This window comes from Dolichospermum compactum NIES-806 (assembly GCF_002368115.1).
GTDB classification, from domain to species: domain Bacteria; phylum Cyanobacteriota; class Cyanobacteriia; order Cyanobacteriales; family Nostocaceae; genus Dolichospermum; species Dolichospermum compactum.
Genome location: NZ_AP018316.1, coordinates 2,069,036 through 2,126,706, shown reverse-complemented (window position 1 = coordinate 2,126,706; position 57,671 = coordinate 2,069,036). Strand labels below are relative to the sequence as shown.

The 57,671-nt window shown below is 38.5% G+C and carries 57 protein-coding genes and 4 pseudogenes (2 of these 61 running past the window's edge); 37 read left to right on the top strand and 24 right to left on the bottom strand.

Translation table 11 applies throughout. From position 1 onward, the window contains the following. Positions 1-403: the 5' portion of a hypothetical protein gene (locus CA730_RS10210; RefSeq protein ID WP_096666972.1), read on the bottom strand. Its footprint begins 38 nt before the window's first position; 403 of the gene's 441 nt are visible here — the first part of the coding sequence; it begins with the start codon at positions 401-403; its stop codon lies beyond the left edge, outside the window. A 101-nt stretch (positions 404-504) separates the two neighbouring features. Here CA730_RS10210 and petN point away from each other — a divergent pair, with 101 nt between their 5' ends. Both petN and CA730_RS24875 read left to right on the top strand, forming a co-directional pair. Further along, entirely contained in the window at positions 505-591 is an 87-nt protein-coding gene (gene petN / locus CA730_RS10205; RefSeq protein WP_013189847.1) for a cytochrome b6-f complex subunit PetN, read from the top strand. Between the two features lie 7 nt (positions 592-598). After that, positions 599-760 carry a hypothetical protein gene (locus CA730_RS24875; RefSeq protein ID WP_096666970.1) on the top strand — a complete coding sequence of 54 codons (162 nt, stop codon included), beginning with the start codon at positions 599-601 and terminating at the stop codon, positions 758-760. Positions 761-1,093: 333 nt separating this feature from the next. Here the strand turns inward: CA730_RS24875 and CA730_RS10195 are convergent, their stop codons facing one another. From CA730_RS10195 to CA730_RS10185, 3 genes are all read right to left on the bottom strand, one after another. After that, positions 1,094-1,336: a DUF4327 family protein gene (locus CA730_RS10195; protein ID WP_015079328.1), complete on the bottom strand. Its 243-nt coding sequence runs from the start codon at positions 1,334-1,336 to the stop codon at positions 1,094-1,096. A 500-nt stretch (positions 1,337-1,836) separates the two neighbouring features. Continuing rightward, positions 1,837-2,235, bottom strand: a complete 399-nt coding sequence (rbfA, locus tag CA730_RS10190; RefSeq protein WP_039201470.1) for a 30S ribosome-binding factor RbfA — start codon at positions 2,233-2,235, stop codon at positions 1,837-1,839. A 406-nt stretch (positions 2,236-2,641) separates the two neighbouring features. Next, positions 2,642-2,848, bottom strand: a complete 207-nt coding sequence (locus CA730_RS10185; protein WP_096666968.1) for a DUF751 family protein — start codon at positions 2,846-2,848, stop codon at positions 2,642-2,644. A 65-nt stretch (positions 2,849-2,913) separates the two neighbouring features. Here CA730_RS10185 and CA730_RS10180 point away from each other — a divergent pair, with 65 nt between their 5' ends. Next, entirely contained in the window at positions 2,914-3,741 is an 828-nt protein-coding gene (locus CA730_RS10180; protein WP_096666966.1) for a DNA adenine methylase, read from the top strand. A 177-nt stretch (positions 3,742-3,918) separates the two neighbouring features. Here CA730_RS10180 and CA730_RS10175 read toward each other — a convergent pair whose 3' ends face one another. Both CA730_RS10175 and CA730_RS10170 read right to left on the bottom strand, forming a co-directional pair. Further along, entirely contained in the window at positions 3,919-5,139 is a 1,221-nt protein-coding gene (locus tag CA730_RS10175; RefSeq protein WP_096666964.1) for a HetZ-related protein, read from the bottom strand. Between the two features lie 407 nt (positions 5,140-5,546). Then, a complete protein-coding gene (locus CA730_RS10170) occupies positions 5,547-6,206 on the bottom strand; it encodes an L-threonylcarbamoyladenylate synthase (protein ID WP_096671434.1) in 660 nt (219 codons plus the stop codon). A gap of 93 nt (positions 6,207-6,299) precedes the next feature. Here CA730_RS10170 and larC point away from each other — a divergent pair, with 93 nt between their 5' ends. Both larC and CA730_RS10160 read left to right on the top strand, forming a co-directional pair. After that, the gene (gene larC / locus CA730_RS10165; RefSeq protein WP_096666962.1) at positions 6,300-7,586 is read left to right on the top strand and encodes a nickel pincer cofactor biosynthesis protein LarC; all 1,287 of its coding nucleotides are present in this window, start codon (positions 6,300-6,302) and stop codon (positions 7,584-7,586) included. Between the two features lie 54 nt (positions 7,587-7,640). Further along, complete coding sequence (locus CA730_RS10160; RefSeq protein ID WP_096666960.1) at positions 7,641-8,573, top strand: lysylphosphatidylglycerol synthase domain-containing protein; 933 nt, start codon at positions 7,641-7,643, stop codon at positions 8,571-8,573. 89 nt (positions 8,574-8,662) lie between these two features. Here CA730_RS10160 and CA730_RS10155 read toward each other — a convergent pair whose 3' ends face one another. Together CA730_RS10155 and CA730_RS10150 are read right to left on the bottom strand one after the other, a co-directional pair. Beyond that, the gene (locus CA730_RS10155; protein WP_096666958.1) at positions 8,663-10,003 is read right to left on the bottom strand and encodes a TldD/PmbA family protein; all 1,341 of its coding nucleotides are present in this window, start codon (positions 10,001-10,003) and stop codon (positions 8,663-8,665) included. Between the two features lie 167 nt (positions 10,004-10,170). Further along, entirely contained in the window at positions 10,171-11,643 is a 1,473-nt protein-coding gene (locus tag CA730_RS10150; protein WP_096666956.1) for a TldD/PmbA family protein, read from the bottom strand. A gap of 1,133 nt (positions 11,644-12,776) precedes the next feature. Between CA730_RS10150 and CA730_RS10145 the strand changes: the two genes are divergently transcribed. After that, entirely contained in the window at positions 12,777-13,820 is a 1,044-nt protein-coding gene (locus CA730_RS10145) for a fascin domain-containing protein (RefSeq protein WP_157749951.1), read from the top strand. 122 nt (positions 13,821-13,942) lie between these two features. Beyond that, entirely contained in the window at positions 13,943-14,128 is a 186-nt protein-coding gene (locus CA730_RS24295; protein ID WP_157749950.1) for a hypothetical protein, read from the top strand. A gap of 193 nt (positions 14,129-14,321) precedes the next feature. On the opposite strand, the pseudogene CA730_RS10135 reads toward CA730_RS24295, so the two are convergent. After that, positions 14,322-14,468, bottom strand: a pseudogene (locus CA730_RS10135) (AAA family ATPase); the annotation flags it as partial. 490 nt (positions 14,469-14,958) lie between these two features. Beyond that, complete coding sequence (locus CA730_RS10130; RefSeq protein WP_096666950.1) at positions 14,959-15,171, bottom strand: hypothetical protein; 213 nt, start codon at positions 15,169-15,171, stop codon at positions 14,959-14,961. Positions 15,172-15,391: 220 nt separating this feature from the next. On the opposite strand from CA730_RS10130, the gene CA730_RS10125 reads away from it, so the two are divergent. From CA730_RS10125 to CA730_RS10115, 3 genes are all read left to right on the top strand, one after another. Beyond that, positions 15,392-17,551, top strand: a complete 2,160-nt coding sequence (locus CA730_RS10125; protein ID WP_096666948.1) for a Tex family protein — start codon at positions 15,392-15,394, stop codon at positions 17,549-17,551. Between the two features lie 359 nt (positions 17,552-17,910). Next, positions 17,911-18,279, top strand: coding sequence for a phage holin family protein (locus CA730_RS10120; RefSeq protein ID WP_039201081.1), 369 nt, complete (start codon positions 17,911-17,913; stop codon positions 18,277-18,279). Between the two features lie 31 nt (positions 18,280-18,310). Further along, positions 18,311-18,502, top strand: a complete 192-nt coding sequence (locus tag CA730_RS10115; protein ID WP_027402184.1) for a YqaE/Pmp3 family membrane protein — start codon at positions 18,311-18,313, stop codon at positions 18,500-18,502. A 73-nt stretch (positions 18,503-18,575) separates the two neighbouring features. Here CA730_RS10115 and CA730_RS10110 read toward each other — a convergent pair whose 3' ends face one another. Next, positions 18,576-19,358, bottom strand: a complete 783-nt coding sequence (locus CA730_RS10110; RefSeq protein WP_096671432.1) for a histidine kinase — start codon at positions 19,356-19,358, stop codon at positions 18,576-18,578. A gap of 332 nt (positions 19,359-19,690) precedes the next feature. Between CA730_RS10110 and CA730_RS10105 the strand changes: the two genes are divergently transcribed. From CA730_RS10105 to CA730_RS10080, 5 genes are all read left to right on the top strand, one after another. Continuing rightward, positions 19,691-19,915 carry a hypothetical protein gene (locus CA730_RS10105; RefSeq protein WP_096666946.1) on the top strand — a complete coding sequence of 75 codons (225 nt, stop codon included), beginning with the start codon at positions 19,691-19,693 and terminating at the stop codon, positions 19,913-19,915. Then, positions 19,912-20,247: a cytochrome c6 PetJ gene (gene petJ, locus CA730_RS10100; RefSeq protein WP_096666944.1), complete on the top strand. Its 336-nt coding sequence runs from the start codon at positions 19,912-19,914 to the stop codon at positions 20,245-20,247. Before CA730_RS10105 ends, petJ begins: the two co-directional genes overlap by 4 nt. 13 nt (positions 20,248-20,260) lie before the next feature. Beyond that, positions 20,261-21,280 (top strand): aldo/keto reductase, encoded by a 1,020-nt coding sequence (locus CA730_RS10095; protein WP_096666942.1) that lies wholly within the window; start codon positions 20,261-20,263, stop codon positions 21,278-21,280. 152 nt (positions 21,281-21,432) lie between these two features. Next, a complete protein-coding gene (locus CA730_RS10090; RefSeq protein ID WP_096666940.1) occupies positions 21,433-21,678 on the top strand; it encodes a helix-turn-helix domain-containing protein in 246 nt (81 codons plus the stop codon). 295 nt (positions 21,679-21,973) lie between these two features. Further along, complete coding sequence (locus CA730_RS10080) at positions 21,974-22,420, top strand: VOC family protein (RefSeq protein WP_096671430.1); 447 nt, start codon at positions 21,974-21,976, stop codon at positions 22,418-22,420. Positions 22,421-22,555: 135 nt separating this feature from the next. Here CA730_RS10080 and CA730_RS10075 read toward each other — a convergent pair whose 3' ends face one another. Beyond that, on the bottom strand, positions 22,556-23,509 hold the full coding sequence (locus CA730_RS10075; RefSeq protein WP_096666938.1) for a DNA polymerase III subunit delta': 954 nt from the start codon (positions 23,507-23,509) through the stop codon (positions 22,556-22,558). A 2-nt stretch (positions 23,510-23,511) separates the two neighbouring features. Next, entirely contained in the window at positions 23,512-24,138 is a 627-nt protein-coding gene (tmk, locus tag CA730_RS10070) for a dTMP kinase (RefSeq protein ID WP_096666936.1), read from the bottom strand. A 391-nt stretch (positions 24,139-24,529) separates the two neighbouring features. Here tmk and CA730_RS10065 point away from each other — a divergent pair, with 391 nt between their 5' ends. The 4 genes from CA730_RS10065 to CA730_RS10055 all read left to right on the top strand — a co-directional run bounded on the left by CA730_RS10065 (position 24,530) and on the right by CA730_RS10055 (position 30,126). Continuing rightward, positions 24,530-25,705, top strand: coding sequence for an ISH3 family transposase (locus CA730_RS10065; protein WP_096666934.1), 1,176 nt, complete (start codon positions 24,530-24,532; stop codon positions 25,703-25,705). An 804-nt stretch (positions 25,706-26,509) separates the two neighbouring features. Next, on the top strand, positions 26,510-26,647 hold the full coding sequence (locus tag CA730_RS24285; RefSeq protein WP_157749949.1) for a hypothetical protein: 138 nt from the start codon (positions 26,510-26,512) through the stop codon (positions 26,645-26,647). Continuing rightward, positions 26,648-27,925, top strand: a complete 1,278-nt coding sequence (gene purD, locus CA730_RS10060) for a phosphoribosylamine--glycine ligase (protein WP_096666932.1) — start codon at positions 26,648-26,650, stop codon at positions 27,923-27,925. A gap of 188 nt (positions 27,926-28,113) precedes the next feature. Then, complete coding sequence (locus CA730_RS10055) at positions 28,114-30,126, top strand: cation:proton antiporter domain-containing protein (protein WP_096666930.1); 2,013 nt, start codon at positions 28,114-28,116, stop codon at positions 30,124-30,126. Between the two features lie 198 nt (positions 30,127-30,324). On the opposite strand, the gene CA730_RS10050 is transcribed toward CA730_RS10055, so the two are convergent. Next, positions 30,325-30,558: a hypothetical protein gene (locus CA730_RS10050; protein ID WP_096666928.1), complete on the bottom strand. Its 234-nt coding sequence runs from the start codon at positions 30,556-30,558 to the stop codon at positions 30,325-30,327. Positions 30,559-31,059: 501 nt separating this feature from the next. Here CA730_RS10050 and dapF point away from each other — a divergent pair. The 6 genes from dapF (at position 31,060) to CA730_RS10015 (ending at position 38,526) form a co-directional block, all read left to right on the top strand. Beyond that, on the top strand, positions 31,060-31,899 hold the full coding sequence (gene dapF / locus CA730_RS10040; protein ID WP_096666926.1) for a diaminopimelate epimerase: 840 nt from the start codon (positions 31,060-31,062) through the stop codon (positions 31,897-31,899). Positions 31,900-32,077: 178 nt separating this feature from the next. Further along, entirely contained in the window at positions 32,078-32,299 is a 222-nt protein-coding gene (locus tag CA730_RS10035; protein ID WP_269076521.1) for a type I restriction endonuclease subunit R, EcoR124 family, read from the top strand. A 33-nt stretch (positions 32,300-32,332) separates the two neighbouring features. Continuing rightward, the gene (locus tag CA730_RS10030; protein WP_096666922.1) at positions 32,333-33,676 is read left to right on the top strand and encodes a histidine phosphatase family protein; all 1,344 of its coding nucleotides are present in this window, start codon (positions 32,333-32,335) and stop codon (positions 33,674-33,676) included. A gap of 301 nt (positions 33,677-33,977) precedes the next feature. Next, the gene (locus CA730_RS10025) at positions 33,978-34,850 is read left to right on the top strand and encodes a DUF5895 domain-containing protein (protein ID WP_096666920.1); all 873 of its coding nucleotides are present in this window, start codon (positions 33,978-33,980) and stop codon (positions 34,848-34,850) included. A 277-nt stretch (positions 34,851-35,127) separates the two neighbouring features. Continuing rightward, the gene (polA, locus tag CA730_RS10020) at positions 35,128-38,031 is read left to right on the top strand and encodes a DNA polymerase I (RefSeq protein WP_096666918.1); all 2,904 of its coding nucleotides are present in this window, start codon (positions 35,128-35,130) and stop codon (positions 38,029-38,031) included. A 267-nt stretch (positions 38,032-38,298) separates the two neighbouring features. After that, positions 38,299-38,526 carry a photosystem II protein, Psb35-related gene (locus CA730_RS10015; protein WP_096671428.1) on the top strand — a complete coding sequence of 76 codons (228 nt, stop codon included), beginning with the start codon at positions 38,299-38,301 and terminating at the stop codon, positions 38,524-38,526. A gap of 139 nt (positions 38,527-38,665) precedes the next feature. Here CA730_RS10015 and CA730_RS10010 read toward each other — a convergent pair whose 3' ends face one another. After that, positions 38,666-40,258, bottom strand: coding sequence for a glycoside hydrolase family 57 protein (locus CA730_RS10010; RefSeq protein WP_096666916.1), 1,593 nt, complete (start codon positions 40,256-40,258; stop codon positions 38,666-38,668). Positions 40,259-41,484: 1,226 nt separating this feature from the next. On the opposite strand from CA730_RS10010, the pseudogene CA730_RS25575 reads away from it, so the two are divergent. The 7 genes and pseudogenes from CA730_RS25575 to CA730_RS24870 form a co-directional block, all read left to right on the top strand. Further along, positions 41,485-42,311, top strand: a pseudogene (locus CA730_RS25575) (formylglycine-generating enzyme family protein); the annotation flags it as partial. Between the two features lie 376 nt (positions 42,312-42,687). After that, positions 42,688-42,951, top strand: coding sequence for a hypothetical protein (locus tag CA730_RS10000; protein WP_096666912.1), 264 nt, complete (start codon positions 42,688-42,690; stop codon positions 42,949-42,951). Next, the gene (locus CA730_RS26255; protein ID WP_330221291.1) at positions 42,932-43,309 is read left to right on the top strand and encodes a PIN domain-containing protein; all 378 of its coding nucleotides are present in this window, start codon (positions 42,932-42,934) and stop codon (positions 43,307-43,309) included. Before CA730_RS10000 ends, CA730_RS26255 begins: the two co-directional genes overlap by 20 nt. A 533-nt stretch (positions 43,310-43,842) precedes the next feature. After that, a pseudogene (locus tag CA730_RS26575) lies at positions 43,843-43,944 on the top strand (type II toxin-antitoxin system RelE/ParE family toxin); the annotation flags it as partial. A 125-nt stretch (positions 43,945-44,069) separates the two neighbouring features. Next, complete coding sequence (locus CA730_RS09985) at positions 44,070-44,300, top strand: DUF433 domain-containing protein (protein WP_096666910.1); 231 nt, start codon at positions 44,070-44,072, stop codon at positions 44,298-44,300. Continuing rightward, positions 44,270-44,629, top strand: coding sequence for a DUF5615 family PIN-like protein (locus CA730_RS09980; protein ID WP_407919783.1), 360 nt, complete (start codon positions 44,270-44,272; stop codon positions 44,627-44,629). The genes CA730_RS09985 and CA730_RS09980 overlap by 31 nt, the downstream gene beginning before the upstream one ends. A 40-nt stretch (positions 44,630-44,669) precedes the next feature. Next, positions 44,670-44,813, top strand: coding sequence for a hypothetical protein (locus CA730_RS24870; RefSeq protein WP_197705517.1), 144 nt, complete (start codon positions 44,670-44,672; stop codon positions 44,811-44,813). A 2-nt stretch (positions 44,814-44,815) separates the two neighbouring features. On the opposite strand, the gene rsgA is transcribed toward CA730_RS24870, so the two are convergent. From rsgA to grpE, 5 genes are all read right to left on the bottom strand, one after another. Beyond that, the gene (gene rsgA / locus CA730_RS09975; RefSeq protein WP_096666906.1) at positions 44,816-45,973 is read right to left on the bottom strand and encodes a small ribosomal subunit biogenesis GTPase RsgA; all 1,158 of its coding nucleotides are present in this window, start codon (positions 45,971-45,973) and stop codon (positions 44,816-44,818) included. Next, positions 45,970-46,227 (bottom strand): sulfurtransferase TusA family protein, encoded by a 258-nt coding sequence (locus CA730_RS09970; RefSeq protein ID WP_096666903.1) that lies wholly within the window; start codon positions 46,225-46,227, stop codon positions 45,970-45,972. The genes rsgA and CA730_RS09970 overlap by 4 nt, the downstream gene beginning before the upstream one ends. Beyond that, positions 46,224-47,363 carry a molecular chaperone DnaJ gene (gene dnaJ, locus CA730_RS09965; protein WP_096666901.1) on the bottom strand — a complete coding sequence of 380 codons (1,140 nt, stop codon included), beginning with the start codon at positions 47,361-47,363 and terminating at the stop codon, positions 46,224-46,226. The genes CA730_RS09970 and dnaJ overlap by 4 nt, the downstream gene beginning before the upstream one ends. A 193-nt stretch (positions 47,364-47,556) precedes the next feature. Then, positions 47,557-47,988, bottom strand: coding sequence for an Hsp70 family protein (locus CA730_RS09960; RefSeq protein WP_231940071.1), 432 nt, complete (start codon positions 47,986-47,988; stop codon positions 47,557-47,559). Positions 47,989-48,105: 117 nt separating this feature from the next. Continuing rightward, on the bottom strand, positions 48,106-48,780 hold the full coding sequence (gene grpE, locus CA730_RS09955) for a nucleotide exchange factor GrpE (RefSeq protein WP_096666899.1): 675 nt from the start codon (positions 48,778-48,780) through the stop codon (positions 48,106-48,108). Positions 48,781-49,368: 588 nt separating this feature from the next. Between grpE and CA730_RS09950 the strand changes: the two genes are divergently transcribed. After that, positions 49,369-50,898 (top strand): thymidylate synthase, encoded by a 1,530-nt coding sequence (locus CA730_RS09950; RefSeq protein WP_096666897.1) that lies wholly within the window; start codon positions 49,369-49,371, stop codon positions 50,896-50,898. A gap of 758 nt (positions 50,899-51,656) precedes the next feature. Here CA730_RS09950 and CA730_RS09940 read toward each other — a convergent pair. The 4 genes and pseudogenes from CA730_RS09940 to CA730_RS09930 all read right to left on the bottom strand — a co-directional run bounded on the left by CA730_RS09940 (position 51,657) and on the right by CA730_RS09930 (position 54,244). Further along, complete coding sequence (locus tag CA730_RS09940; protein ID WP_231940070.1) at positions 51,657-51,929, bottom strand: hypothetical protein; 273 nt, start codon at positions 51,927-51,929, stop codon at positions 51,657-51,659. 50 nt (positions 51,930-51,979) lie between these two features. Then, a complete protein-coding gene (locus CA730_RS09935; protein ID WP_407919801.1) occupies positions 51,980-53,293 on the bottom strand; it encodes an LAGLIDADG family homing endonuclease in 1,314 nt (437 codons plus the stop codon). Positions 53,294-53,296: 3 nt separating this feature from the next. After that, positions 53,297-53,632: pseudogene (locus CA730_RS26430) on the bottom strand (dCTP deaminase domain-containing protein); the annotation flags it as partial. Positions 53,633-53,707: 75 nt separating this feature from the next. Beyond that, the gene (locus CA730_RS09930; protein WP_096666880.1) at positions 53,708-54,244 is read right to left on the bottom strand and encodes a P-loop NTPase family protein; all 537 of its coding nucleotides are present in this window, start codon (positions 54,242-54,244) and stop codon (positions 53,708-53,710) included. Positions 54,245-54,477: 233 nt separating this feature from the next. Between CA730_RS09930 and CA730_RS09925 the strand changes: the two genes are divergently transcribed. The 4 genes from CA730_RS09925 to CA730_RS09910 all read left to right on the top strand — a co-directional run. Continuing rightward, the gene (locus CA730_RS09925) at positions 54,478-55,053 is read left to right on the top strand and encodes an adenylate kinase family protein (RefSeq protein WP_096666878.1); all 576 of its coding nucleotides are present in this window, start codon (positions 54,478-54,480) and stop codon (positions 55,051-55,053) included. Between the two features lie 108 nt (positions 55,054-55,161). Then, positions 55,162-55,905 carry a ribonuclease PH gene (gene rph / locus CA730_RS09920; RefSeq protein WP_096666876.1) on the top strand — a complete coding sequence of 248 codons (744 nt, stop codon included), beginning with the start codon at positions 55,162-55,164 and terminating at the stop codon, positions 55,903-55,905. A 34-nt stretch (positions 55,906-55,939) separates the two neighbouring features. Then, complete coding sequence (locus CA730_RS09915; RefSeq protein ID WP_231940068.1) at positions 55,940-56,725, top strand: MlaE family lipid ABC transporter permease subunit; 786 nt, start codon at positions 55,940-55,942, stop codon at positions 56,723-56,725. Between the two features lie 324 nt (positions 56,726-57,049). Beyond that, positions 57,050-57,671: the 5' portion of an alpha/beta fold hydrolase gene (locus tag CA730_RS09910; protein WP_096666874.1), read on the top strand. It continues 230 nt past the right edge of the window; 622 of the gene's 852 nt are visible here — the first part of the coding sequence; the start codon lies at positions 57,050-57,052; its stop codon lies beyond the right edge, outside the window.

Genomic DNA, 57,671 nt, shown 5'->3' with positions numbered 1-57,671 from the left:
TATCCAGAGCAAAAGCAGCCAGAGAAAACCACAATATACTTTCTCCTGCTAAGATTAAAAAAGGCAAAACCGGATTATTTAGATGCCAACCAACTTCTATTTGAGTTAATCCCCTCACTAAACCAAAAGCCCAAACTCCACCGGTTTTGAGGTGAGGATTGGCATCTACACGGATAATATAACGATAGGTGACACCAAATAGAAACCCAGAAAACCCGGCTATGACACCATTTAATAACATCTGTAAATTTACTATATCAATTTTATCATAACTAACCAAGGGAAAATACTTATCCAGCCATAAAACATTAATAAAGCTGGTACTAAGGAAAGCTAAACCTAAAGATATACTGCCAATTACTCCCGCTTTTAGGGATTCTAACCGTTCTGCCATGAGTTCCATGATATTGCCAAACCTCCTATCAATATAGTTAATGAATCAACCGCATTTTCCCAGTATGATAAATATTAGAGACCTTTTGTAATTATTTGAAAAGTAGAACTATGATTTTGACACTGGGTTGGGTATCGCTGTTAGTTGTGTTTACATGGTCTATTTCTATGGTAGTTTGGGGACGCAACGGACTATAGAGGCATCGTGGAAAGTCCATTTTTGGGTATTTTAGCCTTATGTGGCGTAGTGCTGCTAGTAGGAGTTACTGGTGGTGTTGTTTATCTAACATTATCAGATTGGCGCGATCGCCGTCGTCTCGAAGACGAAACCCGCGAAGCCAGACGGAGCACTAGCAAGCGAAAATGATGCTCGTACAGCTTATGTATAGCTGTGTTCTGCGTTAAACAGTGTTTATGTAGGGATAATAACTATTTCTATCCCTACATAAATTATACTTATATACAAGGGAATTTATCTATGAGAATGTAGATAGACAATGGGTTTCGGCGTGATCAACCAAAATAAGCGATCGCAGTTTTACCGAATATCTTACCCAACTTTATATCATTATTTCTCTGCGTCTCTGCGTGAAATAAAATTCAAGAAATATAGAAAAAAATATACCTGTCTATAGCCAGAAACTACAAACAAGTACAATCAAAAATAACAGTAGTTTAGTTTATTAAAAAAACAAAATTATTAGTCGTTATCCCACTCTTCGCGTCCGATTAAATCACCGATGCGATCGCGCAGTAAAAAATCACATTTCTCTAATTCACATTCTACACAAACCCACTCTCTAGCCGGTATAAACTGGCAAAGTGTATATATTGGTTGTTGACGACCAACCATTCCCCTCTCCACCAGTCGGCGTGCTTCGTCCTGAATAACATTCAGAGAGTAGTAATTGTAATTGATAGAAGGCACCGTATTAACACTCATGGTTTTTTTCTCACAAAATTACATCAAAAATACATTTAGATAGCGTTCCCGTTATGCACGAGGAACAAACATGGCAATAATTAAACCTGTGTCCAGGGTTTTGTAGTTTGCTATACGGAACTATTATCATTTTGACGCTATACACCTCCAAATTATCTAAAGAAATGTTAAGTTTGTCAACAAAGCATGACATTCATGGTATTTGAACTTCATATTCCTAAGATAACAGCAGTTAAGTTTACTAATCAAACCTAGATATTTACATTTTTAACATTAACTTGTATTAAAATTATTAAAATTATACTAGATTTGCTTTAGCGTTAACTTTATTAGCATATATAAGTCTATGATTTTTTACCTCTATCCTAAGACACAAGATTGGCAATACCCATAACTCTCTAAAAATAGGGAATCAAGGCATTGCCTATTATCCCCACCTAGAGTGCTTTAACTAGCAACAAGTTCCAGATTTATTTATATTTTGGTCAACTTTACATCAATCATTCCGCCATCTCTTCTACCACCTCATCCACACTTGCTGATGCTCGTTGTTGCTCCAGTTGGTTTAATAAACTCAGCACCTTAGTACCTCGTTCTATAGAACGATCTTCCACAAAGATCACTTCTGGAGTCCGTCTTAATCTGACTCTAGCTCCCAATTCACTGCGAACGTAACCTGTAGCTGACTTTAAACCAGCCATTGTTTCCGTTTTTGCTTCCTCCGTTCCATAAATACTCACAAAGATGGTAGCGTGTTGTAGATCCCCAGAAACATCCACATCGGTAACACTGACCATTCCCGTACCCACACGGTCATCCTTAATACCGTTGAGTAGCATTTGGCTAACTTCCCGTTTAATTAATTCAGCAACGCGGGAAACGCGGCGATTTGTAGCCATATAAATTCCGCCTTCTCACAGAGGTTTAATAACATGATTCTAAACGCAAATAAAAGTGGACGGTGCTTGATGCCATAAAATCAACAGCAACAGCCCAATAAGAGAACTCCACAAAAAAAATGATCCAATCTTGTGGGATGGCCATCCTGCCCGTCCTTGTATGATTAGGAGGCAAGATGCCTGCACCACAACAAATTTTGGGATATTTTTTTATTTGGAAGTCTCTAAACTCAACCCTTTTTTAACGTGAGTTCGACATAACGATAATTTGTGGAAAACTCACCCCAAGTAGGAGTCTCAAACCCTTATTCTCTCGTTGAAAAAATCATAACACCGTTCGCGTAGCGTCTCCGAAGGAGAAACTCCGAACTCCTAACACCGAACTCACGTTTTTCTAGCTTTTGGTTTACATTGGATTCAATCCCAGCATAGCCCGCACGGTAAGCGTTACGAAAAAAAGACCACCCGTGAACAAGCCTAAAATAGCAATCAGCGTCACAGGACGTTTTAATAATGGAAACAGCGGCTCAAGGGTGTTTAGAAAAATACCCAAGACGATACTAACTAAATACCGAGGGTAGCGAAAGACGTTATCCCAAAATCCATCAAACATTTGAATTTAGACCGCCTTATTATAGACTTTATTGATTAGTTAGTTTTTAGTTTAATCGTAAGTAGATGGTAAGTCAAATCCCTAAACAAACTTACCCACGACCATTTTTAAAGTGGGCTGGGGGTAAAACTAGATTGATTTCGCAATATAAAGACTATTTTCCCCAGCATTACCAGACTTACTATGAACCATTTTTAGGGGGTGGAGCAGTTTTTTTCCATTTGCAACCATCTCATGCAGTTTTAACTGATATTAATGCAGATTTAGTTCTTACTTATCGGTGCGTTAGAGACAATTTTGAAGAATTAATAACTTTACTGCAAGCACATCAGCAAAGGCATAATTCAGAGTATTACTATGATGTTAGAAATTATCATAATGGGACAAATTTAGAAAAAGCGGCTCGGTTTATTTATTTGAATAAAACCTGTTTTAATGGGCTGTACCGGGTTAATTCTCAAGGAAAATTTAATGTCCCTGTGGGAAAATATAAAAATCCGGGTATTTGTCAAGAAGAAGTTTTGCGAGTTGCATCCTTGACACTCAAGAAAGTAGAAATCAAACAAGCAAATTTTGCAGAAGTGTTAAATTATGCAACGGGTAATAATGACTTTGTTTATTTTGATCCTCCCTATTATCCTCTAAATAAAACTAGCAATTTTACAGCTTATAGTAATTTTTGTTTTGACGAGAATCAACAAATAAAACTCAGAGATATTTTTATTAAATTAGCTGATAAAGGTGTAAAAGTTATGTTATCTAATTCTGATTGTCCATTGATTCGTGACCTTTATGGTGATTTTAATATTCACACCATATCAGCAGCAAGGTCAATTAATTCTAATGCCCAAAAGCGAGGGAAAATCACTGAAATATTAGTAACTTCTTATTAGAGATTATTATTGTTAGCCCAAGCAATAAATGAAATCAAATCATAAACAGCTAGTTTGTTACTTCCGATAATAAAATTGTAAGTTGAATAAAACGAGTGAATACCAACATTGTAAAATCTAACATTTCCATGAAAATGTTGGGTTTCCTTGCGTCAACCCAACAAAGCTGGATTGGATTTAATTATTTTTAGATTCAGCATGACCGTTACGAATAGACCATGCTAATTCTAACATTTGTGTCCAGCGTTTTTGCAGTTGTTTAGGAGTACATTGAACAGCTTTAGAAATAAGTTGATCACTTTGACAAGCAGTTTTTAGGTCAAAAATTTGCTGTTGCTGTGGTGTGAGTTGATGCCAAAAAATATCCCATTGCTGGGAAGATAAACCTAACTTATGTTCTAAACCAGCGCCTAACCATTGATGAACTAATTGCCATTGGTGCTGTTTGGCAAACTTCTCAACATGATATTTAAATCTCTGTTGTAAATAATCGCGTTGACGACTGGTTAAACCGAGAATTTGGTCAATTTCCGGTGCAGAAAGATCCTGGAGTTTGAGAGTCAAGTAATTCATACAGTCAGATTGTCCTTGAGACTCCAGATATTTCATCAATTCGGTAATCACGCGATTGCGTTCCGATTCTTCCGAAGGGTCAAAACCAGGTTTAGCAATCATTTGTGAGCGAATTTGCTGCACGGCTACATTGCGTTGATACGATTCTGCTTCTTCGGTTTTCGCAGAATCCACTGCCATTTCAATATCTACAGTAGTTTCTTGGGGTTGACGACGGGCAAAACCTTGAGCGCGTAGAACAATTAACTGTTGATTAGCGCCCCCAGGTAAATTAATCCGGCGTTTGGCATATTGTTCTGTAAACGCCATATACTCAGCTACAAGTAGCTGAGTACGGGGGGTGTAATCTTCGGGTAATTCGGTTTCTCGACGGAACGCTTTAATAGCTTCAATATAAAAAGCTTGTAAAAAATCTTCAATCAGATTGTAACGAGCCTCAAATCCTAAATCTGAGCCGGCAATAGTAACGTGACGATAAACAATTGCGCCCAAACTGCTATGTAATTCCACACGTCCTTGTTTAGAACCAAGTTGGTAGTAACGCAAGCACTTTTGTAACCGATGTCTTCCTAATGTAATTTGCCAAGACTGAATTTGTCCTGAGTTTTGAATGCGGGAGCTTTTATCACATATCCGTTCTACTTCTTTGGCTATGCGTCCAACAACATCTTGTACACCTGAAGTGGCGGATTTAACTTGAGATTGCATTTCATGGGATAAAAGTTGTACTAATGTATCGCTGGTAGGAACAGACAATTCTTCAAGAGAAATATAGCTATCAAAAGCAGATGTAGAATTAGGCAGATTGGCGATGTTAGCTTTCATGACTTTTCTATAAAATTGGTATTGCACCTTAACTCAAACGCATATACAGTATTTAAGGCCAGTCTCAGGAGTAAAAATCTTTGGGGATTTATGCCTCAAACCTCGCCAACTAGACTCCTGATATGTAAACACTGTAGGAAATTTCCAAAGTTAAGGGCTTGTTAATTGTGTCGCTTTATTTTTAGCAACTAAATCAAAGATGGCATAATAGATATTCACTCTGAGGACAAATTGCCAAAACCTTAGTCATGCTAAGATTGGCCGATAGCCTGTGTGGCGTAGCCATAATTTCATGACTGGGATGAGAGTGCCTGGGAGGATGACAATTTCAAAATTGGAGTCAGGTGATCATAATAATTAGCGCAACGGAGTCCAAAACAAGGGGTTGCACTTGTAAAGCTTTATTCTTAAACCCAAGTAGCTACAGCTTCCCAACCCAAACCTCTCCGAATAATAACTGGTTCTTCATCGGTCAAATCTAAAATGGTAGACACTTGATATGTAGGTTCTTCGGCAGTGTCGATAATGATATCTACCAATTTATCCAAATGGTCATATAAATCTACCCGTGACAACATTGGCTGTTTTCCGTTTCCAACTATTTCCTGGTCTTCATCATTTGCTCTAACATGAGCTGAAGTAGAAATAATTGGGTTTCCTAACGCTTCCATTAGTGCCAAGCAAACGTTATGATTTGGCACTCGAATTCCTGTGGTTTTGCGTTTGGGATTTTGTACTAGTCGCGGTACTAATTTGGTAGCAGGGAGCAAAAATGTGTAGGGTCCTGGTATTAACCGCTTCATTAGTCGGTAGGCTGTATCACTTACGAAGGCATAAGTCGCCACATTGGAGAGTGAGGGACATAAAAATGTCAGTGGTTTATCATTTGCTAACTGTTTGATTTGCCGCACTCTTTCCACCGCCGACTTGGCATTCAAGTCACAACCAATTGCATAAACTGTATCTGTAGGGTAGAGCATGATAGCGCCACCTAATAGCGCTAACTTTATTTCCTCTATTCGGCGGCTTTGAGGATTATCAGGATGAATGGTGAATATTTTGGCCATAATGATTATTGGTGATTGGTAATGGGTGATTGGTAATGGGTAATGGTTTTCTTGTTCCTGACAACTGACAACTAACAATTAACAAATAAATTTATGAATAAAATTGCTTATCTTCAATGTCCAACAGGGGTTTCTGGTGATATGTGTTTGGGAGCATTGGTTAGTCTGGGTGTGCCTGTCGAGTATTTGATAGAACAACTTAATGGCTTGGGAATTGAGAAAGAATACCGATTGCGGGCGGAATTGGTTCACCGTCAAGGTCAACAAGCGACTAAGGTTGATGTGGATTTGGTTTCTCATCATCACCATCATCATTCTCACAATGAACATGATCACCACCACACCCGTCATTTGCCAGAAATAGAGGAGATGATTGTTAAGGGGAGTTTGCCAGTGCGGGCGGAAGCTTGGAGTTTAGCTGTTTTCCGCCGATTGGCAGTGGCAGAGGGGGCTGTTCATGGCATCGCACCGGAAAAAGTTCATTTTCATGAAGTGGGTGCTGTGGATGCGATTGTGGATATTGTTGGTACTTGTTTAGGGTTGGATTGGTTGGGTATTGATAGCGATCGCCAGGGGTTGCCTTTGCTATACTGTTCTGGATTTCCAACTGGAGGTGGCACTGTTCATGCGGCACATGGAAGAATGGCTGTACCAGTACCAGCGGTGTTAAAGTTGTGGGAAATGCGAGGTTGTCCAGTTTATAGCAATGGTATTGACAGAGAATTGGTAACACCAACGGGGGCGGCGATCGCTACTACGTTAGTACAAGATTTTGGTTCACCGCCACCAATGACTATCAAACAGGTAGGATTAGGGGCGGGTTCTCTAGATTTACCCATTCCTAATATACTACGGCTCTGGTACGGCGAAAATGAATCTTTACAGACTGATAACTCTAATTTAGCGGAATATTCCCCAAATTTAGAAACGATTACTGTCCTAGAAAGTCAAATAGATGATTTAAATCCTCAAGTATTCGGTTATATATTTGAGGCTTTATTTGCTGCTGGTGCGCTGGATGTTTTTACCCAACCGATAGGAATGAAAAAGTCGCGTACCGGAATTTTATTAACTGTAATTTGTCATCCTGAAAAGTTAGCTAGTTGTGAAAATATATTATTTCGAGAAACTAGCACTTTAGGCATTCGTCGTACTACTCAAAATCGTTCAACTTTACAACGGGAAATGCAAAATGTAGACACTATTTATGGGACAATATCGGTAAAAGTGGCATGGACAGGAACAGCTACGGAAAAGGTAATTACTAATGTGCAGCCAGAATATGAAGATTGTGCAGAATTAGCACGACAACATAATATTCCTTGGCGAGAAATTCATCAATTGGCATTACAAAGTTGGTATTTACAAAATCAAAATTAACAAAAACAAGATCCCCGACTTCTCTAAGAAGTCGGGGATCTAAATCCTTTTAAAATGAAGAAAATTATTCGTTGTTTGATTTTGGGTGGTACGCTGTTTTTTCTGCTGAAAGCATTAAAAGATAATTGGTTAGAAGTTAGTGCTATTCGGATTAATATTACCGGATGGTTAATATTAGTAACTGCTACAAGTGTAACTTTATTGGCTCATATTTGGGCAGGTTGGATTTGGACTTGGGTACTCAGGGAGTTAAATCAATCTGTATCTGCTATTGAGTTTATCCAAGTTTATTTAAAAACGAATATTGCTAAATATTTACCTGGGAATGTTTGGCATTATTATGGGCGAATTATAGCGGCTAAAAATGCTAATATTCCTACGAATATTGCTACTTTAAGTGTTTTATTAGAACCACTATTAATGTTAGCAGCAGCTTTAATTATTATTGTTTTATTTGGCAGTCAACTTATTGTTAATAATCTGAATTATAATTTAATTATTCTCCAATTTTTAGCTTTAATAATTGTCTTATGTATACTTCATCCCCGATTTTTAAACCCAGTTATGCAACTTTTAGATCGTTGGAAAAATAAAAAATCTGCTGGAGAAAATCAGCTAATTGATATTTTTATAATTAACCGCTATCCGGTGAAACTATTATTAGGAGAATTAGTTTTTTTAGGGTTGCGGGCTGCTGGATTTATATTAACTATAATGGCGTTAACTTCTTTAACTTGGGCGCAAATACCCTTATTAGTGGGGGCTTTTAGTTGTGCTTGGGTATTAGGGTTAGTTGTTCCTGGTGCGCCTGGTGGTTTAGGCATATTTGAAACCACAGCCATGTTACTGTTACAATATCATTTTCCGGCGGCTTTGGTGATTAGTGCGATCGCACTTTATCGTCTCATTAGTATCTTAGCAGAAACCACAGGAGCAGCCATAGCTTCCTTACATCAAAGAATTAACCATAAGAAAATTCCTTCTTAACAACCTTTCTCCTTGTCCTCTGTGTCCTCTGTGCCTCTGTGGTTCGATAAAATATCTTCAAACCGCAGACGCACAGAGTGAAAAAGATATTAATCTCCAGTAATAGAAAGTTCACTCACCCAAACCCTGGGAGCAACTCCTGCTGGTGTTAATTCCACCTCTTTCTCGACATAAATAATTGATTTCAAAAGTTCCAAGAAATCCCCAGCTACCGTTGCAGACTCAATACTGGTTTTCTCACCTTTGTTGACTAACCAACCATCAAAAGGCAAAGAAAAAGAACCTTGTAAAGCCTTAACACCCGCATGGAGAGCTTGTAAGTCATCAATTAAAATCACATTTTCCGCAGTTTCCAAATTCAATTCCTGTTCAGGAGTTCCGGCGGCAAAAACATGATAAAAATTAGGACTAACGCTAACTTTTGCGCCAATACTCGCATTACCTGTAGGTTGAGCATTTAACCGTTTAGCAGTTCCCGCACTATGCAGAAAGCTGGTTAAAATACCCTTTTCTATTAACTTAATCTGCCGGGTAGGAGTACCCTCACCATCAAAACTTTCTGCACCAATATTAGCAGGGTGTAAAGCATCATCATAAACTGAAAGTAAAGGTGAAGCTAGTTCTTTACCAATATCATCAGTTTTCGATAAACTTTGATTATCAAGAATACTTTGGGCGTTAAATAAATTAGAAAAAGCCCCCAATAAACTTAAAAAAGCTTCAGGAGAGAAAACTACTTGATATTTACCAGTTTTGATTTTTTCATAATGCAAATGACTGATAGTTTTCTGGGCAGTTTCTTTGATACAACCAGCAATATCTAAATCAGCTACACTTTCCTTAACTCGATAAGCACTACCACTGCGGGGTTTCTTACCTTCTTCTTCAGTTTTGCTGTACAAATAAATAGAAGCTAAGGAATGAGATTCAGTTCTCACAGCACCATCACTATTGAGATAAAATCTGTCAATATCCCTTTGTGCTAACCCATTATAAGGCACACTTGTAATAGCAGGATGGGTTGCTAGTAATTCTTTTTCTGCTACTAATAGCTTTTCTATCAGTTCAGAAACAGGTGATTGCAATGCTTTTTCTTGATGTTTATTAGGGATAGGAATAGTAGCTTCTGGACTAAAATCAGGAACATTTTCTTTCACACCAAAAAAGCTGGCTTCGTAAGCAGTTTTCAAGGCTAATTCTAATCCTTTAGCATCTACATCTGTGGTGCTGGTAACACCCATTGTATTTTCTTCATTCCAAACCCGAACTGTTACCCCAGAACGATTGGAAGCTTTAACTTGTTTAGGTTCACCTTGGTCAACTTGAACACTGGTATCATCTACAGTTGAGCCGTAAATATCAAACTTTTTAATGCCCAGTTTAGCAGCATTTTCTTGAGCGTAGGTTGCGATTTCTTGGATTTTCGGCATAATCAAATTTAGATTTGAAATTAAAAAAAGTGAAGTTTCAAAATCGGATCTTGGATGTGATTATTTGTATTATTATTAAGGCATGAACTCATGTCACTCTCCGCGCCTCTGCGTCTCTGCGTGAGACATATATACTTTATACTCACAACCCAAAATCCAAAATTTAGTTATCTACCACCAACAGTAATAGAATCAACTTTAATATGGGGTTGTCCAACTGTGGTGTAAATGCTGCCGCTGACTGAACCACAGAAGCCGGGAGCTAGTTCTAAATCTTGAGAACATAGGGAAATTTTATTCATGATTTCCTTGGCTTCTCCGATGAGGGTAGCACCTTTTAATGGTTTGGTAATTTTGCCATTTTCTATTAAATAAGCTTCATCAACGCTAAAGTTAAATTGACCTGTTGCGCCGACACTGCCGCCGCCCATTTTTTTACAGTAAATACCTTTATCAACGGAGGCAAATAGGTCTTCTGTTGTGTGTTCACCACAATCAATATATGTATTTCGCATCCGACTAGCGGCAGCAAATGTGTAATTTTGACGGCGGCCACTGCCTGTTCTGGGGTGTCCTGTCCGCACTGAACCGGTTCTATCAGCTAGGAAGTTTTTGAGAATGCCTTTTTCAATTAATAATGTTCTTTGGGCGGGCATTCCTTCATCGTCCATATCAATAGTCCCAAAGGCGTTATCAGTGCGTCCTTCATCCCAAGCAGTCAGGCTTTCATGGGCGATTTTCTCACCTTTTTTATCGGCAAATGGTGTGGTTTTGTGTTCAATTTGAGTGGTTTCTAAAAGGTGTCCACAGGCTTCATGGAAAATTACACCGCCAAAATGATTGGCCATGATAATGGGGTAAGTTCCTGATTCCACGTAATCTGCATAAAGCATTTTACCGGCTGATTCGGCGATTTGTTCGGAGGCTTGTTGATAATCCCAGGTTCTCAGGAAGTTAGCGTCACTGGTGTTACCAGCCCGTTCACCAATGGAGGCACGGTTAGCGCCATCAGCACAAAGTAGGTTAAACCCAACGGATTGGGTAAGGCGGATATCACGGGCAAATGTACCGTCACTGGCAGCAACTAATACTTCTTGCCAATCACGGAAGTAGGAAGCGCGGCGAGATTGGACGTGGGTAGCTTTTTTGTTAAGTTGGGCTGTACCATCAAGGAGGACTTCTCCCATTTCGCGGATAGAACTGCACAAGGGCAGCCACCCGTCTTTACCGCGTTTTGTGGCGTAGTCTCTGAGTAATTCTAGGTTGATTTCAGGGATGAAACCAGTGGGTCCGGGTAGTTGTAAGCCTAAGATAGAAAGAGCTTTTTCTAAAGCAGCTTTTAAACCAGCAAATGTGAGGTTATTGGTGCTAACGTAGCAGTCAGCTTTGCCGCGAAATACCCGCACTCCCGCACCAGTAGCTAAACTGGGGGAAATGCTGGTAATGGTATCTTCCTCGGCTAAACAACTGATGTAGTTGCGGCGTTCTAAGAAGTATTCTACAAAATCTGCTCCGGCAGCGCGTCCCAGTCCTAAAAGGGTTGCCAGAGGGGCTTCCCAAGTGTCATCGAAGCGTTCTGTGGTGGATAAATATTGTAAACTGGGAAGTTGATTTGAGAGAAGTAGGGTATTTGTAAGCATGAAGTGCCTCGTCTGCTGGCGTTATCAGAGATTTAACTGAAAAAAATCCTGGTGTGTTCAGTCTAACAAATCTATGAAAGTCGTTGTTGGCAGTTAGGGTGTAGGGTTTTCCGCCATTTGCAGATGAATTTAGTTAATACTCTCATTATTTTCCACGACTACTCCGGCGTGTAGGTGGGTTAGGTTGTGGTGGTTCTTGAGATTTTAAACTATTTCTTCTAAGGTGAAAATTTCTGGTAATACTAAAGCTGTATAATTTCCTGTACGATAACCTATAGATATTGCAGGTTCAATTCCCCAGGATTTCAATAATTGAGCGATCGCATATTCACAAAGAAAATCAACTAGTACAGGTCGGCGGAAATAAATAGACCATTACAAACTACTGGAAAGCTCATTGTATATTTGTTTTGACTTTTGACTTTTGACGAACGCCCTGCGGTACTAGTTGGCTATGAACCATATTTTCTAAATTCTCTTCTCTAATCAATTCTAAAAAAGATTTGCCTACATGAGAATCAAGAATCAATTCCAACGGTTCTCGAAGAGAATCAACGGCTGACTGACTTTTATATAATAATTTAATAAGCGGCTTAATTTTATCGCTTTTTCCAGAAAAAATAAAACAAATTAGTGCAGGTTTTCGCCTCGTAATTTGTCCACTGAATATGCCTTTTGACCGAAAAATTTTAGATTTTGGATTTTAGATTTTGGATTGGGAATTTTCGGTACAAGCCCCGCCCCTTCAGGGCGGAATTAATCAAAAATACTCGCTGCGTACGCAACGCTTTCGCCAATCTAAAATCCTCAAGCTCTACACTTGTTTGTTGGAGTCAATCCAAAATCCAAAATCGTAAATCCAAAATCTGTTGACGATTATCGCCTTTGGGGTGTATGTTTTAAGCGCACCCTTTTTATTCTCCTCTCTCTATCCAACACATTCAAGACAATCAATCTAAATTGATAGAGAAGCGAATATAATTTTATACACAAAACTAAGTATTGATAAGTAATAATACTATAGACAGAAGATGCTTTTAGTTAGATTATATTTTTATACATTCTCAAATAAAGTACGAATTATAGTCTAATTTGAAGTTAAATCCCTAACAAATAGCTAATTTCGGAATAGTTTGAGTTTTGAAATACAAAAATTGCAGAAGCCCTATTTAATTATGAGTTTGATATCAAGCATAGGCAGGATTGTCGTTAATTCAGACGAATGTACGCTAAATAATACAGGTTTCCAACAGTCACCTGATGCAGACAAATTCGCCATCAATGTTGCTAAATACTTTGTTGGGGAAGGAAAAGGCAAATTTCATGCACTTTCCAATCACTTCGGTTTAGTTGAATCTTCTTTAGAGAAAACTTTGACCCAAGCTGGTCATACTTGGAGCAAAGGGACAAATATCACGATTGATTTACCAACTCTTTCTAAATACGATGGCATTTTTCTCGCTGGTAATCCTGTAAATAACCAAGTCTTAATTCAATACGTTAAGAACGGTGGCAAAGTTTATCTTGCTGCTGGCACAGGTTTGGGAGGATCACAAGCGGAAGCCGACCGTTGGAACACTTTCTTAGGGGAATTTGGTCTGAAGTTCGCAGGATTATACAACGGGATTGTACGTAATTTATCTCCCAATCAATCTCACCCTCTATTTGCCGGAGTAAAAAGCCTTTATTTCAATAGTGGTAACTCCATCACTGATTTAAAACCAGAGTCTTCACTGAATCAGATTATCCAAACTCACATCAGTGGACAAGGGTTAATTGCTACGGCTGAATTTAACCCAACTGGACTTCTATCCACAGGTAACAAGATCAAATTGAAATCATGGAAAGGTGATTACCTACATCGCCCTGATTCTGACCAGGGGGTTACTAGTTGGAATACGGGTGTTGGCAATGAGTGGACGGTTGAAGTGATCGCTGATAACAAGATCAAACTAAAATCATGGAAAGGTGATTATCTACATCGTCCTGATTCCGATCAAGGTGTTACCACCTGGCATACTGGTGTTGGTAACGAGTGGACAGTTGAAGCCATCGCAGGTATCAAGATCAAATTGAAATCATGGAAGGGTGATTACCTGCATCGTCCTGATTCCCAACAAGGCGTTACCTCTTGGAGTACTGGTGTTGGTAACGAATGGGAAGTTGAACTGGTGTAGAAAATTTCCACAGAACAGCTTCTCTCCCAAAAATGGGTTCAGGTTCCTAACAGTGGTTCTGTGATTGGTGTCACCGTATTGCAAGACGGTACAATTTTAGGAATCGGTACAGATAATTATTTGTGGACAAAGAGAATCTAACCCAAAGCCATAAGGAAGCGATCGCTTTCTCAAAAACAAAAGAATTGCGATCGCTTACAATTTTCCCTTACAATTTTATTCAACTAAACGCTTTTTCTGCAAGGGAGATTTTTCATCAATATTGTCAAACTATCGCCAAATTTTCTGTCAGAAAAGCATGGCGTTGAATTCTACAGCTAGAAGCTTCAGTAATAGTATTAACCCCATTATGTATATAGCGGTTCTCGATTGAGTGAGATACAAGAAGCCCACCCCCAACCCCCTCCCCGCAAGCGATGAGGGGGCTATGATGTATCTCATGCAAGTGCATACCGCTATAACTTGCCAGAACTCATTTAGATTACTAGCACCAGGAAAATTTTAATATTCCCCATGAGAAAGGCTGCGTTCAATTGCGCCTTCAGTTGTCATTTGTCCCAAGGGATAAGATGTAAATAATTTGGGGAAGTTGTCAATATCTTCTAAAAGGGTAAGTTTACTTTCTCCTGTTTCTGAATCTCGATGTGCGTACATATATTTTATTGGCGTTGCTGATTAAGGGTATGAATTTTAGTCTCACGCAAAGGCGAGGCAGCGCGGTCTTGGGGGTTTCCCCCATGAGCGACTGCCGTAGCAAAGACGCACTGAGGTTTGAGTTTTAAAGATTCAATTTGGGAATTTCATACCTCAATTCAGCAACGGCATTTTATTTACTTAATACTTATAATATAAACCAGATTTTCTTTATTCTGCGTCAGTCTTGCTGGTTGATATCGTCATTTTTGATGTTAGCATAGTAAAAAGGCGCAATAAGAGGAAGCTTGATAAACCTTAGTTATACCAAAAAGGGTTAAAATTTGTAAGATATGGTGAGGGAGTAAGATCCTTTTTTACCTTTGAGACTATTCTATCTTTTATCCAACTATCAACACCCTCCTTCTCCTCAATGATTATTTTATCGAGGGTGGATAATTGCCGACTTGACTGTATTTTGTTTCTAAATATTGCAAAAATTGATTTAAAACCAATTTTTATTCAGCAGTTTGTTACTGACAATAACCACAAACATCAACATACCAAACTGAATTTGCCAAGGTGATAACACTAAACTTACAATAAAAATGACGGCTGTGAAAACACCTGCAATATTAGTGATTTCATCATCATTTCTTTTGAAGAGATAGCCAGTCATTACACCTGTAACTAATGTCATCAAGAAAAATAAAGGCATTTTTACTAATCTCTAAACTACGAGCTACTGTTAATACCAGTAGATTTGAATCATCTTCGGGAACGTTATTGATCATATACTTAAGTAAGGCAAAATGGCAACAAATTCATTGTCAAGCTATGGAATAGCCTATTTTCAAATAGTGCCATTATTTAGTACATTGAACTAACACTATCTATTCGTGCTGGAACTCATTTAACACTTTTAATTTAAATACCCGATGTTGAACATTTCCCAACTCCTCGCAAGTGAACTACAACTTAAACCCCAGCAGGTACAAAACGCGCTGGAACTTTTAGCAGAAGGGGCAACAATTCCCTTTATTGCGCGTTATCGTAAAGAACGAACAGATGAAATGGATGAAGTCCAATTACGGGATTTACAAGATAGGCATAATTACTTAACGGAGTTAGAAGAAAGAAAAAAAGTAATTGTGAGTGCGATCGCTCAACAAGATAAACTTACCCCAGAACTACAAGCAAAAATAACATCCTGTCTCCAAAAAACCGAACTAGAGGATTTATATTTACCCTATCGTCCCAAACGTCGAACTCGTGCTACTATTGCTAGGGAAAAAGGTCTAGAAGCGCTCGGAACATTTATTAAATCCCTGAATGTTAAAAATGGCATTTCTGCATCCTTAGAAGCAGAATCAGCAAAATATATTTCGGAAACTTTAGGAGTAAAAAGCGCAGATGAAGCTTTAAAAGGTGCATCTGATATTTTAGCAGAAGAAGTAGCAGATAAAGCAGAATTACGCGCATATATCCGCGAATATCTTTTAGAAAATGGGCTGTTTGTTTCTCGGATTAAAGACGAACATCCCGAAGGGACAACCAAATTTGAAATGTACCGCAATTATCAAATTAAAGTCAAAAACATCGCCCCTCATAATCTGTTAGCTTTATGTCGAGGAGAAGATGAAAAGATATTAAGTTTTGAAGTAGCTTTCGACGAAGATTTTGTCTTGGGTTATTTGGAATCCCAAGAAATAAAAACTAAAGTTCGTAACGTGCGCGAATTTTATCAAGTCATGTTAAAAGATAGTTTTAACCGCTTGATAAAAACTTCCTTAATTAGCGAAGTAACAAACGAGAAAAAAACATACGCTGACATAGAATCAATCAAAACCTTTGAAACAAATTTACGAGAATTGCTGTTATCAGCACCAGCGGGAATGAAACCGACAATGGCTATAGATCCAGGTTTTAGAACCGGGTGTAAAGTCGCCATATTAGATGAAACAGGGCAATTTTTAGAATATCAAGCTGTGTTTCCTCACCAAGCAGCAGAACAACGCCAAAAAGCCGCCCAAACTATTAAAAAACTCCTGGAAAAATACCAAATTCAATTAATAGCTATTGGTAACGGTACAGCGTCACGAGAAACAGAAGAATTTGTTGCAGAAATATTACCAAATATAGCCCATAAACCAGTTAAAGTTATGGTAAATGAATCTGGTGCATCTATATATTCTGCCAGCGACGTAGCTAGAGAAGAATTTCCTGATTTAGATATTACTGTGCGAGGTGCAATTAGTATTGGGAGGAGATTACAAGATCCTTTAGCAGAATTAGTCAAAATAGATCCTAAATCAATTGGTGTCGGACAATATCAACATGACGTTGATCAAAAATTACTAAAAAAGAAATTAGATGAAACCGTCGAAAGTTGCGTTAACTATGTGGGTGTAGATTTAAATACTGCTTCTAAAGAACTGCTGACATTTGTTTCAGGAATTACCCCAACCATAGCTAATAATATTATTGCCTATCGTAACCAAAATGGAGCATTTAAAAATCGTCGTCAACTTTTGAAAGTAGCCAAATTAGGACCAAAAGCCTTTGAACAAGCAGCAGGTTTTTTAAGAATTCGTGGTGGTGAAAATCCCTTAGATAATACCGCAGTTCATCCAGAAAGTTACTCCTTAGTGCAATCTATCGCGGCTGATTTAGGAGTATCCCTAAATCAAGTTACACAAGTTGCAGAAAAACTCAAAGAAGCCAACATCAAAAAATACGTTACTGACACCATTGGAGAACCAACCCTGCGCGACATTCTCAGCGAATTAGAAAAACCAGGCAGAGATCCTCGTGCTGAATTTAAATATGCTACCTTTAAAGAAGGAATCAAAGAAATTAAAGATTTAACTGTAGGAATGCAACTAGAAGGAATTATTACCAACGTTGCTAACTTCGGTGCTTTCGTCGATATTGGAGTCCATCAAGATGGTTTAGTGCATATTTCCCAACTTGCTGATAGATTTGTAGATGATCCGAAAAAAATCGTCAAAGTTGGACAAGTCGTTAAAATACAGGTTTTAGAAATCAACGAAAAACTCAAACGCATAAGTTTATCAATGAAAGGAATCAAACAATAATTACCTCTTCCTGACTTTTTATGTTAGAGGTTGTTTGATAGCGAAGCGTGGCGTTAGCCATAAAGTATTAGATGAAACTGATAATCTCCAAAAACCTAACCCCCTACCCCCCTTCCCTACGTTAGCGCAGCGTGCCGAAGGCTGGGAAGGGGGGTTTCAAAGCCTCTCCCCGCTTCGGGGAGAGGTTTGGAGAGGGGTTTGTTTATACATTAAAAACTTTTCAAACATCCTCTTACTGAAAATTTGTTATTTAATCTAACCTAAGATAGATCAAGATTATATCTCAGAAAAGATGTGAAATATTAGTCTATCTTTGAAAATAGTAATTAGCACTGATATTGCTGTTACTGAGGTAAAAAATGTTGTCATATTTTTTCATCGCACTCGCTACAGCTTTAAGTTTGCTGATTGTTGATTTAGTTGTTCCCGGTGTAGATATTGCTAATTTTCCGGCAGCTTTAATTGCTGCTGTTGTGATTGGTTTAATTAATAGTGGAGTTAAACCAACCATTAATATCTTGTCTTTACCTTTGACATATCTCACATTAGGTGGATTTTCCCTAATTGTTAATGGACTCTGCTTTTGGTTAGCATCAGTTTTAGTTCCAGGTTTTCAAGTTCAAGGATTAATTGCTTTTATTATCGGTCCTGTAGTTCTTTCTTTAGCTAATACCTTTCTCAGTAAATACTTCGCAGAAAAAGGCTTTGAATTACAAGATAGTCAATAAGTCAACCCAACTTTAAAGCTAGGAAATATCCATGAACTTACTGCGTATACTTATCGGTTTATTTCTACCCCCCTTGGGGGTTTTTCTCACCGTTGGATTTGGTCCAACTTTGTTAATTAACATTTTGCTGACTCTGCTTGGTTGGCTTCCTGGTAGCATTCATGCAGTTTGGGTAATTGTCAAGCATGAAGAAAATATTAATAGAGAGGAAGGTACTTATTAAGCATTCAACAAGATCCCCGATTTCTTAGAGAAATCGGGGATCTAACTGTCAAATCAAATAGAACCGATCCTTGTTAAGCACGAATATCTTTATCTTTGAATAAATCAGCCGTTGCTAAAAGTAATTCACGCAAAGTTTGTTTTAATTGACGTTCTTTTTTCGCTATAACTGCACCTGCATCTGTCAATTTTTTTTCTAGCAGTGAGTAACTTTCTTTTACTTGTGCTGTAATAGATTCGGCTTTAGGATGGGATTTATCACACCATTGTTTTGCTTCATTTAAATAATCCTGTACTTCTTGATCACTTCCACTATAACGTGCCGATAAATTGGCTCTGATAATTGCTGATTGCGCTTGTAATTGTGCATAGCGTTTCTTTAATAATCCCACTTCTTCACTATCTTTGATAGAATCAATAGCGGAATCAATGGCAATTTTTGTGTCTGCGGATTTATCTTGACTTGTTTCAACTATCTTCGTTAAAATTCCTTCAATTTCTGCTTGTAGTTCTTCTTCTTCCCTATCCAATTGAGCTTGTAATTGCTTAATTTCGGCTTGAGTTTTGACAATATCTGAATGTTTTTTCAGATTTATCGCTTCCATAGCTCCTTCAATTGAAGCTACCACTCCTTCTTTAACTTCACTACCTTTTTCTTGTAAATTATCAATGACAGTAGACACAGCATCATTAACTAAATTACGTAGTTCATGAGAACCTTCTTGAAACTCAGAACCTACTTGAGAAACAGCAGATTTGACAATTTCCCGAATGCGTTCAGCTTTTAATTGTCCTGTTTCTTTAGCTTGACGTAAATCTATTTGAATTTGTTCTTTAAGGTTCTTATTCGTGGTCATATCGAATACAAATCTCATTACAATATTTGCATTCATTATGACGAAATCGTTTAGCGATGAACACCCTCTAAAGAAATAAAATCATATCTATCTTTAGGTAGTATTTGGTGATTAGAAAGATGCTTCCAGCACGCTACGCGTAGCTTGCTTCCCGAAGGGTACGCAGCTACACAAGCAAAGTCTACCTTCGTAGACTCAGCAATTAGAAGTTTTTAACCCACGCAGGTGGGTTATGTCTGTATAGCCGCGACTTTTAGTCACCAGAAATTTTTTAGTTAAATGTTACCAATTTATGAAATAATCAAGATTGGTAAATAAATAAATTTTAAATTATGTGGCAAGTAAATATCACTTGTGATGGTGAAGCTTGGAAACTGTACGGTGTTGAATTTAAAAAAATGGTAGAAAACTACCAAGCTGAATTGATTGGTTCTAAAAAAATGCCAGATGGGAAACGCATCATGTCCTATAAAATTGAAGATGTCAGCGAAGCAGAAGCTTTTCAAGAAGAATGTACAAAGTTTGTCGGCTTCATCTCGGATTTTGAAGCTTTATGAAAAAAGTAATAATATTGATATTATGCACATTTTTTCTGTGGAGTATCAATTTCACCTTACCCGCTAACGCTTTAGAGACAAAGAATGGGGCGGAAATTTTTAGTTTCCATTGTGCCGGTTGTCATATTAATGGAGAAAACATTATTAGACGTGGTAAAAACCTCAAAAAGAATGCACTTAAAAGATATAAAATGGATTCTTTAGAAGCAATTACAGCCATTGTCACTAATGGGAAAAATAATATGTCAGCTTATAAAGATCGTTTAACACCAGAGGAAATTAAAAAAGTCGCGACTTATGTTTTGGAACAAGCAGAAAAAGATTGGAAATAACAATATAAAAAATATGATGTTACCTCAGGAAAGCTATTTACAATTTACTCCCGATTTGAAAATTTGCCGAATTTTAAATGGAATGTGGCAAGTTTCCGGTGGACATGGACGTATTAACCCCAAAACTGCCATTGAGTCTATGTTTCAATATGTTGATGCTGGTTTTACAACCTGGGATTTAGCAGACCATTATGGACCAGCAGAAGATTTTATTGGTGAGTTTCGTCGTCAATTAATAGCGAATCGGGGAGAAGAAGCGGTAAATAATATTCAAGCTTTTACCAAGTGGGTTCCTCGTGCGGGGAAAATGACAAAAAAACTGGTCGAGGAAAATATTGATATTTCTTTGAGAAGAATGGATGTTAAATCATTAGATTTAATGCAGTTCCATTGGTGGGATTATCAAGATGCTAATTATTTAGATGCTCTTAAATATATGGCAGAATTGCAAACTGAAGGTAAGATAAAACATTTAGCTTTAACTAATTTTGATACCGAACATTTGCAAATTATTATAGAAGCAGGAATCAAGATTGTTTCTAATCAAGTCCAGTTTTCCTTAGTTGACAGAAGACCACAAGTAAATATGGTGAAATTCTGTCAAGAGAATGATATCAAATTGTTTGCTTATGGTAGTGTTTGTGGTGGTTTATTATCAGAAAAATATTTAGGTAAACCAGAACCAAAAAGCTTAGAAATCAATACTACCAGCTTGAGAAAATACAAACAAATGATTGTTAACTGGGGTAATTGGAGATTATTTCAAGAGTTACTGGCTACCCTAAAACAAATCGCTGATAAACATCAAGTGAGTATTGCTAATGTGGCTGTAAATTACATTTTAAATCAGCCAGCAGTTGGGGGTGTAATTGTGGGTGCAAGGTTAGGAATTGCAGAACATTTGTCAGATAATGCTAGGGTATTTAGTTTCAATTTAGATGCTGAGGATATAGGGAAAATAGATGCAGTTTCTCAGCAGTCAAAAGATTTATATAAGTTAATTGGTGATTGTGGAGATGAATATAGGAGGTAGGGTAGTGGTCATTACAAAACTGCCTCACTAATTACAGTTAAGCTTGGAATACTTTGTTTTTTGCCAACACTACTATCAGAGAAATCTACCATTGGCGTAATTGAATACGTTAGTCTGTAGAACTTTTGTATTCAATACCTTAACCTGTTTCTATGCAACCAAGTAAACTAGACCAAAATTTAGGGCTAGAAATACAACGTCGTCGTATAGAAAAAGGTTGGTCTCAAGAGTATCTAGCAGAAATTACAGGTCTGCATAGAACCTATATTAGCCAACTAGAACGAGGATTAAAAAGCCCATCTGTAAGAGTTCTGAGTCATATCACCAACGCTTTAACTGTAACAATGAGTGAATTTTTGCAAGCTGTAGAGGAATCTTTAAGTGTTGACAGAAAATGAGATTGAGAGGCTAAAACAAGCTATTATTGCTACTATTGCATCCCCAGCTATTGGGTCAATATAAGATTATGCTTGGGAAGCTATTTTTCATTATGTTAAAGATATTCCTCTTTCTGATCCAGCTTTAGGACGTAGTAAACTACTGTATGATGCAGTTAATATTCTAACTAAAACAGGTTGGTCATTGAAATTTGATTTTGACAACCCACCAAAACTTTCTGGTGAAGATATTTTACCGGGCTTTATTCTCGATTTGCAAATAATTTTAAATCCATAGATTCTAAATTTCGGGATGATGATTTCTCAAAAAAATATTCCCACTGGCTACCTCCGCAAGGTTCATCATATCGCTTTTAACGTCGAAAATATGGCAGCATCTCGCCATTTTTATGGTCATATTTTAGGCTTACACGAACTTACAGGGGACGAAATACCAAAAACATTAAGAGAACTTGTCAACGCCGGCAAAGTCGCTAATTTTGCCACTCCTGACGGCACAATTATTGACTTATTTGGAGAACCAGAATTATTACCACCAGATCCAGATCCCAGTAAGTCTTTTACTAGAGCATATCATTTAGCTTTTGATATTGCTCCAGAATTATTTGACCAAGCATTAACAGTAATTCAAGAAAATAATTTGGTCATTGCTTATGGTCCTGTTTCCCGTCCTACTGGGAGAGGAGTGTATTTTTATGATCCCGATGGATTTATGATTGAAATTCGTTGTGATCCTGATTAAATAATATAAGGGAAAATTTCAATAATTACAGCGATTTTCGGGTAAATGAACCACGTTTTTTTGTCTCACGCAGAGGCGTAGAGGCGCAAAGAGAAATGAAGAGTAATATAATTGAGGGGGGGGGAAACCCCGCCCCTACGGATTTTGCGATATTTTAAATAAGGCTAAAAATGTACATTCCCAAACTAAACGAGGTTGGGCGTAACAAAGTAAATGTTTTCGAGTTTTTTCTAGTTGTTGAATGATTTTTGGTTCATGTATTTGTTGCCAATAGTATTGTTGTAAATAGTCAATTAACCATAATTGGGCTTCTGTATCTAATTCTTTATCAATTTTTTTACCTAATTCTAAAGCATGACGGTAAGATGTTGGCGTTTTTTTCACCTGGGTGATAAATTCGCTAGGAATGGTTTGCAATTGTTGGTAGGAGGAAATGGCATTTCCTGGACTACCTGCGGCTATATTTAAAACTTCTGGATGTTGCAAAATTTCGGCATTTCCTGTTTGTGTTAATACTTGAGTCATAGCCGCAGTATTCAAACGATAAAAGGGAACTTTTTGACAACGGGATACTAAAGTTGGTAGTACAGATTCGGGGGAAGGGGCAATTAAAATTAATGTCGCTTTTCCTGGTTCTTCTAAGGTTTTTAATAACGCATTTGCCGCTGATTCTGCCATTGTTTCTGCTTGTTCTAGAACTATGACATTTCGCGTTGCTTCTAAGGGGGGACGGGAAAGAAATTGGGTAATTTCTCGAATTTGTTCTAAACGAATAACCGGTGGTGCTTTGCGTTTAACGCCTTTTTCGGCTGCTTCTGCCGGGGTGAGTCTTTGTCCTTGATATTGATAAGTTGGTTCTACCCACAATAAAGCTGGATGATTTCTTTGCTGAATTCTATTGTGTAAAATGGGAATTTGATCCGGTTTTACAGAACTAGAAAAAAGTAATTCTATAAAACATTTTGCTGCTAAACTTCTGCCCACACCATCAGCACCTACAAACATATAAGCTGGTGCAACTCGATGTTGTTTAACTGATTGAGTTAATAATTCTACTGCTTGCTGTTGTCCGATTAGTGACGAGAACATAGTTATGAAAACAGGCGTTGCTGTAAAATTTCCTGTATATTTTTTTGAACAATATCTTGACTGTTATTACCATCTATTCGCACAATTCGGGATGGATTGGATGCAGCTAATTCTGTATATCCTTGCTGTACCCGACGATGAAAAGTAATAGTTTCCTGTTCAATTCTATCTAGTTTAGCTTGTCCCCGTTTGCGGGATAGTCCTACTTCTACATCTACATCTAACCAAATAGTTAAATCACTTTCTAAGCCACCAGTAGCAATCTGATTAAGTTGATGAATGAGATTCATATTTAGACCTCTACCATAACCTTGATAGGCGATAGTAGAATCAGTATAGCGATCGCACAGAATAAATTTCCCTATGGCTAAATTAGGTTTTAACTCTTCTTCGATATGTTGTGACCTGTCCGCTGCATATAATAATAATTCCGTGACTTCTCCCACAGGCTTACTTGGTGACTTTTCCAATAATAACGCCCGTAAATCCTTTCCTAACTCCGTTCCCCCGGGTTCACGAGTCAGCAGCGCCGATATATTTAAACTTTCCAACCACTGAAAACACCGTTGCATCTGAGTAGTTTTACCGCAACCTTCCACCCCTTCAAAGACAATGAATTTACCACTCATATTTTAAAAATTTTGCTACCACTAATTTTTTAGACATCCCTATTTATATACACTTTATCACCAAAAGCAAACCTAATGTAGGGGCAAACCCCCTGTGGTTGCCCCAAATACTGCGGTAGGCACGGGGGCGCGGTTAGGAAGGGGTAGGCACGGGGGCGCTACCCCTACATTAAATCCAAATCTTTTATCAGTAAACCAAAAAGTTTTCCCAAAGAGTGATTTTTACGGAGTGCTGACGCTATTGCTACAGACGCAGCAGGCATCACTAACAAAATACGACAGATACTCATGTACTATAGAATACCAAATATATAAGAAATAGTTATCATAATTTGCACTGGATCAAAATATGAAATGATGAAAGTAGTGTGTAGCATATTGGCTGAAAAAATTGACTGTTTCATCTCTAACAAAAGCCACGCGGGGCGAGTCTACAGAAGAACTCGTTTTAACCGACTCAGAAACTCTTGATGAGGTTATTCAGTGTTTAGTAGAAAATTTTTCCATTGAAACTCAAGGAGCCTGTAACCAACAAACTTTATTCGAGATTCTGGTTAAAGCAGCCAGCAGTGGAGATAGTATTGAAAACACTGCTAAATTGTTAAAAAATATTCCGACAGCTAATGATATTAGATATCATCTCAATAAAATTAACAATTTTGAGGAATTAGAAGCGCAAATCAATCAAGCATTAAAAAGTCGAATTCCTTTAGGATTAAAAAAACGGTGTTTAAAAATAGCGATTGATTTAAATTTAATTTGTTATTATGGTCAACCAACATCGTCAGAATTACCCTACATATATCGAAGTGAAGCTAAATCTGGTACTAATTCATTTTATGCCTATGCCACTTTATATGTTATTAGTAATAATAAGCGTGTAACTCTAGCAATAAGAGGTGTTCGCCAATTAGATACTAGTGTGGCTTTAATTACTTATTTATTAGCCGAACTTGAATCCCTAAAAATAAATGTAAAAAAACTCTATTTGGATAGGGGATTTTTTAATACTCCTGTAATTACATGGTTACAGGCATTAGATATTCCCTTTCTTATGCCTGCTATCAAGACTGGAAAAAAAGGAGGAATCAAACAATTCCTCAAGGGTAAAAAAAGTTATAAAACTACCTATACCATTACAAGAGATAAAGATGATTTCGTCACATTTGATTTATGGGTTGTCTGTAAATATAGAAAGGGAAAGCATAAAAAGCATGGAGTTCAATATTTTGTTTATGTTGCTTATAAGGTAAAAACAAATTTAAATTACATCTATCAAGATTATCGAAAAAGATTTGGCATTGAAACTAGTTATCGTCTGAAAAATATTTGTCGAATTAAGACGAATAACAAAAATCCAGTCTTGAGATTACTATTCATTGGAATATCCTTTCTTCTAATTAACATCTGGGTGAATCTACTATGGCTCAAAATCAGTCGGAAAAGGAAAGGTAGTAGATTAATTTATCGCACACTTTTTACACTCAAACAGATGTTAGCCTTTTTATCTCAAGCCCTACAGAGGAAATATCAAGTCGTTGAAAGCATTTATATTCCATCCGGTTAGCGTCAAGAAATTATTAACCAGCTAATCATAAGTAATTATTATCTATACTATGTCTGCTGATTAGAGTATCGGGAATAAAAAAGTATTTTATACTACACAGTATTTGGCGATCTCCCTTCAGGAAAAAACTTTTTGGTTTACTGTTAATGGTGTCAACTTAAGCTCAAATCCCTACCACATCTCGTTCCTAGTCAGAGACTATGAATGCAGTTAATGAGGCTCTGCCTCTAATATCATTGAAGTCAGAGCCTTCTAGAATTCATTCCCAGTCAGAGACTGGGAATGAGATAACTTGAGTTCTTTGCGGAATAGATGTTTTACGTTAAGTTGACACCAATGAGCTTTTGCTTTACCCCTTAACGGGTGACAAGTTATGTATCACTTTTTTGTCAATTTGTCAATAGGGAGTTTTTGCGATCGCTCAAATTAGATCATTTCTGAGCAAATTTATGGCTAAAATTTTTGTAAAGTTTTGTATTAGCCTGGGAAATTAACTTCTAAAACTACTGTCAATAAAGGGTTTGAGACTAACATCCTCTGAAAGATCCAAAATTGACAGTAATAACCCAATTATGAAATTCTCTAAAATTATAGCAAATCGCTGAAAGTATAGCAACCTCGTTGATAAATAGAAAAAATTTTCAATTAATTATTAAGGAAATATAAAGGCAAATTGCTAAAAGTTATAAATATCAAAAGTATTATTGATTTTCTATAATTTAAGCTTATCATATAGCCATTATGAATAATATATCTGATAAATAGCATCTAGGATAAAACTAAGAGTATATTATTAGATTATGATTGTGCGATCGCGAAGTGTTGCTGCAAGCAGTTCGCTCTTTTGGCACACAAACCCTAAATCTAGCCAGATTACCAGCTTGGACAATTGAAGATGGTATCATATATTCTCGTTTTGCTGGATTACGCGCGAGGAAATAAGTGAAAGTTTTAGTTATCGGGAATGGGGGACGGGAACACGCTCTAGCGTGGAAATTGCTGCAATCTGATAAAATCGAGCAAGTTGTCTGTGTACCAGGTAATGGTGGTACTGCAACTATGCCCGGTTGTAAAAACTTGCCCTTAGCGGTGGATGATTTTGCTGGTATTAGCGAATATGCGGTAAATAATGATATTTCTCTGGTAATTGTTGGACCAGAAGTACCTTTAGCTGAGGGAATTACTGATTATTTGCAAAATCAAGGCTTAATGGTATTTGGTCCAAATAAGGAAGGGGCGCAAATAGAAGCAAGTAAAGCCTGGGCTAAAGCCTTAATGGCAGAAGCCGGAGTCCCCACAGCTAAATCTGCGGTATTTACAGAAGCAGCCCCAGCAAAAGCTTACATCCAATCCGCAGGTGCGCCCATTGTCATAAAAGCCGATGGGTTAGCGGCTGGAAAGGGGGTAACAGTTGCCGAAACCATTGCCCAAGCTGAAGCAGCAATTGAGGCAATTTTTCAAGGACAATTTGGATCTGCTGGTAGTTCCGTTGTCATTGAAGAATGTTTAGTCGGGCAAGAAGTATCTATTTTAGCTATCACCGATGGTTTAACCATTCGCCCATTATTACCTGCTCAAGATCATAAGCGTGTTGGTGAAGGTGATACAGGAGACAATACTGGAGGCATGGGTGCTTATGCTCCCGCCCCAATAGCCACACCGCAGTTAATGGCACGGGTACAAACAGAAGTATTAGAAAGAACTATTCACGCCTTACAGGCTAGGGGCATTGACTACCGAGGCATTTTGTATGCGGGGTTAATGATTTCACCAGATGGGGATTTTCGGGTTTTAGAATTTAACTGTCGCTTTGGTGATCCAGAAACCCAAGTGATTTTACCAATGCTAGAAACACCTTTGGAAGATTTAATTTTGGCTTGTATAGAACAGCAGTTAGGAAATATGCCGCCGATTACTTGGAAACAAGGGGCAGCGGCGACGGTGGTGGCTGCTTCTGGTGGTTATCCGGGAGAGTATATTAAGGGTAAGGTAATTACTGGTTTTGCCGCAGCCCAGACCGCAGGGGCGACGGTTTTTCACGCGGGGACAAGGTTAAATGCCGTCCAGGAAGTTGTGACAGATGGCGGTAGGGTGTTAAATGTCACTGGCTTGGGTGAGGATTTTCAAGCAGCTTTATCTCAAGCTTATGCAGGTATAAAGAGCATTCAATTTGATGAAATGTATTATCGCCGAGATATTGGTTATCGGGTTTTAGGTTGATTTTTGGGTACTTGAATTAGATTTTTTGCTCTCGCAGAGGCGCAGAGGCGCAGAGGAATCTTAAATAAAATCCTCTCTCCTACCCCCTGCCCCCTGCTATATTTTCTTGTACCCCAGCCCTCCCCGCAAATTGATAAAAGTTTGTATGCTGAATCTATATGGTTGTTTATAGTTCTTAATTAAAACCGGTGCAAGAAGATTTTCGTTTAATTATTGATTTAGTTTTGGTGTTTGCTGTTGCAGCTTGCGGTGGACTATTAGCTGCGCTGTTAAAACAACCTGTTTTACTGGGATATCTGATTGGTGGGATGATTGTGGGCCCTTCTGGACTGCGACTGATTAAGGAACTTATCCAAGTGGAAACCTTGGCTCAGTTTGGGGTGGCGTTTTTGTTGTTTGCTTTGGGTGTGGAGTTTTCCTTGACGGAACTTAGGAAAGTTAAGGCGATCGCTCTTGGAGGTGGTACTTTACAAATTATCCTCACTATTCTCATCACTGTTTTGGTCTGCGGTGTCACTGGCGCTTGGGGAACTTTACCCGCTAAGGGTGTATTTTTGGGTTCGATTTTGTCTCTGTCTTCCACTGCGGTGGTTCTCAAGTGCTTAATGGAACGCAATGAAACGGAAACACCTCACGGTCAGGTGATGCTGGGGATGTTGGTTGTTCAGGACTTAGCCCTGGGATTGATGTTAGCTGTCTTACCAGCCCTCCATGCACCAGGAGAGGTGATTGGAATTGCTGTACTGATGGCATTACTAAAGATTGGTTTATTTGCCGCTGGTGCGATTGTAGCCGGGATTTGGTTGATTCCCCCCTTACTCAGATTACTAGCCAGCACGGAAAGTAAGGAGTTATTTTTATTAGGTGTTGTCACTATCTGTTTAGGAATTGCCATATTCACAGAATACTTGGGGTTATCTATTGAAATGGGGGCATTTGTCGCTGGATTGATGATTTCTGAGGTGGAATATGCTGATGAAACTTTGACTATTGTGGAACCATTGCGGGATATATTTGCTAGTTTATTTTTTGCTGCCATTGGGATGTTAATTGATCCGGTATTTTTGTGGCAAAATCTAGAATTGATTCTCGGATTGGTGGCTTTAGTTTTTGTGGGTAAGTTTTTAATTATTACTCCTTTAGTAAGTCTGTTTCGCTATCCTTTAAAAACATCTTTAATTGTGGGGTTGGGACTGGCACAAATTGGGGAATTTTCTTTTGTTCTGGCTAGTGAAGGGCAAGCTTTAGGTTTGGTGTCTCGGCGGATATATTTACTAATTTTAGGAACTACTGCCGTTACTTTAATGTTGACTCCTTTTGTCTTGCGATTAGTGCCATTTTTATTTGATTTTGCTGAATCTATGCCCTGGCTAAAACCATATTTGGTGGATGACCAAGCTCGTGATTTTTCGGAAGATTTGCCGCAGAAAAATCATGTAGTAGTTTGTGGTTATGGAAGACTAGGTAAAAATTTGGTGAAGTTGTTACAGCAATATCAATTATCTGTGGTGGTAATTGACCAATCAGAAAGTCGGATTCAACAGTTAAGGGAAGCAGGAATTGCCTATGTTTATGGTAATGCGGTGAGTCTTCATGTCTTAGAAACCGCTGGTGTCAGTCATGCTCAAGGAATGGCGATCGCTCTCCCTGATCCTGCTAGTATTCGGCTATGCTTAAAACGATCTTTGGAAGTATGTCCAGAATTAGATACAGTTGTCCGTGCTACCCAAGATAAAAATATTGAGCTTCTTTATCAATTGGGGGCAAAAGAAGTCGTCCAACCAGAATTTGAAGCAAGTTTAGAAATGGCAACTCATCTCTTAATTGGTGTGGGTTTATTACCAGAAGTGGTACAACAAAAAATGCAGCAAATTCGCCAAGATCATTATTTGGATTTACGCCCTGAAAGTTCTGCTACTGAAGTTTCCCAATATTTACAAAAAGTCACCCGTGATCTCAATCGTCGTTGGTATGATTTACCAGCAGATTCACCTTTAATTGGCATGACTTTAGAAGAAGTGAATATGCGTTATTTAACTGGGGTGAGTTTAATGGCTATTTGTCGGGCTGATGGGAAAGAAATTGATTATCCCAATAGTCAAACTACACTCCTTTTAGGCGATCGCTTATTAGTGGTAGGATCAGCGGAAGAACTCACAGCTTTAGTCCAATTTGCCGAAGGTAAAATCACTATTAAGTAGCCATCATGCACTGCATACACCATGAAAAAACCTCTTATTCCCCTCCTCGCTTGCGGGGAGGGGTTAGGGGTGGGGTCTTATGTTCAAGTCAGGTAGTCATACTAGAACCAATATTTATTGACTTTTGTAAATTTGGTAAAATAACTATTCCCCTCCTCACTTGCGGGGAGGGGTTATACAGTTTTTAAGGCGTTAAAATTATCCCGTAATCGGTAAACTTATATCGAATCCTACACTATCTAGGTATGGTTTCCAGTCAAAAGCATTAATATCTAAACTGCTAAGCAAATCATTGATGATTGGGTTTAAAAGAATATAATTGGGTACAGTGTTTGTCCCGATATCCGTAATCGTACCACCTACTATAATTTCTTGTTGGTCAATAGACATATCTGCGAATAAAGGTATATCTGTGATTCGTATTTTAGACATTTTAGAAATATCCTTAACGTTGATTAGTCGCGCTAAATTCCACCGTTAATTTAAATATTAGACAAACCAATAATATCCAGTCAATCCGATAAGCAACTAGAAGCAACACAGTTTTATACAGGTTTGAGTAGGTTGCTATCAGCAAGCCCTACTTAGGTACAACTTCAACACTGACATTTTGCGGGATCAATCCTCTTTCCGTTACTGTATCACTGAATGGTTTCATGTAGGCGATCGCCTGTTTCCAAACCATAATCTGGTCATTATTACCATCGAAAATACAAATACAATTGTGATCCTGCCTATGCGACCTGTAATCAAATCACCAGTCATTAATCTAAATTCGACCGTTAATTTTTCTTTAATGCACTTCTAGACCTGACGAGTGCTAGGTAGTGAAGTATCAAATTGATTTGTTGCCATATATTGGTAATTGACAACTGACAACTGACAAATTTTTTAATAGTATGAATGAATCTTTAATAATTCATTTAGGTCAAAATGGCAATCGAATTTACTAAGTATCAAGGACTCGGTAATGATTTTATCCTCATTGATAACCGTTCCTCATTGACACCAGTATTGACACCAGAGAAAGCGGTACAATGGTGCGATCGCCATTTTGGTATTGGAGCAGATGGTGTTATTTTCGCACTTCCTGGACAAAATGGCACGGATTACACCATGCGAATTTTTAACTCGGATGGTTCAGAACCGGAAATGTGTGGGAATGGGATTCGCTGTTTAGCGGTATTTTTGACGGAATTGGAAGGTATTTCTCGCACCAAAGATAAATATCATATTCATACCTTAGCAGGTGTGATTACACCCCAACTCACAGATGATGGTCAAGTTAAAGTAGATATGGGTGAACCCCGATTATTAGCAGGGGAAATTCCCACAACTTTAGCACCTAGTGAGTTTCAAGTCATTAATCAACCCTTGGAAATAGCCGGAAAAACTTGGGATGTTACCTGTGTCAGCATGGGAAATCCCCACTGTATTACTTTTGTGGAAGATATTGCGGCGATTAATTTAGAAAGTATTGGCCCCCAATTTGAAAATCATCCCGTATTTCCTAAAAAAACCAACACCGAATTTATTGAAATAGTCAATCGTAACTATTTGAAAATGCGAGTTTGGGAACGAGGCGCTGGAATTACCCTCGCTTGTGGCACAGGTGCTTGTGCGTCCTTAGTGGCGTGTGTATTGAACGATAAATGCGATCGCACCGCTACCATAGAATTACCCGGCGGACCCCTAGAAATCGAATGGTCGGAAATTGATAACCGGATTTACATGACAGGCCCCGCAGAACGAGTATTTACAGGCAAGTATTAAATAAATTCAGCCTATTTTCTGCAAGAGTTAGATTCCCAGATCCCCGACTTCTTAGAAAAGTCGGGGATCTTATTCTTATTGTTTATATATCTGCTTACGGTAATTATCTGTTGTAACATTACGCTTGGCTCAAAAAGGACTTTCCGCTCACTCACCGACTTTTCAAACACCCTCTAATGTGGCGTATATTCTCAATTTGTTGAGAAGCATGAACAAAACAGATCCAGTCGCAACTCAAAAACTCCAAAAAGAAATTCTCGATCTGATGGCAGATGAAATACAATTACGCAATAAACGCGCCTTAATTGAAGCATTTATCGCCAATAATCTGCAACAACTCCAGTCCGATGAAAATGTGATGAATACCTTTATCATGACTTCCTTACCCATTTTGCAGTAAAATTATTCCTTTGATATAGAGGAAAGTAAAAAAATGACCCGTGTGATCATCGTGCGTCATGGTCAAAGTACCTACAATATAGAAAAACGTATTCAAGGGCGGACTGATGCCTCGTCATTAACCCCAAAAGGTGAAAATGATGCCAGTCAAGCTGGTATTGCCCTCAGTAGTATTTGCTTTCAAGCTATTTATAGTAGTCCCCTCCAGCGTGCCAAATCCACAGCCGAAATTATCCGCAGTCAATTAGCTACACAACCTCCTGTGATTCAAATTGATGAACAGTTGGTAGAAGTTGATTTACCCCTCTGGGTAGGAATGACCACAAGTGAAGTCCAAAAAAACTTTACTGAAGATTACCGCACCTGGAAACAACGTCCCCACGAGTTTCGCATGGTTTTAGATGAACCTTCAGGAACTACAGAACATTTCCCAGTTCTGGCTTTATACGCCCAAGCCAAGCAATTTTGGCAAGAGATTCTCCCCCAACACCAAGGAGAAACTATCCTGATTGTGGGTCATAATGGCATCAATCGGGCCTTAATTAGCACAGCTTTGGGAATTTCCCCCAGTCGCTACCATTGCTTACAACAATCTAACTGCGGCATTAGTATCTTGAATTTTGCAGGTGGTTTAGGTGAACCCGTGCAGTTAGAATCCATGAATCAAACCCAACATCTGGGTGAAACTTTCCCTTCTCTGCGTCCTGGTCATAAAGGTGTAAGATTATTATTAGTCCGTCATGGCGAAACTGAATGGAATCGTCAAGGCAAATTTCAAGGACAAATTGATATTCCCCTCAATGATAATGGTAGAAACCAAGCCGCAAAAGCCGCAGAATTTCTCAAAGACATAAATATTGATTTTGCTGTTAGCAGTACCATGTCCCGTCCCAAGGAAACAGCAGAAATTATCTTAAAATATCATGCTAGTTTGAAATTAGAACTATTTGCTGGTTTAAGAGAAATTAGTCACGGACTGTGGGAAGGCAAATTTGAATCAGAAATTGAGCAAGGATTTCCCGGAGAATTAGAACGTTGGCGGACAATACCGGACAAAGTGCAAATGCCAGAAGGGGAAAATTTAGCACAGGTGAGCGATCGCAGTGTTGCTGATTGGAATACTATAGTCGAAAATGCTCAAAATCAGCAATTACAACTAGGATTAGTCGTCGCCCATGATGCCACTAATAAGACATTATTATGCCATATTCTGGGTTTATCTAACGAAAATTTCTGGAACTTCCGTCAAGGTAATGGCGCTGTGAGTGTGATTGATTATCCTGATGGAATTCAAGGTTATCCAGTTCTGCAAGCGATGAATATTACTGGGCATTTAAGTAATAGTGTTCTCGATAAAACTGCAGCTGGTGCATTGTAATTGAGTGGGGAGAGGGAGAGAAAGAATAGAGAAAGGGTGGGGAGACCCCGCCCCTACGGGTTTTATAATTAATTGTTAAACAAAAATTGTATCCGCTCAATAAATGGGGGCGGACTACCCATTCGGGGACGATTTTACGCCATTTGAGGCTTGTCATGGAAGGATTTACCCCGGATTATTGAGCGGTTACCAAAAATTGTTACAATCTAATTCAGAAAGTGTCTAATATCGGAGATAGATGGTACAAAATCTGGTACAAACGATAGACTTATTAAATTAAACACACTGATATTCTAAAATCATGAAAGCATCTGCTAAGTTCGACTTTGAAGACGAAAAATTTAACGCCCCACCGTCTCAAGTGATTCCCTGGGGTTTAATGATCAATCCTCGGTATGGTACAGATGGTTTACAAAGCTATGGTTTAGCGATTAGCCGCGATAATGCTCAATCCGTTGGGTTTCAGCCCGATGATAATTGGCAACAGGTGGAACATGAATTTAGTTCGGGAGAAGTAGAAACCATATTTATTACTACTACTCCTCGATTGGTGATCGTGCGTCGTGGCCCGTTATCGGTGCAAGATCGGGAAACCAAGATTAGATTAGGTACATACAAAGATTACAAAGAAGAGTTTTTAGCTGATAAACTTAAATTTAAAATTTATACTCGCCATTTGATTTTTTTAGTCGGTGAAGATAAAAAGTTTTTGCATCAATCACCTCTGCAATTAACTCTGAGTGGTTCACCCGGCGCTAGTTTTGGGAAAAATTACGCTGAATATCAACAAGGGCGAATTACTGGCGGTTTTGCTGGGGAATTGGAAAAGGCTTATGCTGGTTTTCAAAAGAAACCACTAACTCCTAAAGGGCCTTTATTCCATGCTCATGGGATTTTCTGCCCTATTATTGAACCGGAAGAAAGAGGTATAGAACCGAATATCGCTTTGGTGGCTTCAACTGTAGATTATAAACATCCCACGATTTCAACTTTAACCGATTATATGATTGCTTCAGACTCTCCTGAGTCGGAAATTATTTGTAAGGCTTTTGAAGAATACAAAGAATTTGGTAAGGAAGTGATTAAACCAGAGGCTTCTAAGGTAGAGACATCCGGTGTTACCAATTCTTATGTGTATGCGGATGACGATGAATTTGGTTATCCACCTTATTAAAGCAGAGAGGCAGGGGGCAGGGAGCAGGGAGTAGCTCACAGGGGTAGGTTTTTTACATAGAGATTTATAATGGAGAAAGACAAGGTAGCCTCCAAGTCTTCCCAGTCTTGCCCTCACGACAATGTAAAAAACCTACCCTTGTGATCCCTGCCCCCTTGCTTCTCTTCTCCCTCTGCTTGCCTTCACCCGTCATTTTCGGGTTGACAGACTACTATGTTGCATATTAAATCTGGAGAAAAAAATTAGAATATAATAGTTTCCTAATTCGGTTAAGCAGTTGACTCTTAATTCTTCAGTTATAAACAAACCCATATTCATCCTTGTAGATGGACATTCTCTAGCTTTTCGTTCCTACTTTGCTTTTGCTAAAGGTAGAGACGGAGGACTTCGCACAAAAACTGGTATTCCCACCAGTGTTTGTTTTGGTTTTATCAAATGTTTATTAGAAGTAATATCTACACAACAACCACAAGCAGTAGCAGTAGCTTTTGATTTAGGTTCACCTACTTTTCGTCATGAAGCTGATGATACTTATAAAGCTGGACGTGGGGAAACCCCAGAAGACTTTATTCCCGACTTAGAAAACCTCCATGAGTTATTACAAAGCCTAAATTTACCCATACTCACTGCACCTGGTTATGAAGCCGATGATGTACTAGGAACATTAGCACAGAAAGCCTCTGCGGCTGGATATCAGGTGAAAATACTTTCTGGTGACAGGGATTTATTTCAATTAATTGATGCTGATAGAGAAATTACAGTTTTAAACTTCACGCCAGAAGCCTTAAAACGTTCTACAAATAGTATTGCTGAATTTAGAGCCGAAGAAGTTAAAGAGAAATTAGGGGTATTACCAACGCAAGTTGTTGACTTTAAAGCTTTATGTGGTGATAAATCAGATAATATTCCGGGAGTCAAAGGAATTGGGGAAAAAACAGCAGCACAACTATTAAATACTTATAATTCTCTGGAAGAAATTTATGCAGCTATAGATGATATTAAAGGTGCAACTCAGCAAAAACTAATTACTGGTAAAGAAAACGCGGAAAAATCTCGTTATTTAGCTAAGATAGTTTGTGATGTTCCCCTAGAAGTTGATTTAGAAGATTGTCAATTAACAGGTTTTGATAATAACTTGCTGATTCCGATTTTAGAGAAATTAGAATTTAAAAGATTTTTAGAGACAATTAACGAAATACAGCAAAAACTTGGTGGAAAAGTTGTAGAAAATAAGGTATCGGAAATAATCGCCGAAACAGATGATGATTTGTGGTTCTTTAGTGCAGAAGAGACAGCACAAGAAATAAAACAAAATGCTTCACCAATTCAACCTCGCATTATTAATACAGAAGCAAAATTAATTGAATTAGTAGAACTTTTAAGAAAATTCACTAATCCAGAAAACCCAGTTGCTTGGGATACAGAAACTACTGCTTTAGAACCACGAGATGCAGATTTAGTGGGAATTGGTTGCTGCTGGGGAACAGAATCAGATGAACTTGCTTATATTCCTATTGGTCATAAAATCGGCGATAATTTAAATCGAGATTTGGTATTAGAAACTTTGCGGCCAATTTTGGAAAGTGCTGATTATCCTAAAGCTTTCCAAAATGCTAAATTTGATCGATTAATTCTGCGCTGTCAAGGAATTAATTTAGCTGGAGTGGTATTTGATACGATGTTAGCCAGTTATTTGATTAATCCCGATAGTAGTCATAATTTAAGTGATTTATCTCTGCGATATTTGGGATTAAGTGCGAATAGTTATGGAGATTTAGTTCCCAAAGGCAAGACTATCGCTGATATTAGTATTGCTGCGGTTGCTGATTATTGCGGAATGGATGTTTATGGAACATTTGGATTAGTAGCAAAACTGCGGGAAGAGCTAGAAAAAACTCCAAGTTTATATAAACTGTTAAATGAAGTTGAACAACCATTAGAAGCAGTTTTAGCGGAAGTTGAATATACAGGAGTTCGGATTAATTCCGATTATCTCAAGGAACTTTCACAGCAGTTAGAAACAGAATTAGCAAGGTTAGAAATAACAGCTACCAAAATTGCTGGGGAAAAATTTAATTTAGGTTCTCCTAAACAATTGAGTCATATTCTGTTTGAGAAATTAGGTTTAAGTACGAAATATTCTCGCAAAATTAAAACTGGCTATTCTACAGACGCAGCAACTTTAGAAAAACTTCTAGAAGTTGATCATACTGGATTTGTGGAAGCGATTATTGAAAATCGAACTTTATCAAAATTAAAATCTACCTATGTGGATGCTTTACCAGCTTTAGTACATCCTCAAAGTCAAAGACTACATACTGATTTTAACCAAACTGCAACTTCTACGGGCAGGTTATCCTCTTCTCATCCAAACTTACAAAATATTCCCATTCGCACTGCTTTTAGCCGCCAAATTAGAAAAGCGTTTTTACCTGAATCAGGTTGGTTAATGGTAGCTGCTGATTACTCACAAATTGAGTTAAGGATTTTGGCGCATTTGAGTCAAGAACCTATATTAATTCAAGCATATCAGCAAAATGAAGATATTCATACTGTGACTGCAAAATTAGTTTTTGAAAAAGCCGAAGTCACATCAGAAGAACGACGTTTTGCGAAAACGATTAATTTTGGTGTAATTTATGGCATGGGTTCTCTTAAATTTGCCAACTCAACGGGGATAGATAAAGCTAATGCTAATGAGTTTATTAAGCGATTTAATCAACGATATCCCCAAGTATTTAAATATTTAGAGGAAGTTAAAAAACAAGCTATCGCTTATGGTTATGTGGAAACTATTCTCGGAAGAAGACGTTATTTTGAGTTTACTAGTAATAGTTTACAGCAGTTAAAAGGTAGTAATTTAGAAGATATTAATTTACAGAAGTTAAAAAATTTAGGTCAATATGATGCTGGGTTACTCCGTTCTGCTGCTAATGCCCCAATTCAAGGTTCTAGTGCAGATATTATCAAAATTGCTATGGTGCAATTGCATGAGGTTCTGAAAAAATATCAAGCGCGGTTGTTATTGCAAGTTCATGATGAATTAGTATTTGAAATTCCTCCTCAAGAGTGGGAAGAATTGCAACCACAAATTAAATCGGTGATGGAAAATGCTGTTTCTTTATCTGTGCCTTTAGTTGTTGATATTCATGCAGGGGATAATTGGATGGAAACTAAGTAGCCTCCCCTATTTTTTGCAAGATTAAGAATATTAACTTTGATCTGCATATTACTAATTGGTTGCTTTTAGTTCAAGGATGACAAAATATACCTGAAATATTATCTCACTATTTCTTGTATTTGTGCTTTTTGTTACAAAATTATTACAGTGGGGAATACCGCACCTAGAGGAAGGGCATACACACCAAAAAATAATTTGCAAGTTTTGTTAACAATCTGTTATATTTATTTACATAAGGTTACAAAAAGTCAAAAACGAGGTTCTCAAATGGCTGTTTTAATTTCTCTATTGGTTGTTGGTTGGGTAGCAGTTGCTGTTATTGGTTCTCTCGCTTACTTCTTGGGTGAACAAAGCAAACCCATTCACGAACGCAACTGGGCTTCTGATAAGTTTGCAGCTTTAGCTAAATCTATTACTGGTGTAGAGATTGACTATACCCAACGCACACCCGCCTATGCTATTGATGCTTACAACAGCCGCAATTTACCCCAATAGTATTTAGTGGCAATTTGACAAGATGTATATAAAAATAACCCCCAGGATTGTAACTGGGGGTTTTGCTTTTTTGGTGGAGTCAGTTGTCAGTTCCTCTTTACCTCTTTCCTCTTCCCCTTACCTTTTCCCTGTTCCCTAATTAGAATGCTGGACGATAAACACGATAGTCAATATTGGGGAAAATATTATCCATTGATTCGACTTTTTCCAGCCAACCGCTATCAACTTTACCTACTTTCACTTCTTCATACAGCTTATTAAAACGCATTAAATGCGATCGCGTTCTTCTTACTGCATAAGGAACCATTGTTCCTGTCCGCATAATAAACGCCCAGTCAGAAGATTGCGCCAATAATAACTCTCTTGCAGCTTGATTGAGTGCTTTTTTCTGTAACTCATCTTCAGCCTCAATTTGAGAAATTTCAATCATTCGTTCCGCAGCTTTGTGTAAATGTGGATAGACCCAAGCATTAGTATCATTTAACCAATATTCATGAAAACCCTTAAAGCCCCAACTCGACTGAGCCGGACGACATACCTGCTGATTGGGATTAGCTCGTAAATAATCGGCTAAATGGGTCATTTCATAAGTTTTTTGGTCATACCATGACTTCCGAAACAGGTAATCAATGAACCAAGGACCTTCATACCACCAATGACCAAACAACTCCGCATCATAAGGAGAAACAATAATCGGCGGACGACCCATGATATTGTGTAGGTGACCAGTTTGCTGCTCACGATTATACATAAAGTTAGCAGCGTGTTCTGCCGCTTTTTCCCTTGCCCAGTAAGGATCATATAGAGCTTTGTCCGCAAGACCTAAGCCTCTACCAGTAATTTTATGATACTTAATGCCAGTATTTTTTCGCTGACCATTAGGCATTATATAGGGCTTAATATATTCATATTCAGCTTCCCAACCCAGGTCTTTATAAAATTCCCGATATTCGGCTGCACCAGGATAACCTACCTCAGAAGACCATACTTGCTGAGAAGATTCATGATCTCGACCAAAAGCCGCTACACCAGGTTCAGTAAAAATCGGGGCATAACTACCAAAGCGAGGACGGGGACGGGCGTATAAAATACCATGACCATCCGTGAGGAAATAACGTAAACCAGCATCCGCCAGCATTCGCTCCACGCCTTCATAATAGGCACATTCTGGCAACCATATCCCTCTGGGGGCTTGACCAAAAGTTTCCTCGTAATGTTCACAAGCTACCTGAATTTGCGCCCACACAGCTTGGGGATACATTTTCATTAATGGTAAGTAGCCATGAGTAGCGCCACAGGTAATAATTTCTAAGTTATTACTATCTTGGAACTGTTTAAATGCTGTAACTAAATCACCGTGATAACGTTCCCATAACTCCCGCGCTTCATTAAATTCAGTTGCATAATGTTCTGCTAAATACCGAACATGACCATTATGAATATTGCGCTCGGATTCTAACTCTATAAGCTCTTCTAGTTGTGCTAAGTGAGCATCATAGCGTTCTTGCAGTAAAGGATCACGAAGCATAGAAATCAAAGGCGGAGTCATACTCATGGTGAGTTTGAAATCAACACCATCTCGTTTTAAGCCTTCAAATACTTTTAATAAAGGAATGTAAGTTTCAGTAATCGCTTCATATAGCCATTCTTCTTCTAGCACATAGTCACTTCCGGGGTGACGAACGAAGGGCAGATGTGCATGAAGTACAAGCGCGACGTAGCCTATAGACATAATATTTTTCTGTGTGGTACTTGGAGGTTACAGACAAAAAAGTCTGTGTGGGGAAATTAAGAATATTTTAAGACTATATGGGTCATTGGTCATGAATCCTCAGCTAATACTTAATAGAAAAATATTTTCGTCTAGCAACGCTTCGCGGAAGTTCAACCGGCGGTTAGAAACCGCGTCTACACAGGCAAAACCTCAAATCCTTGATTGATTTTTCGATTAGGCAAAAACCCTATCCTGCAAGGAACTCAAGTTCCTTGCTCATAGCTAAAGTCATCTCAAGATGACTAAATAAGTACCTGGACAGAATTAATTACATATTATTTATTTAAGTAGGTAAACGGAAAAAAACCGTAGACGCGAAGCGGCTTCTCGAAGAGTAATATGTAACGAAAAGTAAAATCGCCCAAACCCTCTTCACTCTTACCTCAAGCCTAGTACCGCAGGGCGGAAGTCAAAAGTCAAAAGTCAAAAGTCAAAAGTCAAAAATAATATAGAGTAAGCTTTTTGGCGATTGAGAATGGCCATTTTATTTACGCCAAGCTGTACTAGTGCCATAACGACGATTTTCAATGCTAACCTACTTACCAATTACCAATCCTTTGCCAGTTAAGGATTTCAGCCCAGATATTTGTGTAATTAATTTTGTCTGATTACTTACTTGTGAAATTTCTTAGTCCGTTTTAACGGACTTACCACTTGACCCAATCATGTATGATTCCTACAATGAAAGATTAAATTGGCGGAATCATGCACCACAAATATCATCTATGTTGGCAGATTTATTAGATGATATGATGCAGCGTTTATATAAAGATCGTCCTCAAAATACTCAGGTGATTTTGCAAAGAATAGCAGCAATAGAAAAAGCTTTACAACCACCAAAACCTCAACCACTAAAGGTACAACCACCAAAACCCCAAGCACCAATACAACCAACTGGCCGTCGAGGTTTTATTAAAACTGCGACTTTAGTTGTCGGTAGTATGACTTTAGCGGTAGTGGGACAAAATTTATTTTCTGGAAATAAAAATCAAAATATAACTTCCCGAAATACTTCTACACCAGAAAATATAACTTCCAACAACCTAAATTCTTTTATTAAAACTGCGACTTTAGTTGTCGGTAGTATGACTTTAGCGGTAGTGGGGCAAAATTTATTTTCTGGAAATAAAAATCAAAATATAACTTCCCGAAATACTTCTACACCAGAAAATATAACTTCCAACAACCTAAATTCTTTCAGTTTTGAAGTTGTCACCACAGACCCAGGGGGAAATATCACCAACCGACGCAAGGAAAGCGCAAAATACTTCACAGAAGACTTGGGAAACGGTGTTTTATTAGAAATGGTGGAAATCCCAGGGGGAACATTTATCATGGGTTCACCGGCAAGTGAAGCAGAAAGAGTTTCAAGTGAAGGTCCCCAACGTCAAGTTAAAGTTCCCAGTTTCTACATGGGAAAATATGAATTGACACAGGCACAGTATCAAGCTATCATGGGGACTAACCCTTGGACTAACCCTTACAGCTTCAAAGGCGATAACCGTCCTGTTGAAACAGTTAGTTGGAATGATGCAGTTGCTTTCTGTGAAAAATTAAGTCAAAAAACAGGAAAAAACTACAGATTACCCAGTGAAGCAGAATGGGAGTATGCTTGTCGTGCCGGAACTACCACACCATTTTATTTTGGTGAAAGTATTACCCCTGATTTGGTAAACTATGATGGTAATTATGCCTATGCTTCCGCACCTAAAGGAAAATATCGCCAGCAAACCACAGATGTAGGAACTTTTCCCCCTAACGCTTTTGGTTTGTACGATATGCACGGGAATGTTTGGGAATGGTGTCAAGATGATTATATAGATAGTTATAATAACGCGCCTACAGATGGTAGTGCTTTGACAGGAAGAAGCGGTAGAAAGCTGCTGCGCGGTGGTTCTTGGAGCAACGACCCTAGTTATTGCCGTTCTGCGTATCGTGGCAACGACAACCCAGATAGCAGACCGCGCACCATGGGTTTCGGTTAGTAGTTTCCGGCGCAAGGACTCTTTAATTCTTTGCACTTTTGCTCTTTTGCCCTTTTCTCTTTTTTTCTTTTCCCTTCTTAACCCACCGCCGTTAGGCGGAAAATATTTTTCTACAAAAATTTTATTTTGATATCCGAATCCAGTATAGCACAGAATTTTTATTTTGTCTGAATCAGGATTTCCAGGATTTAAGGATTTACAGGATGGAAGAAGGGGTGGGATTTTGAATTTTAGGAAATTTGGTTCATTCAAGATCCCAAGATCCCCGAATTCTTGAAGAATTCAGGGATCTGAAATTTAAGTAGTGAGAACAAAGTGTTCATTTGACCGTTGCCATCCTGTAAATAAATGGAATGTGAGATATAATTTATTTGTCACTCAATCAATATATATTAACTTGTTATGGATTCTTTCAACCTACGCACAAAAGTTATTACGGAAATAAATCTTGTTCCACCAGAGAAATTAGAAGAATTATATAATTTTATTCATTATTTTCGCTTAGGTATAGAAGTATCTCAACCTTCATTTAATAAAAATATGCAGTTTGCTGGATGTTGGAATGATATGTCAGATGAAGCATTTGCTAACTTCAATGAAGAAATAATCACCCGCCGCCACCAAGCATTTTTAGGAAGAAGAAGTGATGAAGCCAGCGTTGATTGACACAAACATTTTATCTTTTTTCTTCCCTAATCATAGTCTAGTTATCGAGCGTTTTCAAGCCTATTTGAAAGAGTATGACAAAATTAACATTAGCATCATCACTTATTATGAAATTGTCAGTGGATTAAAACATCGTGACGCGCAAAAACAACTCACATCTTTTCAGGAATTTGTTTCATACAATATGGTTTTACCTCTAACTACAAGCTCTGCCTTGACACTCTCCGGTCTAAAGACGCGGAGATTCTATAGAGAGTTTCAGTCTATATCCCTCAGTTATCCCAGTTTCAGGCACTGCCTTAAATATTTGGGTTCTTGCCCTGATTTCCTTGGACCTGGCGGGCGAAATCATATCTGACAAGCGTAACTTTCCGAGAGTCCCTCGGTAGCTTTTTACGTCTTTAGTGACAATATAGTTGTATCACGAATATGGATTAAAATCAATGCAGGATAAATCCTGCCTCTAGCCTTCATCCCTTGTCTAAAGCACAGATGTAGCTTCCTAAGTCAGCTACATCTTCAAGGGTTTTCGGCATTTCCCTTATAATTTCTGCTGATATTTATGCCAATTTAAGAAATAAAGGCACGCCAATTGACGATATTGATATTCTGATAGCAAGAATTGCCATAGCCAACGATTTGATTATTGTCACAAATAATATCAGAGATTTTGGAAAAATAGAAAACTTAGAAATTCAAGATTGGAGTAAGTAATATGACAATTTGCTATGCCTATTACTGATTATTGTACATAAAAGGCGATCGCTCTCTGGGACCAATAGGGCGATCGCGCTGAAATTGTGTCATAATTAAATGCCGACTCAGGTTTGCAGCGTCTCACAATTACCAGTTATGTCGTCGAGTGTATAATTAATGAGTTGGATAGATAGTGTTTGGCGTGTCGCGTTTGCATTTGACTCCAGACGGAATGCAATATTATTAGTTGCGGGTGAGAAATCGGGTGGTAGTGAAACTCGTTTTTCATGCCTTTGATTGCGGAGATTGCCTAGATGAGATTTTTGGTAGATGAAAATACAGGTGTGGCTGTTGCTCGCTGGTTAATTGAACAAGGTCAATAAAGATGTTAAAATACTATAAAGTTAGAGAGATTAAATAGTATGAGCTATCAAGATATTATTACCATTGAGCGAGATAAGCGGGGTGGTAAACCTTGTATTCGCCGGATGAGAATCACAGTTTATGATATTTTAGGTTGGTTAGCATCTGGTATGTCTTATGCAGAGATATTAGAGGATTTTCCCGAATTAACAGAAGACGATATTAGAGCTTGTCTAGAATTTGCTGCTGACCGTGAACATTGTTTAGTTGCTACGGTAGGTGCTGCTTGAAATTGCTTTTTTATCAAAATTTGAGTCGTAAATTAGTAACTCGATTAGCAGATATTTTTCTTGATTCTAGTCATGTTCAGCTTCATGATTTAGCAGAAAAAACTGATACTGAAATTTGGGAATTTGCTAAGATAAATGATTTTTGTATCGTTACTCAAGATGTAGATTTTGCAGAGAGAAGCCGTTTGTATGGTTCTCCACCTAAAGTTATATGGTTACGCTGTGGAAATGCACCAACACAAGTAGTTGAATCTCTACTGCGTTCTGGGGTGGAAGCAATTCAAAAATTGCTTGATAATCCAAATCTGGATTGTTTAGAATTGTATTAGTAAAAATTTGATATTGATATTAAATGGTGGGTTACGGTGTATGAACATAGAAGAAATTATTTTTTTGGTGGAAGAAGATCAAGAAGGTGGTTATATTGCTAAAGCAGTTAATCAATCAATATTTACCCAAGCTGATAGCCTTCCAGAACTGCGAGAATTGATTAAAGATGCCGTTCATATTTAGTATCAATCCTCACTTTCTCGATATAACTCCTGTAAGTCCTGTAACTGGGTTTTACGAGAAATTCGGCGATATTTTTTACTTTCCAGCTTGGGTTCGTACTGACTCTGACCTTTACCTTTAGATATTAATTTCAGATTTGATTCTGGGTCAGCTTGTTGGTTAGTCTGGTTTTGATGGGCTAAAGCATCATCCAGAAATTCTAGATAATGCTGATATCGTTCCCAGTCGCCACTCACAGCACAGTCTGGCTCATCTTTATGGATACAATCACTAAACCGACAATGAGCCGTAGCTAGGCGAACTCTGGCTTCTGGGAAATAGTGGATTAATTCTTCAGGACTACAATCTAAATCTGGCTGATTAAAACCGGGAGTATCTGCTAATAACCCACCTGTAGGCATTTCAAATAATTCTACATGACGGGTAGTATGGCGACCACGGGCTAACTTACCGGAAACTTCCCCCACGCGCAGGTTGATATCGGGAATCAAACTATTAATCAAGCTGGATTTCCCCACACCGGAAGGACCAGCAATGACAGTAATTTTATCCTGCAAATATTCAGCTATTTGGTCAATATTAATGCTATTTTGAACGCTAATAAATAAAGGTTGATAACCCCAAGCTAGTAAGCGATCGCTTATTTGCTGTTTTTCTTCTAGAGAAACTAAATCACATTTATTCAAACATAACAGCACATCAACTCCTGTAGACTCAGCCTTAATTAAAAATCTACTCAATTGAATAGGTTCTAAAGGTGGGTCAGCAACCGCAAAAACCAGAAGAATTTGATTGACATTAGCGATCGCTGGGCGATTCAATTGACTATGACGCGGTAAAACATCACTAACAGCCCCCCGTCCCCCAGCCCAATCTGCTTCTTCAACAATCACGCGATCGCCCACCATCACCTGCTGACCAATCTTTTTCAAGCGCGTCCTCCGCGTACAGAGGAGGATAGGGGCAGGGGGCAGGGAGCAGGGGGCAGGGGAGAAATTTTTTTCTTCTTGATTCTTTCTTTGTTCTTCCGAACTCCTGAACGCCTGAACTCCTGAACTCCTGACTCCTTCTACTTCATCCATCTGCACCCGATAGAAATTCGCCTGTACAGCTAACACCGTACCCAATAACTGTTTAGTAGAAATATTTTCCCCTGTCATGCCACAGTAACCGGACGACGGATAACCAGGGAAAAATAGCCAGTACAATCTGTAATTTGTTCCACTTGATAACCAGCCATTGTTAGACTATCAGGAACTTGTTCTATCGGTTCACCTGGATCTAACCAGACTTCCAACAAATCTCCAGGAGGCATCTTTTCCAGAAATAATTTTGTCCGCACAAAATTAATCGGGCAAGGAGTACCACGTAAATCAAGTTGAGCATCAGGGGTTAATATAAAAGACCCACTCATGACTTAAACAAGCCTCCTAAGAATCCTTCTAAACCACCCTTACCAGTTCTGTCTCCCTTAATTTTAGCCAACTTCTCCAGTAGTTCTCGTTCCTCTGGGATAATCTTCGTGGGAATATCAATTAACACCGTCAACAGATGATCACCGCGACTCACAGGATTACCCAAACGGGGAACACCACGATTTTCTAATTTCATCACCGTATTCGGTTGAGTTCCAGCGGGAATAATCAACTCCACTAGACCATCTACCGTATTTACCTCTATACGGCAACCTAAAATCGCTTGTAAGTAGCTAATTTTAATTTCAGAGTTAACATTAATGCCTTCACGATGAAATTCTTCATCTTCATTGACAAACAAGTAAACATATAAATCACCTGGAGGCCCATTCCGTTGACCCGCATCTCCTTCTTGGGAAATCCGTAACCTTGTGCCATTGTCCACACCGGCGGGAACATTAATTTTCAGTTTCTTTGTTACCTGATTTGCGCCCTTACCATCACAAGCATCACATTTATCCTCAACAACCGTGCCTGTACCATCACAGGTGGGGCAAGTTGATACTTGGGTAAAACTACCAAAAGGAGTTCTCGTCACTCGTCTGACTTGACCTGAACCGCTACAGGTGCTACAAGTCCGGGGACGAGTTCCTGATTTGGCACCAGAACCAGTACAAACTTCACAGGTTTCTAAATGGGAAATGCGAATTTCCTTTTCTCCACCAAATACCGCTTCCCGAAAATCTAATTTCAGGTCTAGTCGGAGATCATCGCCCCGCACTGGTCCACTCCGCCGTCTTTGTTGGGGTTGTCCACCTGGACCGCCAGCAAAGCCGCTGAAAATGCTTTCAAAGATGTCGGCAAAACCACCCATGTCACCCATATCTTGGAAACCAGCCCCACCCGCTGCTGCTCCGGAAACACCAGCTTCACCAAAGCGGTCATAACGAGCGCGAACTTCTGGTTCGGATAGCACTTCGTAGGCGCGGTTGATTTCCTTAAATCGTTCCTCTGCCCCAGATTCTTTATTTACATCTGGGTGATACTTTCGGGCTAGGCGGCGATAAGCCTGTTTAATCTCTTCTTTGTCGGCGTCACGAGAGACACCCAGGGTTTCATAATAGTCTCGGGCCATATAGCAAGGTTAAAATTTAGAAGGAAGCAGAAGATACTAGCTAATAGGTTCAAGGTAACATATTGAAGTGTGGAAAAACCCACCCATTGATTACAGGTACTAGCCGTACTATTAAATGTGGAAAACCCAACCTATCTTTTTGGTTAGGTATATGGTAAGGCTGTGTTAAGTAGATATTTGGCAGGGTCAATTTTTAGTCTATCGTCTCATAATCAGCTTGTGAGTTATTTTCTTCATCTAAATCAACGTTGAATTGTGGTATTTGTGTGTTGGGTAAGGGAGAATGATATTCTTCTGTCAGATTTATTTGCGTGGCATATTCTGATTGAGAATCTTCCTGACTAGACTGGTTATAAACATCTGTACCAATAGCAAAGATAGTTTGTTGGAAATCCTCTAAAAGTGTTTTAAACTTCGCTGGGGAAATATTGGAATTGTTCATTGCGGCTTGTAGTTGTTCAACTTTCTGATTAGCCACAGCCATCAATTGCTCACTGACTAAATCGGGATTATCCCGTAATGTTGAATTATAGGTGAACAAAAGATTATTAGCTTGGTTTTTGATTGCTACCAGTTTTTTACGTCTTTGATCTTCCTCGGCGAATAATTCAGCTTGTTTCCGCATTTGCTCAATCTCGTTGTTGCTTAAACCGCCTGTACTTGATTAATGATCCTAGCTGGATGCTATGGGCGTAAGGCTGTGAAACTTTAAGCAAGTATCAACAGCCTTATACTGTTTAGGCTAACCGTTATCTTGATTGGACAAATCTTCTGAGTCCACAGATATATCTTCTCTGGGCGCAGCTACTTTTACCATCGCATGGCGCAGTACACGGTCGCCAAAATAATAGCCACGAACTAACTCTTCTAAAATAGTTCCTTCTGGATGTTCGTTGGTCGCTTCTCGCATCACGGCTTCATGCAAGTTCGGGTCAAATTCTTGACCTTCAGGGCGCATAGGTGATACACCTAAACGTTTTAGGCAATCCACCAATTGTTTATAAACTCCTTGATAGCTCTTATGAATGGTCATTTCGCCATCGCCCTGGGGTTTGAGGTGCGCTCGCGCTCTTTCAAAATTATCAACGACAGGTAGCAATTCTGTAATTGTGTTGCGCTTTACCTGTAGGTCAATTTCTTCTTTTTCTTTGGCAGTTCGTTTGCGGTAATTCTCAAAATCTGCAGCAATTCGCATATATTGAGTGCTACGATCTTCTAATTGAGCTTTGAGAGTTTCAATTTGTTGAGATAACTCTGCTAAGACAGCGACATCTACTTCAATGGGGTTGGCTGTAGCATTACCATTTTCTTCAGTGAGTATATTATCTCCCTGTTCATTTATTTGGTTTGCTACTTGCTCATTAGCTTCACTGCTAGAGTCTTGGGGGTTAATTTCGGACGGGGAGTCACTTTTCATAAGAATTTGTGGTAAATGGAAAACTCAGTCACTGAAGTGCTGAGAAGAATGGTTTGCGGTAGACTTAGGCGTTAGTCAGGAGTCAGAATTCAGAATGAATTCTGTGTGAGTGGCGGCTGAATAACCGGGTTTAATGCCCCACCAATCCTGTATTTGATGGTCTACGATCACTTGCGGGTCTGAATTTCCGACTGATTGGTTCTGACTCGGTGAATTCTGACTCCTGAATTCTTCTTTAAATAGTTTACCCGTTTACTATTATCTACCCATCCTAGATGCTTTTAACAGCAGAAATTTAACGAGCTATCAGTATTCAGCATTCAGCATTCAGCAAGTGAGGTAATTCTGGGCTTTAATTCCGTGTTCAGCCACCCAACAAAGTTTTTTAGTTATCAGTGTTTTCGCGGAAAGTGATATTACTGTTATTTTATGGTGATAATTAGAAAATGCCGAAAACCCGTGAAGGTGTGTCCGATTTTAGCTATCCTTTTTGACAATGTGTGATTAATCTAGACTAATTATTGTATCCTGAATAATCGGGCATTACTATAGAAAAACTTAGTAAATTCAGTGAGTGGTAATCTCAATATGGGTCAAATCACCCAGTTTTATTACACAGCACAGCACAAACCAAACCAATTGATTTATGGTAGCGGTCAAACCGCAGTGATTACAGGATGGATGGTGAAACAAGCGATCGCTAAACATCTACAATCAAATGAATATGCTGTAATTGGACAGTTATACTCACCAACTAGAGGCATCAACTTACTAATTCGCAACTTATTACTAAATCCTCATGTGCGGTATTTAGTTATTCTCAATGCTACCAAAGAAGATAAAAATGCTGGTGCTTGTCAATGTTTAAGTGATTTCTTCCGTTATGGTGTGGAAGAAAGTATTAGTGATGCCGGGCGAAAATCTTGGGTAATTCGTTCTCAAGTTCCTGGTTATATTGATATTGATATTGATATAAATGTCTTGGAAAAATTACGGCATTCCGTAGAAATTCAAGACGCTACATCAATTTCTGATGCTGTCGGAAAAATTCAATATTACGCCCAAAAAGAAACCGTTGTACCTTGGGGAACACCTGTAGAATTTCCCATGACTACAGTTGAACCAACAGTTTTACCAGGAACACGCTATGGACACAGAATTGAAGGAAAAACAATTGCTGAAACTTGGGTAAAAATCATTCACAGAATTAAAACCACCGGCACAATTAGACCAACTGGTTATGATGGTAAATGGCAAGAATTGATAGATTTAATGGCAGTTGTCACCGAAGAACCTGATGATTTTTATTTTCCCGAACCCAATTATTTACCAATAGATAGAGGTTTTTTAGAAGAATATATTTCGCAAATTTTAGATGATGCACCCAATCAAGAAGGAGTAAAATACACCTATGGGCAACGTTTACGTTCTTGGTTTGGACGTGATCAAATTGAAAAGGTAATTGACAAATTAGCCAATGATATTGATTCCGCGAGGGCTGTGATGTCCTTATGGGATGCTAGTCAAGATGATAATGACAATCCCCCCTGTCTTAATCATATTTGGGTGAGAATAGTTGATCATGAATTATCTTTAACTGCAACTTTTCGCAGTAATGATATGTTTTCAGCTTGGCCAGCGAATGCAATGGGATTAAGGGCTTTACAAAAGTATATTTATAATTATTTAATTAAAAAAACTGATCATGTCTTGAAAATGGGGGCATTAATTACCATTAGTCAAAGCGCCCATATTTATGATGATTGCTTTGAAAATGTCGCCAATATTATTTCATCCCAATATCCTAAAATTTCTCAACAAAAAGACTATTTTGATCCCGCTGGGAGTTTTATTATTACCATTCAGAATCATCAAATTATGGTCGAACATACAACTCCTGGTTCTGGAGAAGTAGTTAATTGTTATTCTGGTAAATCTGCACATAAACTTTCCCAGCAAATATTCACAGATTGTCCTGGTTTACAAGTTTCTCATGCAATGTATTTAGGTGTGGAATTACAAAAAGCGGAAATGGCTTTGTTAATGAAAGAACAGTTTATTTATGAACAAGATAAACCAGTAAAATTGCAGCTACATCAATACAGTAATCTCAAATAGTGTAGGTTGAGTTGACGTAAGGAAACCCAACATTATTAATAGACATCTCCAAAAATTAAATATGCTTATTACCACCAGGAAAAATCAGGATTAATACTTAATAAAACTATCCTAATTTGGTAACATTTTTTGAAGTATAAATATGTGACATTTTGAACTGCGGAATGCCGGATAAAAGATTTGGATTTGATGTTTGTAGGGGTAGCGCCCCCGTGCCTACCCCGTTATTTGGGCAACCACGGGGGATTGGCAACCACGGGGAGATTGGGCAACCACGGGAGATTGGGCAACCACGGGGGATTGGGCAACCACGGGGAGATTGGGCAACCACGGGGAGATTGCCCCTACGGAATTTTGTCTGAATCAGGATGTCCAGGATGTCTAATACTTATCTTAGGTTTCGCTATTGCTTAGAGGATGTTTGAAAAGTTTTTAATGTATAAACTGACCCCTCTCCAAACCTCTCCCCTGCAAGGGGAGAGGCTTTAAAACCCTCATTTCGTTGTAGGGAAGGGGGGTTAGGTTTTTGGAGATTATGGGTTTCATATAATACTTTTCAAACAACCTCTTAACCCAACCTACTTTTGCTTAATATTAATTGCTAACTATCGACTCATAATTTGTCTGGGCTGACATCAGATATTCATTACCTTTACGATATACTGCTGAACGTATCCGCTCAATAAATGGGGGCGGACTACCCATTCGGGGACGATTTTACGCCATTTGAGGCTTGTCATGGAAGGATTTACCCCGGATTATTGAGCGGTTACTGCTGAACTATCTCCACGATATCCAGTTTTTGGAACTCTGACTGCTCCTCTTTTATTAAAATTATAAGCTTTACGTAAATACTTTAAAGGGTCAGTTTGTTTTCTCGCGGCATGATCTAATATACTCTGAGCAACACTGCTATATGTAGCAGCCTCCCACTCAGTCATATATTTTTCAATCTCAGCCACCTCTGTTAAAGTATACCCTTCTAATAGCTGTATTAGAAATGGGTCTAAGATTGGTTCTTTTTCCAACATGATTATCAAAATATTATGTTGAGAAAAAAGCTATTTTAAAAAGTATTTGACTATACACGAGCTATTGTAACAATCTCTAACTGATCTTGATATTTACCTCTGCGAGTTTCATAACTAACAGCACAGGGTTCACCCTCTAAAAACAGCAATTGCACCACACCCTCGTTAGCATAAATACGACAGTCAGCACTGGAAGAATTAGAAAATTCCAAAGTAAGATGTCCTCTCCACGCCGCTTCCGCAGGTGTAAGGTTGGCAATAATACCACAACGAGCATAAGTAGAATTATGCACAATTATGTCATTAGCAACAAAATTTTCTAAGCCAGGGACAGAAATATCATAAACTTCTTCCATTCCTGCACATTCTATAGATTTAATTTCGTCCCAAAGTATATGATCATGAACTTGTGGTCTAGACTTCGTTGCTAAGAGAATAGAATACATTTTTTCTTCAAATCTTCTTTGTTTAATTGAATCAGGTAAAAAGCCTATTTCATTAAAGAATTTCAAAACTGCTTCGGATGATTGAAAAGCCAAAACATAAGCATTACGACCATTTCCTGGCTTTCTAACTCTAATTTGGCTGGGAATACCAAACCTTAATAGTAAATGATGAACGTCACGAATCAGACGTTCACTAATAGAGCAATATTCAACAGCTAAAGTTGGTTTTGCTCTTGTAGATTCTCCCACTAAATAAACACCACCATCACCAGAAAATAAAGCCCGGAGAAAAGCTGCTACTACTACTTTTGGTGCTGTAAATACTTGTTGAGGAACAAATTTTTCCAATGCTCCTACATTCAAAGCATAAGATTGTAACCATAGATTAGCTCTATTATGAGTTACTACACCACCTCTACCAACTTGATTAACTAAACGATAACCAAAATCTTTACCTTTGTAAGTCACTTCTTGGTCAAGAACTGTTTTAACACAGCTTTTTAAAGTATTGACTAGCACTTCATCCTCAGATGTAAAGATTGGACTATTACCAGGAGTATGACATTGACCTTCAGAAATCATTAAACCTAGTAATGTTGCTTCATCAATAGTTAAATCTCCATTGCCAAATATTGGTATAGATTTAGGAGTAGCTATTTTAACTCCTGAAGTTAATTCTTCTAAAGGTTTCCATCCTGTCTCTGTCAAAAAAGGATGATTTGAGGTAGCTTGAATAACCGCACCTTTTTTAGTTGTTACTTGATAGATCGGCTTTACTCCTTGTGGTATAACAGCCGTAGCAGCAGTTTTAATAATCCCTTTTTCTTCGCTATAAGTTGCTGTTTGTCCACCTGCAAATTCCTTAATTGGTAAATATGCTCCTGTAGCTGCATCAACAATTTTTGTATCTCCTGTCAAACATTTACCGATACAAATTACTGTAATATTGGCTGGAACTTCCAGCTTTTCTAAAGCTACACCTAAACCATAGGAATGAGCAGGTAAGATAAAATAACTACCACTTTCATCCGTATGTAATTGAGTAGACTCTAGATTTTGAGGATTAAAGTTTTTAGGATCAATCACAGTACCGGGAATGTGGCGAAAAATCCGAAATTCTGAGCCAGAAAGCCGGATATCATAACCGTAAGAAGAAAGTCCGTAACTAATTACAGGTTGCGGAAGTTGAGATGAATCAGGTTGCAATTTACGAATTAAACTCGACTCAAAAGGCGAAATCATCCCTTTTTGAGCCATTTCAGTAATCCAGATGTCGTTTTTAATCACAAGTTCACAGATAATTCAAACTAAGTTACTAGGATATCTTAATACTTAAGGTTGATGACTGCGGCGAATTTCTGTAATTTGGTCTGCTACATCTAAAAGAGACTGGGGCATTTGAGAACCTGTGAGGATAATATCAACATGAGGAGGACGGTGAGACAGAAACTCTAACACCTCGGTTTCTGGAATTAAACCGAAATTAATCGCTAAACTCAACTCATCTAATACCAATAAGGAATACTTACCTTCATTAACTACCTTTTGAGTATGTTGCCAAAGTTGTTGCAAAGCTAGATTTTCCGCTACGTCTAAATCGGAATTATCAATACAACGGGGCAAATCACAGCGAATCCAATCTAAATGTTGTCCCATTTGGGTAGGTCGTTCATGTCCTTGACGAATACCACCTTTGAGGAATTGGACTATTAATACTGGTGTACCTTGTCCGGCGATTCTCAGTGCTTGTGCCATCACGCTGGTAAAAAAGCTCCGCTGGGAACTAGTAAAAACTTGCACTAGTCCTTCTACGGAATATGGTAAGCTGAGGCTTGAATTTAGACCTGGGGTTTCTAGTTGGGCAACCATAAGGCAAAGTTTAAAAACTCACTATAAATTTAATGATTTACATTTAAGGGTAGATATTTGCTAATCGCAAAACATATAGTTATCATACAGCAGTATTTGCAAGTAAAACAGCCTTGATATTTCGCTCTAACTTTCACACTGATTTGGAGATATTTTTCCCCAAATGATTTAGGATTGCTATAACAAAAGATACTTCAACAATAGTGAATTTTATATAAGAGGATGACGTTGTGATGAGATTGGTAGTTTTAGGAGGTTCAGGGGCAGGAAAAAGCACTCAAGCACAAAGGCTAGGGAAGTTTTTTGATGTTCCTTTGGTTTCTACTGGTGAAACTTTACGAGAAGCGATATATGGAAACTGTCAGGATAATATATACAATGAATTAAATGATTTAGTTATCGAAGCTAAACCTTATTTGGAACAAGGGGAATTAGTTCCAGATGAAATGATGATTGAATTTATTAAAGTCCGTCTTAAGCAACCTGATGTAAATAATGGTTGGATTTTAGAAGGTTATCCCCGGACTGCTTTTCAATGTGAAGAATTAGATTTTTTGTTGGAAGATTTAGGACAAAATCTTGATTGGGCAATTTACCTACAAGTTTCCGCAGCAGCTATGGTTAGTCGTTCTGTGGGACGGTTACTTCCTGATGATCAACTGGAAATTGTCCAGGGTCGGGTAGAGTTATTTTACGATCGCACTATCCCCATTTTAGAATACTACGATCACCGTCGTCGCCTATTAACTATTAATGGGGATCAATCCCCAGAACAAGTACAGCAAGGTATTTTGACATTATTAGGTTAATGGCTGATTAGTAATAGTTTTCTTGACTTTTAAATTCTTTTTTCCCTATTCCTTCCTCATCCTGGGGTAATCTAAAGGCTGTAGGCAAAAATTCAAAAGGTAATTTCCATGACTTGGCAACGTCCTGACGGGAGAACCCCTTGTGAACTCCGTCCCCATAGTTTTTATCCTAATTTCACTCGGTTTGCACCTGGTTCTGTTTTAGCGAAATCTGGTGATACTCAGGTTCTATGTACGGTTAGTGTGGCGGAAGGAGTGCCTAAATTTTTGACTGGTAGTGGGAAGGGTTGGTTAACTGCTGAATATAGAATGTTGCCTTCTGCTACCCAGAAACGCCAGGAACGGGAATGGATGAAATTGTCGGGGAGAACCCAGGAAATACAACGTTTAATTGGGCGGAGTTTAAGGGCTGCGTTGGATTTTGAGGCGTTGGGAGAACGAACGCTGACTGTGGATACAGATGTGCTGCAAGCTGACGCAGGAACGAGGACAATAGCAATTACTGGGGGTTTTGTGGCTTTAGCTCATGCTATTTCTCAATTATTGCAGCAGGGGGTTATTGAGCGATCGCCTTTATGTAGACAAATAGCAGGGGTTTCTGTAGGCTTGTTGGCAGGTGAACCATTTTTGGATCTTAACTATGTTGAAGATGTCGCCGCAGACGTGGATTTTAACGTAGTCATGAATCATCAAATGGATATTATTGAAGTTCAGGGAACAGCGGAAGCGGGAAGTTTTAGTCGTCAGCAGTTGAATCAAATGCTAGATTTTTCGGAACAAGGTATCCAGGAATTATTAACTGCTCAAAGAAATGCTATTAGTGATTGGAATACCCTATTTGTAGGAACTTAAATTTTCATAATTCCCTGGTAAAAAAATTTAATTAGTGGCCGTCAACTTGCAACCAAAAAGAAATTTAGAACAATCTTGGATAATTCGTTGTTTGTCAGCATTCCTGTTATTTGGTCAAATTTTACTACATTTCCTGCGCGGAAAAACCTACTATCGCAAGATATTAGAACATACAGTGACAACAGGACCAGCTTCCCTCCCTCCAGTATTATTAGTCAACGGTTTTGCGGGGATGATTTTCACAATTCAAACCGCTAGAGAATTAGTCAGATTTGGGGCTGTAGATACCGTTGGCGGTGCATTTGCTTTAGCATTTTGTCGAGAACTAGCACCAATTTTAACTGCTAGTATTATCGCCGGACAAGTTGGTTCAGCATTTGCAGCGGAATTAGGAGCAATGCGGGTGACAGAGCAAATTGACGCTTTATATATGCTCAGAACAGACCCTGTTGATTATCTTGTCCTACCCAGAGTCATTGCTTGCTGTTTAATGATGCCTGTAATGATGATTTTTGCTGTAGTTATAGGTGTTATGGGTGGTGCTTTTGCGGCTATGCAGTTTTATCAGGTTGTTCCTGAAACATTTTTAGAATCAGTGAGAAATTTTTTATTACCATCAGATATTTTAATTATTTTACTGAAGGGGTGGATTTTTGGGGCTATAGTATCGGTTAATGGCTGTAGTTGGGGACTGACAACTCAAGGAGGCGCAAAGGAAGTGGGAGAATCAGCGACAACTTGTGTGGTAACTACTTGGGTGGCAATTTTTATTATGGATTTTGTCTTGGCGTTGCTACTGTTTGAGAAACCCTTGCTATAAGAATGGGGTAGGCACGGGGGCGCTGATAAATTGCGTAAGGGCAAACTCCCTGTGGTTGCCCCATGAATAGGGGTAGGCACGGGGGTGCTGATAAATTGCGTAAGGGCAAACTCCCTGTGGTTGCCCCATGAATAGGGGTAGGCACGGGGGCGCTGATAAATTGCGTAAGGGCAAACTCCCTGTGGTTGCCCCATGAATAGGGGTAGGCACGGGGGCGCTACCCCTACTTAAGTATTTATGGGATCTGTTTACCTATTACCTATTTGTAGGATGATGATATTAGCATTTGTATAGTGTTGTTGCCATCGTCAATAGGAAAATAGCGTGTCAATTCAAGAACATAAAATTACGGTAGATTCTCTAGAATGGTTTTATCGAGAAGCTGAACCGATTGGGAGAACTGATTTAATCCCTGTGTTATTTTTACATGGGATAGTTGCTCAAAGTTATAGTTGGAGAAATATTATACCTAGTTTAGCAGCACAGGGAAGTAGAGCGATCGCACCTGACTGGATTGGTTGTGGATTTTCCGGTACACCAGAAAAACAGGATTTTGCTTATACTCCCGACGCATTTATCACAGCCTTAGCAGGATTTGTTCAAGCTTTAGAATTAGAAAAGTTTTCCCTAGTTGTCCAAGGTTTTTTAGGTTCGGTTGGCTTACAATATGCCTTACGTTATCCTGAAAAAGTTGCTAATATTGCTATTTTAAATACACCCATTTCTCCAGCAGCAAAATTACCTTGGAAAATCAAACAAATGGGTTTACCCTTTGCAGGAGATATGATTACCCAAGATCCTTTATTAGTTGATAGAACCCTAGAAGGTGGAAGTCGTTACCGCATTGAGGATCAAGATTTAGATGTTTATAGAAAACCCTTTTTGAAAAGTTCTGCTCCTGGGAGAAGTCTCCTAGCAACAATTCGCAATTTCCAACTAGAAAAAG

Bases quoted from the DNA above. Each gene is read 5' to 3' on its own strand.
- CA730_RS10095 (WP_096666942.1), top strand. From the start codon at position 20,261: ATGATGTTACCTCAGGAAAGCTATTTACAATTTACTCCCGATTTGAAA.
- CA730_RS10130 (WP_096666950.1), bottom strand. From the start codon at position 15,171: ATGCCTTTATTTTTCTTGATGACATTAGTTACAGGTGTAATGACTGGC.
- CA730_RS10170 (WP_096671434.1), bottom strand. From the start codon at position 6,206: ATGGCCAAAATATTCACCATTCATCCTGATAATCCTCAAAGCCGCCGA.
- CA730_RS10105 (WP_096666946.1), top strand. From the start codon at position 19,691: ATGTGGCAAGTAAATATCACTTGTGATGGTGAAGCTTGGAAACTGTAC.
- CA730_RS09930 (WP_096666880.1), bottom strand. From the start codon at position 54,244: ATGGTTGCCCAACTAGAAACCCCAGGTCTAAATTCAAGCCTCAGCTTA.
- dapF (WP_096666926.1), top strand. From the start codon at position 31,060: ATGGCAATCGAATTTACTAAGTATCAAGGACTCGGTAATGATTTTATC.
- CA730_RS09985 (WP_096666910.1), top strand. From the start codon at position 44,070: ATGAGCTATCAAGATATTATTACCATTGAGCGAGATAAGCGGGGTGGT.
- CA730_RS10155 (WP_096666958.1), bottom strand. From the start codon at position 10,003: ATGCCGAAAATCCAAGAAATCGCAACCTACGCTCAAGAAAATGCTGCT.
- CA730_RS24870 (WP_197705517.1), top strand. From the start codon at position 44,670: ATGAACATAGAAGAAATTATTTTTTTGGTGGAAGAAGATCAAGAAGGT.
- CA730_RS10150 (WP_096666956.1), bottom strand. From the start codon at position 11,643: ATGCTTACAAATACCCTACTTCTCTCAAATCAACTTCCCAGTTTACAA.
- CA730_RS10025 (WP_096666920.1), top strand. From the start codon at position 33,978: ATGAAAGCATCTGCTAAGTTCGACTTTGAAGACGAAAAATTTAACGCC.
- CA730_RS10030 (WP_096666922.1), top strand. From the start codon at position 32,333: ATGACCCGTGTGATCATCGTGCGTCATGGTCAAAGTACCTACAATATA.
- CA730_RS10090 (WP_096666940.1), top strand. From the start codon at position 21,433: ATGCAACCAAGTAAACTAGACCAAAATTTAGGGCTAGAAATACAACGT.
- CA730_RS26255 (WP_330221291.1), top strand. From the start codon at position 42,932: ATGAAGCCAGCGTTGATTGACACAAACATTTTATCTTTTTTCTTCCCT.
- CA730_RS10080 (WP_096671430.1), top strand. From the start codon at position 21,974: ATGATTTCTCAAAAAAATATTCCCACTGGCTACCTCCGCAAGGTTCAT.
- CA730_RS10010 (WP_096666916.1), bottom strand. From the start codon at position 40,258: ATGTCTATAGGCTACGTCGCGCTTGTACTTCATGCACATCTGCCCTTC.
- tmk (WP_096666936.1), bottom strand. From the start codon at position 24,138: ATGAGTGGTAAATTCATTGTCTTTGAAGGGGTGGAAGGTTGCGGTAAA.
- rsgA (WP_096666906.1), bottom strand. From the start codon at position 45,973: ATGACAGGGGAAAATATTTCTACTAAACAGTTATTGGGTACGGTGTTA.
- rbfA (WP_039201470.1), bottom strand. From the start codon at position 2,235: ATGGCTACAAATCGCCGCGTTTCCCGCGTTGCTGAATTAATTAAACGG.
- larC (WP_096666962.1), top strand. From the start codon at position 6,300: ATGAATAAAATTGCTTATCTTCAATGTCCAACAGGGGTTTCTGGTGAT.
- petJ (WP_096666944.1), top strand. From the start codon at position 19,912: ATGAAAAAAGTAATAATATTGATATTATGCACATTTTTTCTGTGGAGT.
- rph (WP_096666876.1), top strand. From the start codon at position 55,162: ATGACTTGGCAACGTCCTGACGGGAGAACCCCTTGTGAACTCCGTCCC.
- CA730_RS10000 (WP_096666912.1), top strand. From the start codon at position 42,688: ATGGATTCTTTCAACCTACGCACAAAAGTTATTACGGAAATAAATCTT.
- CA730_RS10185 (WP_096666968.1), bottom strand. From the start codon at position 2,848: ATGTTTGATGGATTTTGGGATAACGTCTTTCGCTACCCTCGGTATTTA.
- CA730_RS10195 (WP_015079328.1), bottom strand. From the start codon at position 1,336: ATGAGTGTTAATACGGTGCCTTCTATCAATTACAATTACTACTCTCTG.
- CA730_RS10075 (WP_096666938.1), bottom strand. From the start codon at position 23,509: ATGTTCTCGTCACTAATCGGACAACAGCAAGCAGTAGAATTATTAACT.
- CA730_RS10115 (WP_027402184.1), top strand. From the start codon at position 18,311: ATGAACTTACTGCGTATACTTATCGGTTTATTTCTACCCCCCTTGGGG.
- CA730_RS10015 (WP_096671428.1), top strand. From the start codon at position 38,299: ATGGCTGTTTTAATTTCTCTATTGGTTGTTGGTTGGGTAGCAGTTGCT.
- CA730_RS09925 (WP_096666878.1), top strand. From the start codon at position 54,478: ATGAGATTGGTAGTTTTAGGAGGTTCAGGGGCAGGAAAAAGCACTCAA.
- CA730_RS10050 (WP_096666928.1), bottom strand. From the start codon at position 30,558: ATGTCTAAAATACGAATCACAGATATACCTTTATTCGCAGATATGTCT.
- CA730_RS09960 (WP_231940071.1), bottom strand. From the start codon at position 47,988: ATGCGGAAACAAGCTGAATTATTCGCCGAGGAAGATCAAAGACGTAAA.
- CA730_RS10125 (WP_096666948.1), top strand. From the start codon at position 15,392: ATGTTGAACATTTCCCAACTCCTCGCAAGTGAACTACAACTTAAACCC.
- dnaJ (WP_096666901.1), bottom strand. From the start codon at position 47,363: ATGGCCCGAGACTATTATGAAACCCTGGGTGTCTCTCGTGACGCCGAC.
- CA730_RS10110 (WP_096671432.1), bottom strand. From the start codon at position 19,358: ATGACCACGAATAAGAACCTTAAAGAACAAATTCAAATAGATTTACGT.
- CA730_RS09940 (WP_231940070.1), bottom strand. From the start codon at position 51,929: ATGTTGGAAAAAGAACCAATCTTAGACCCATTTCTAATACAGCTATTA.
- CA730_RS10160 (WP_096666960.1), top strand. From the start codon at position 7,641: ATGAAGAAAATTATTCGTTGTTTGATTTTGGGTGGTACGCTGTTTTTT.
- CA730_RS10120 (WP_039201081.1), top strand. From the start codon at position 17,911: ATGTTGTCATATTTTTTCATCGCACTCGCTACAGCTTTAAGTTTGCTG.
- grpE (WP_096666899.1), bottom strand. From the start codon at position 48,780: ATGAAAAGTGACTCCCCGTCCGAAATTAACCCCCAAGACTCTAGCAGT.
- petN (WP_013189847.1), top strand. From the start codon at position 505: ATGATTTTGACACTGGGTTGGGTATCGCTGTTAGTTGTGTTTACATGG.
- CA730_RS09970 (WP_096666903.1), bottom strand. From the start codon at position 46,227: ATGAGTGGGTCTTTTATATTAACCCCTGATGCTCAACTTGATTTACGT.
- CA730_RS10175 (WP_096666964.1), bottom strand. From the start codon at position 5,139: ATGAAAGCTAACATCGCCAATCTGCCTAATTCTACATCTGCTTTTGAT.
- CA730_RS09950 (WP_096666897.1), top strand. From the start codon at position 49,369: ATGGGTCAAATCACCCAGTTTTATTACACAGCACAGCACAAACCAAAC.
- CA730_RS10180 (WP_096666966.1), top strand. From the start codon at position 2,914: ATGGTAAGTCAAATCCCTAAACAAACTTACCCACGACCATTTTTAAAG.